The sequence below is a fragment of the Streptomyces sp. NPDC048361 genome, from assembly GCF_040651795.1.
GTDB lineage: Bacteria > Actinomycetota > Actinomycetes > Streptomycetales > Streptomycetaceae > Streptomyces.
The window spans coordinates 57,672-114,646 of the sequence record NZ_JBEZKW010000016.1; the positions used below are offsets into that span (position 1 = coordinate 57,672).

The following is a 56,975-nucleotide window of genomic DNA, read 5'->3' on the forward strand; positions in this document are numbered from 1 at the left end:
CTTCGCGCAGACCGGCCCGTTCCGGCCGCGCAACCTCGTCAACGGCACCGAGAACGTCGTCCTCGCGGGGTGCGGCACCACCCCCGGCGTCGGCGTGCCCACGGTGCTCGTCTCGGGGAAGCTCGCCGCTGCGCGCATCACCGGCGCCGCCGCTCCCCGCCCCCGCCTGCCCCGTCGACCGGACCTGGCCCAGGCCCCGAACTCCGCCAAGGAGCGCCCCTGATGACCGCCCGCGAGCTCAACGCCGCCGGTATCACCGACCCCGGTCTGCGTCACGCGTATCAGCAGTGCCGGACGCTCAACGCGCGCCACGGCAGGACCTATTTCCTGGCCACACGGCTGCTTCCGCTCGAACACCGGGCGGCGGTGCACGCGTTGTACGGATTCGCCCGGTGGGCCGACGACATCGTCGACGTCCTGGACGACACCGCCACGACGGCACAACGCCGGCGCGCGCTCGACGAGTTGGGCCGGGACCTCGACGCCGGGATGCGCCCCGGCACGAGGACCACCGGGCCCGTCATCCAGGCGGTCGCCGACACCGCGGAGCGCTACGCCATCGACCCCCAACTGTTCCGGGATTTCATGGCGTCCATGCGCAGCGACCTGACGGTCACCTCCTACGCCACCTACGCGGACCTGCGCTCCTACATGCACGGCTCGGCGGCGGTCATCGGCCTGCAGATGCTGCCGGTTCTGGGCACGGTGGTGCCGGCCGCCGAGGCCGAACCGCATGCGGCGGCCCTGGGCGTGGCGTTCCAACTCACCAACTTCCTGCGCGACGTCGGCGAAGACCTGGACCGGGGACGGATCTATCTGCCCCTCGATCTCCTCGCCGCGCACGGCGTCGACCGGGACCTCCTGGAGTGGAGCAGACGGACGGGAGAGGGCGATCCCCGCATCACGAGGGCGCTGAAAGCGGCGGAGCACGTCATCCGGCGCACCTACCGGGAGGCCGCGCCGGGCATCGCGATGCTCAGCCCGCGGTCCCGGCCCTGCATCCGTACCGCCTTCGTGCTCTACCGCGGCATCCTGGACGCCATCGCCGCCGACGACTACCAGGTCGTGCACCGCCGTGCCGTGGTCCCGCGCGGCCGGCGCGCCCTGATCGCACTGGACGGACTTGTCAGCCGCGCGCGAGCACGGCACCGGCGGGCACCGGACACCGTCGTGCACACCGGAGCCCCGAACAGCGCCGCGGCCGCCGCAGCCGCCGTCGTGGCGGCCGGAGCGTTCCAAGGCCGGCTGGAACGATAGCGGGCAGGCGAGTCGGCAGGCCGCTGTCGAGAGCGGAGTCGGCATGAGTTACTCACGAAAGCAGAAGCGCATGGTCTCGCGCGATCCGGCACGGCGCCCCCGCCTCCCCCTCGGCCTGCGCAAACGTGCCGTGCCGTGGGAGCACCAGCGCAGCACGTGGCGGGACGCCAACCCCGGCCTCATCGGCGCGGCGCTGAGCCGCGCCCAGGCCAGGCCGTCCGGCAACTGGTACGTGGTGGGGGCCTCGCGTCACCTGAACTCGACCGCCCCGTGGGGACGCACCATCACCGGCCGGGAGATCGTGGTGTGGCGCGATGCCCGGGGAACTCCCGTGGCGGGACCGGGACAGTGTCCGCACCTGGGCGCGCCGCTCAAGGACAGCCCCGTGCGCTGCGGGACCTTGGTCTGTCACTGGCACGGTCTCGCACTGAGCGGAGCGCCGACAGCCGGCTGGGAACCGCTTCCCGTACACGATGACGGAGTGCTGATCTGGGTACGGCTCGACGCGGTCGACGACGCTCAACTACCGTTGGACGCACCGGTGTTGCCGCCCCGGCCTCGACTCGATCGGTCACTTGTCTCGGTGTACACGACGGCGGGCGCCTGCGAGACCGAGGATATCGTCGCCAACCGTCTCGACCCGTGGCACGGCGCCTGGTTCCACCCGTACTCCTTCGTCGACCTGACCGTGGTCAGCGCGCCACAGCGCGACTGCGCGGACGAGGACGACGCGTTCGTCGTCGACGTGTCGTTCAAGGTCGCAGGCCGTGTCGTGGTCCCGGTGCGGGCTACCTTCACCGCTCCCGAGCCGCGCACCGTGGTCATGCACATCACCCACGGGGAGGGCGAGGGCTCGGTCGTCGAGACCCATGCGACGCCGCTGGGCACGGATGCCCAGGGCCGGCCGCGTACCGCGGTGGTCGAAGCGGTCATCGCCACCTCCGACCGTCCTGGCTTCCGAGTGGCCCAGCTGCTCCGGCCACTCGCCGGCCCGCTGATGAACCACACCGCGGGCCGCCTGTGGCGGGACGACATGGCGTACGCGGAACGACGCCGGCTGCTGCGCTCGACGGGACGCTTCCCCGGCTGAACCCCCGGCCCTCGCCGGCCACGCGCCGCCGGACGCATACGACCGACAAGCCACACCGTGGCGGCGCATTCGGAACGCTATGGGGCTGCACATCAAAGCGCGATGGCGGGGGATACGGGCGGTTCGGCCTGATCGCCGCTGCCCCTATCCCCCGCCATCAGGCGAGTTTCGCCACCGGGTGGCTCGCGCCATCGCCGGGCGGGTTTCGCCACCGGAGTGGCTTGCGCCGCCGTCGGGCGGGTTTCGCCACCGGAGTGGCTTGCGCCGCCGTCGGGCGGGTTTCGCCAGCGCTGGGCGGACCTGTCAGAAGCGGCCGCCCGTGGCACGGGTGAAGGGCCCATGTCCACGTCGGACGGTCACCCGGCCGAGGCTGTAGGCGCCCGCGAGCGCCGCCAGTGCGCCGCCTCCCAGAGCGGCCGCGATCTGCTTGCGCTTCTGCACCACCGTCCACGCTGTCGTCGCGGCATGGAGCGACTTGCCGGGCATCGCGGTCAGCATCTCGCCGCCCGCCCTGGCCTTGGAGCGCAGCGCCACCACACCGCGGCCTGCGGTGTCCTTGGCGTCGGACGCCGCCGATTTGGCCTGGCCGGCGGCCGACTTGGCATTCTCGGCGGCCGACTTGGCGCCGCCGCTTGCCGACTTGGCCTGTGTCGTCGCCAATGCAGCCTTGGTCGTAGCAGACCGAGCTCCACTGCTCGCGGAGCGAGTCGTGCTCTTGGCCGCTGTGCTCTTCGCGGCCTCGTTCTTCTTCGCTGTTTCCGACTTCGCTGATTCCGACATGGGATCCGTCTAGCCGCGGTTCCTCAATTGAAACAGCTGACGTACGGATGAATTTCTCTGCGGCATCGGCGATTCAAGATGTTTGATGGCAGGGCGCGTTGGCGGGGCGGTTGGGCAGGATCTGGTCGAGGTAGCCGGGGCCCGACGCCGGATCGACCTCCGGTGCCGTGCGGTAGCGGAGTGTCTCCGTCTGCCAGGCGTGGTAACCGCTCATCCAGGTGTCATCCAGGTGGCCATGATGTCGACGTACGTGTGCACGGCCGCCCCTTCCTCCGGGCCCAGTCCGAGTTGGGCGCACAACACGGTTATCTGTACGGCGAGTTCCTCGAAGTGTCTGACGCGCCGGTCCACGTGTCGGCACGCCTCGTCGACGGCTGTGGCCCGCGTGAGCTGCCGCGTGGATTCGAGGACGAGGACCAGATGGTCCATGTCGCCGCGGGCAAGGTGTCGTGGACGTCCGCCGCGGCCTCTCCGCCGCGCCGCCGTATCTCCTCGACGACCTCGTGCGCGGGCGACGGCGACGCGCCGCGCCCACCCCCCTTCCTACGTCGCTGACCACGCGCGCGCCCCGCGCGAAGAAGATCAGGACGTACTCCCGGCCCAGCCCGCGGCCCCCGCCGTCGCTACCGCCACCCGACTGTCGAAACGGATCTCGTCCACCACGTCCGCTGTCTCCACCCCGCCCGCCCGCCCACTCCGCCCCTTCCGGAAGACGTGTGATGCCCCCGCACGGGGACTGTTGGGGACTGTCAGTCCCAGGGCCCGATCCCCTGACCATGTCAGAGCGGACTCGAACCGCGGAGTCGGCCGGGTGCGCCGGCCATGTCCTACGGACAGGGCCCGCCACCGCTCCGGCCGCGGCGGCTGCACCGTCATCTATGCTTCATGGCGGCCGCGGCACGGTGGCTCGTCGTTGCACGCGGCACCTGGGGCACGGGCCCATGGGGCCGGTTCAGGGCAGCGTCGGGACGGGCGCGTACCGCAGCCCTGGTCCGGACCGGGACCGCGTGACGCCGTTCACGAAGACCTTGGGGAACCGAGAGCCCACCGACAGGTGGCTCGGTGCTGTGGGGTGCCCGGCCCGCCCACGCACAGAGGACCCCCAGGGAGAAGCGAGGTATGCCGGTGATCTGCGTCGGAGGCATGATCGGAATCGGCAAGACGAGCGTGGCCGAACTGCTCGCCAAGGAGCTGGGTGGCGAAGTCTTCTACGAGAGCGTGGACGACAATCCGATTCTGCCGCTCTTCTACACCGCGAGCCCCGAAGAGATCCAGGCCAAGCGTTACCCCTTCCTGCTCCAGCTCTACTTCCTGCAGACCCGATTCGCCTCCATCAAGCAGGCGTACAAGCAGAGCAACAACGTCCTCGACCGGTCCATCTACGAGGACTGGTACTTCGCCAAGGTCAACCACGATCTGGGTCGGATCAGCTCCCTCGAAATGCGGTTGTACGAGGGCCTGCTCGGCGAGATGATGCGCGAGATCGACGAACTCCCCTACCGCAAGGCCCCGGACCTCATGGTCTACCTCACGGCCGACTTCGAGACGGTGCTGCACCGGATCGGGCTGCGGGGCCGCGCCTTCGAGCAGGACGAGGCCCTCGTCGAGTACTACCGCACCCTGTGGTCGGGCTACGACGAATGGGTGCACAAGCACTACTCGGCCAGCGACGTGCTCGTGATCGACATGAACCGTACGGACGTGGTGGGGAACCCGGAGGACGCGGCCCGGGTGGCAGAAGAGGTAAGGGCCGCCTTGGCGGCGAGGGCGCGCCGCACCTGAGCCCGGGGTGGCAGGGGCGCGCCGCGCCTGAGCCCCGGGTGGCAGGGGTGCGTCCCGCCTGAGCCCGGGGTGGCAGGGGCCGCGTCCCGCCTGAGCCCGGTGCGCGCGTCGTGGCGTGGATGGTCAGGGCGGCCGGCGGCATCGGCCGCAACGCACTGCCGCCGGACCGGGCCCGCACATTTCCCTGCCGCTTCCTGCCCGCGGGCTTCAAATCTGGCCGCGATTCCGGTGTAGTGGCTTCTGCCGGTCGACCGCTTGGGCATATGCCGCCGACCAGTGCGCCACGCCATGCACGGATTCAGGACGAGACCACCTGTTCATTCACTGGCAAAGGCAGGAAGGATCGACATGAGCCCCCTGGAACTCCAGATTCGCGAAGCGGGTCCGCTCGACTTGGAGGAGCAGCTCATCGAGTTCGAGGACGACGTGGACCCCGGCCGCCGTATCGAGGCCTGTCTGGCCGACCCGTGGCCCACGGCCACCACCCGGGTCGCCTGCGACTGAGGCCGGCCGCGGCGGCTCCGGCCCGTCCAGCCGGGGCCGCTCCGGGGCCGGCGCCCCGGGTGCGGGGGACGGGGATCGAGGAACGGCCAGGGGAACGAACAGCAGGGACGGGGATCGCATGCGGCCGGCCCGGCACAACGACGTAACCCACGTAACAGGTCCGCGGGACGCCCGCGTACACGATCCTCGGGACAGCGATGTGCGGCACCCGCGGGACGCGGGCGTAGACGTCTCTCGGGGTGGCGACGTGCGGGATCCCCAGGTCACAGGCCCGAGGGATCGCCAGGACCACGACGCTGAGGTGTTGCGCCGCCACCTCGAAGCGCTCCTCGAAGAGCCGTTCGCGGGAGCCCCACGACGGCTCGCCGCGGACGCGTTGTGGCTCTACCTCCTCGACCCGGCGATGCCCCGGTACGAGCACGGCTGGAAGCTCCACGTCTCCACCCGCGCCGACGAACTCACCGAGACGATGGGCCTGGTCGTGCCGGTCCTGCTGCGCCACACCTGCGACGCCAAGTTCGCGGTCAGCCCCTCCGTACTGCGCGACCTCAACGGCGGCGAGCGGGACCCCCGCCTCGTCGGCAAGGCGGTCACCGTCTATCCCGGCGCCCGGGACTTCGTGGCCATCGCCCACGAACTGACCGACGTCCTCGCGGGACGCGGCGGTCCTCGCGTGCTCAGCGACCGCCGCGTGCTGAGCGGTTCGCCGGTGTACTACCGGTACGGGCCCTTCCGAGCCACCGGCGCCGACGCGAGCAGCTTCGTCATGACCGCCCCCGACGGACGCACCTTCAGTGGCCGTGCGGGGGCGCGATACCGTCAACCTCCTTGGGCCGCCGATCCGTTCGGCCGCCCCGCCCCCGCCGAGACACCGGCCGCACCTCTGATCGGGGGCCGCTTCCGGATCACCAAGGGCATCGCACGCTCTCCCCGCGGGGATGTCTTCCGGGCGGTGGACACGGCGACCGGGGGTCGGGTGGTCGTCAAGCAGGCCAGAGCGCACATGGCCGAGGACGCGCAAGGAATCGACGCGCGCGGCCGATTGCGCCATGAGCACCGGGTGCTGGCCGCGCTCGACGGCACCGAGGGTGTACCCCGCCTCATCGAGCACCTGCGGCACGGCGACGACGAGTACCTGGTGATGACCGACTGCGGACCGGCCGATTTGCGCCACGACGTACTGAATCACGGTCCCTACGCGGCGCGCGGCGACGCGGATGTCGTCCAAGTCACGTCCTTGGCGCGGCAGTTACTGCACATCCTGGAAGCGATGCACACCCGCGCGGTGGTGTGCGGCGACCTCAAACCCCACAATGTGGTACTCGGTCCCGACGGCACCGCGCACCTCGTCGACTTCGGCATCAGCGCCCTCCACGGCGAACGCCCTGCCGGCGCGACACGCGGCTACTCACTCCCGGTGTACCGGCCGGACGCCCCACCCGATCCGGCGGACGACCTCTACGCGCTGGGCGCGACCCTGCACTTCGCGCTCACCGGCATGGACCCGGTCGTCGTCGACCCCGACCGCACGATCAACCGTGACCGGACACTGGCATGCCTGGCCGCCGCAGCACCGGGCTCCGCACTGCGGCCGATGCGCCGACTGATCGCCGGTCTGATGAGTTTCGACCGGGCCGAACGGGCCGCCGGAGCAAGGCAGTTCGCGGCGGGGCCGCCCGCGCTGCCCGGGGTGACGAGACCGCCGACTCCACCACGCCTCTCCCCCGCCCTCCTCGAAGAGGTGGTCGCCCACACGGTCGCCACGATGGTGGCCGCCGCACCTGGGCTCTGTGCCGGGCCCGGCCCGCACCACCCCGGCTCGTCGCTCACCCTCTACGCGGGTGCGGCGGGCGTCGGCTTGGAGCTGCTCCACCATCTGGACCGGCCCGGCGTGCCGGAAGCCGTCGCCGACCTGGCCGGTGGTATCGAGTGCCATCCCGAACTGCCGCGCCTCAGCGGGGCGCTGTACGTCGGCCGAACCGGCATCGATCTGTTCCTCGGCGCGGCCGCGTGCTCGGCCGGCCATCCGCCTGACGAAGCGCTCCCCCTTCCTCCCCCGCCCGACGAGAGCGGCGACCAGATCGGTGGAGCGGCGGGTACCGGCACGGGCCATCTGGTCATGGCGGCGCAGGCCGAAGCGGCCGGCCGCACCGCCGACGCCGCACGCCACCTCGCGGCGGCAGCCGCCTGCGCGACCGCGCTACTGGCCGGAGAAGGCGCCGCGCTGCCGGCCCGGGAAGGCACCTCGCTGCCGGCTCGCGAAGGCACCGCGTTGGCGGCCCGAGAAGCCGACGCATCCTGCGCACTTTCACGGCCCGCGTCGTCATCGGACGCGGCGTACGAACTCGGCTTCGCCCACGGCACCGCGGGGGTGGTGCACTTCCTCTACGCCTACCAGCGAGTCACCGCCGACCCGGCCGTACGCGCGGCCGCCTTCACCGGGCTCGATGCCCTCGCAGCCCGGTTCCCGCACCTGTTGGCCGTGGCCGAGCGTCCCGAAGCCAGCCGCCGCTACGGCTCGTGGTGCCGCGGGGTCACGGGCATGGCGTCCCTCCTGATCGAGACAGGCATCGGCGACCAGGATGCGGAACTGCTCGCCCTCGGCCTGCGGGGCGCCCGTACCTGTCACCGGATCGCTCCCCGGATGAGCCTGGTGTCGCAGTGCTGTGGCCTGTCGGGCGTCGGTGACCTGCTGGTCGACGCCGCGCTCGCCACGGGCGACGACGCGTTCTGGTCCGCTGCCGAGGACGTGGCGTCGCTGATTCTGTCGCGCAGCGGCGGCACCGTACGCCGCCCCCTGTTCCCCGACAACACCCTCATCGGCTCCGACGTGGCCTGGGCGACCGGCGGCGCAGGCGTGCTCACGTTCCTGCGAAGGCTGCGCGACCGGGAAGCCGTTCGGCTATGGGCGCCGCCCGGCCCCGTACCGGCGTGATGGTGTCCGCCGGTGCGCGCTGTTGCCCGGTGCGGTGGGCGTGGGCCGGATCAGTGCTGTTGTGAGGGCCTACGGTGTGCGCCAGTATGGCTGCTCATGAGTGAGATCTCCGACCTGGTCGCCCTCCTTGAGCTGGAACCACATCCGGAAGGCGGGTGGTTCCGGGAGACGTGGCGTACCGGGACGAGCGCCGTTCCGGACGGATATCCGGGGCCGCGCCCCTTCGCGACCGGCATCTACTTCCTCCTGCATCCCGGCGAAGTCTCGCGCTGGCATCGGGTGCGGTCGGACGAACTCTGGCTGTGGCACCGGGGCGGCCCCCTGGCACTCCGCCTCGGCGGCACCGCGGCCACCGCCGAGGCGGAGTCCGTCGCTGTCCTGGGCTGCGACATCGCATCCGGGCAGCAACCCCAGCTCCTGGTGCCGGCCGGCGCGTGGCAGTCCGCGGAACCGGTCGGCGACGAGCCCGTCCTGGTCTCGTGCATCGTCGCGCCCGGCTTCGACTTCGAGGACTTCGAAATGCCGTAGGTGCTGTTGGTTCCGTAGGTACTGCTGTAGGTGCCGTCGGCGCTGTAAGCGCCGCTGTGAGAGTGGCGGGCGCGCATGGCCCGCCACTCCCGCGGCACTCCCACCCGGTCACGGTGGATCGCGCCGGCCGGTCCCCGGACCGTACCGACAACCGGTCCCGGCAACCGGTCCCGTCAACCGGTCAGCGGACGTGCACGGTCACCACGTCCGAAGCGTGCAGGCGCACCGGCTTCTGGTCGTGCTTGCTGGTCAAGCCGTACAGCACCGCGCGGAATTGCAGGTTGCCAGGGCGTGCCGACGTGCCCTCAACGGTGACCCGCGCGTCGCCCTTCGCCGGGGTGCTGCACGTCTCCTGGTGCCACCCTTCGCCGAAGCCGTTCTCCTCCACGCACAGCTGGTGCAGCAGGCCGGCGCTGTCGTCGCCGCCGTGCGCCGTGACGGTGATGGTCTTGCCGACCTGGGCCGTGGGCGGGGCGGAGATCTCCACGGCGCCCTTGGCGAACGCCGGTGCTGCGGCCAACGACACCGAGGCCAGCCCCAGCGCACCGAGCACCGCCACCCGGCCGGCGCGCACCTTGATACCGGTCTTCAGCATCCCGGTCTTCAGCATCCCGGACTTCTTCATCCCGGCCTTGTTCATTCCGGGCTTGTTCATTCCGGGCTTCTCCGTCCTGGTCATGGACTTCCCCTTTCACGGATCTCCCGCTCGGCGAGACCCCGTCCCCGTCGCAACGACGCCCAACGCGCCTTGCCGCCCTGCGAGATGGGCCGATCACGCCGTCCGTTGCCGAGCCGCCCGCGCCGTTACAGATTCACGACAAACCCGGCTATGCCACGCCTTCCGGCGGCTCGTGCGGGCCTTCCGGGTCGAGCCGCGGGAGCCAGCGGTCAAGCCAGCCGGGAATCCACCAGTTCGCGCGCCCGAAGAGGTACATGGTTGCCGGGACGAGCAGCAGCCGTACGACCGTCGCGTCGAGGATCACGCTGACGCCGAGCCCGAGGGCCAGCATCTTCACCACGACGTTCGGCGAGAGCATGAACGCCAGGAACACGCTGGTCATGATGAGGGCCGCACAGGTGATGACGCGGGCCGTCGCGGCGAGACCGGAGGCGACGGCCAGGTGGTTGTCGGCGCGGTGCAGCCACGTCTCGCGAATGCGGGCCAGCAGGAAGACCTCGTAGTCCATGGAGAGGCCGAAGATGATGGCGAACATCATCATCGGCACGTACGACTCGATCGGCACCTTCTCCGTCACACCGACCAGGTTTCCGCCCCAGCCCCACTGGAAGACAGCGACCACGACGCCGTACGCGGCGGCGATGGAGAACAGGTTCAGCACGGCGGCCTTCAGAGCGACCAGCAAGCTGCGGAAGACGCAGAGCAGCAGCACGAACGCGGCCGCGACGACCACGCCGATGATGAGGGGGAGCTTGGAGACGAGGGTGTCGGTGAAGGTCTGGCCCGAGACGGTCGGGCCGGTGACGTAGCCGGTCGCGCCGGTGCCGGAGAGCGCGTGCGGGACGGTGTCGTGCTCCAAGGTGTGGATCAGGTCCGTGGTGGCCTGGTCCTGCGGGCCGGTGGCCGGGACAACCGTACTGATGAGGAGGGCGTGGTCGGGGCTCGGCTTCGGGGATGTCACCGACGTGACACCGTGCACGGCAGAAAGGTCCTGCTGCAGGGTGTTGGCCAGGGCCTGGCTCTGCGCCTGGTCGGCGGCCTGCTGACTGTCGAGCTGGGTGACGATGGTGATCGGACCGTTGGCGCCGGGGCCGAAGCCCTCGCTGATCAAGTCGTAGGCGCGTCGGTCGGTGCTGGTGGTGGGCTGTGCGCCGGCATCGATGTGACCGAGGTGCATCCAGCCCACCGGGATGGCGAGGATCCCGAGCAGCGCCAGGCCCGCGATGAGGAAGAGCCACGGCTGACGGCCCACCTTCGCCGCCCAGCGGTGCCAGACGTCGTTGGTGCCGGTGGGCTCGGCGACGGGCGTACGGACGTGGAGGCGGTCGATGCGCCGGCCGAACAGCCCCAGGAGCGCGGGCGTCAGCGTGACGGACGCCGCAGCGGCAACGATCACGGTCAGCCCGGCCGCGGCCCCGAGGGTTCCGATGAAGCTCATGCCGGACACGTACAGGCCGGCGAGTGCCATGGCGACGGTCGCGGCGGCCACCAGGACCGACCGGCCGCTGGTGGCCACGGTACGGCCGACCGCGTCCGCGGGTTCCACGCCCTCTTGGAGGAGCGCCCGGTAGCGGGTGGACAGGAACAGCGCGTAGTCGATGCCCACGCCCAGGCCCATCATCGCGGCCAGGGTCGGGGCGGCCTGCCCGAAGCTGAACTGGGCGGCCAGCAGCCCGAGTCCGCCGAGCCCGACAGCGAGACCCACCACCGCGGTCACCAGCGGCAGTCCGGCCGCGGCGACACTGCCGAAGCCGATGAGCAGCACGAGTACGGCGACGCCGAGGCCGATCGCCTCCGAGGTGAGGTCTGCGGCCTTCGGCGCGGCGAGCTGCCCGAGCGGATCGCCGTAGTCGACGCTCACGTGGTCGGAGCGCAGGGGCTGAACGGCGTCGTCGACCTTGCCGACGTACGAGTGGTCGAACCCGGCCGGGGTGCTGGTGAACGTGACGCTGATCTGGGCGATGGTGCCGTTGGACGAGACGGCGCCGGGCGTCGTGAGCGGGTTGCTCACCGAGACGACGTCCGGCAGGTGCTGCAGGTTCTTCACGGCGGCGTCGACGGAAGCCTGGTGGTCGGCGACCGAACCCTGCTCGGCCTTGATCACGACCGGGGCCGAGGTCCCGGACGTGCCGCCGTGCTTCTTGAGCAGGTCCGCGCCGGTCTGGGTGCTGGTGCCTGGCAGCGAGAAGCTGTCGGCGAAGCTGCCGCCCCACCGTCGGTCGGCCACGCTGCACGCGACGAGCAGGACCAGCCAGATGATGACGATCCGCCAGGCGTGCGTGGCGCACCAGCGTCCCAGCCGGTGCAGCTGTCCGGCGCCGGGTTCGGCGGCCGATGCGTTCTTCATGGTCGTGACCTTGTCTGCCGGGTGTGAGGAGACATGTGGCGCACTGGTCGGAGGAGGTGGGGCGTCGTGCACCGGAGGTGGGGCGTCCCGTGCACCCCGGCTCGGGCCGGCGAGTGGGTCAGCGCCGGGCCGGGCGTCGCCGCCCGGCCCGGCTGGTGCTTGCCGCCGAGCTGCGCCGAGCAGCGTGTTACGCGCGCTCTCGCCGACACCTGCTGGTCTTCCCTGCGTGCGGCGGGCTCAGCCCGAAGGTCATCACTTACCGCGTCCTGGTCCTGATAGTGAGTGTTCGGATGAGGGTGGGTGTCCTGATAGTGAGTGTTCGGATGAGGGTGGGTGTCCTGATGGTGGGTGTCCTGATGGTGGGTGTCCTCAGGTGTGTCCTACGTCTGCACCTACTCTCCGTGCCACCCGCCCCCGACCCTCAGCGTTGCTGGGCCGTACGGGTCACGCCCCGCGAGCGCGCCCCGCCCTTGCCAGACCTGCAAGGACCCTGCTTGCCTGGGGTGCCCTGGGGGACGGGGATCGACCGCTTGTGTACGGAGGCGAGGAACGTGGTGGGCCTGATACTGCTGGGAGTGCTGGTGCTGGTGGTCGCCGGGTGCGTGTGCGTGGTCTGGTCGAGCCGTGGCGGGCCGCGCTGGGTCCGAGCCGTGGCATCCCTGACCCTCGCTGCGGGCGACGTGGTGCGTGGTGCCGATCGGAAACGGAAGCGGCGCCGGAGCCTGAACGGGAATCCCAGCGGCGAGGGCTGACGACCGCGGGCGTCAGCCGCATGGGATACCCGTCGCGTACCAGACCAGTACCGACCCCTGCCGGCTCGCGTGCCCGCCTCGGGCCCGACGAACCACCGGTCCATCAAGCCACTCGCGAGGCATGCGCGGAGCCGGCCGCCCAGGCTGAGCGCCGGCGCGTACCGGCTTGGCTGCGCGTCGGCCTGTAGGGCGAGCTGCGTGCCGGTCTACGGGTTGGTGCCCGGAGCGACGTAGCCGGCGCCGATCCCGTTGTCGGCCTCCGGAACGCAGCTCGGGACCTCGCGTACCACCGACATCTGCAGCGTGCCGATCTGCCCTTGGCTGCCCACGGTCGGCACGAACAGCAGATGGTCACCGGCCGGGACGGCGCTCGGCTTGATCAGCGAGTAGCGGCCATCGAGGCCGCTCCCCCCGGCTTCTCGGGGAAACACCTGCATGGAGTCGACACTGCCGTCGTACTGGACCTTCGTGTGACACGAGGCCGAGAACGTCATCACCGTTGCGGGGATGCCTGCCTTGCGCAGAGCGGCCTGCAGCCCGGGGATGCCCTTGGGGTTCATCACCTTCACGGCGATCGTGCCGTCGGGGACGGATTTCACCGCGTAGTCGGCAGTGACGATGTCGAGGCCGCCCTTGACCTGGAGCGACGGCGCTGCCGACGTACCGGTGGCGGTCTGCCCGTCCTGCGCGCCATGGTGCGTGCCGCCGAGGAGCGGCACGGCGACGGCCACGGCCACCGCGGCCGCGACGGCGCCCAGCGCCAAGGTAAATCGCCCGCGCGGTACGCGAGTTCGGGCACGGAGGCCGCTCTGGGGGACCAGGGCGGTCGCGCGGGCGTTGAGTTCGTCCGCGAGCTGCTGCTTGAAGTGCACGGGTGTGTTCACTGGGTGGCCTCCAGAACGGTTTCGCGGTGGTCGGTACGGGTCTGCTCGGCGGCTTGCAGAGCCTTGCGGGCGCGGTGCAGCCGGACTCGGGCGGCGGTCGAGCTGATGCCCAGCGCTTGCGCGGCCTCTCGGGTGGTCAGTCCATCCAGGGCGACCAGGTCGAGGAGTTCGCGCAGGGGGTCGGGCAGGGCGGCGTGGGCGACTGCCATCCGCCGGACGGAGCGCGCGGCGTCGATGCGCCCCTCGATGGCGCTGATGTCCTGGTCGTCGAGCAGTCTTCGGCCGGTGATCCGCGCAACCGCGCGCTGTTCGCGGGAGCTTCCCCGGAAGTGTGCGGAGATGACATTGCGGGATATGCCGTACAGCCAGGCGACGGGCGCGCCGCGTCGGGCGTCATAGGTGTGCGCGTTCTCCAGCGCGGCCACGAAGATGTCCGCCGTGAGGTCGGCGGCCAGGTGCGGACTGTCGACGCGCCGGGTGACGAAGCCGAGCACGGTGTCGAACTGCTGCTCATAGAACGCGGCGAACCCGGCGGGGTCCCGCGCGGGTGGTGCTGTCGAATGCTCCGCTGGCACGGATGGCTCCTTGGGGCTGAGCGGCGTGTGATGCCTTACACCTCTACTTGGCCGCAGCGCCCCGAAGCGTTACACGCCAGGGAGCCGGCCGCCGCCCACCGGCAACGGGGGGGGCCCGGGGGCCTTCACATCCGCCGGAGCACCGACGGCAAGGCCCCACCTTTGCGGCCGCCACAGGGAAACACGGCCACATATGGGCGAATTGACGGGTTGTCCGACTACCGGATGGCACTGTGATCCACCTGTCGACGACAGGTGTCCGACGCTGCCCTTACCGGTGCGCGGCACACATAGGCAGTAGGGGCCACCCGCACGGTGTGGCCGTCGATGTCCTGAGGAGCACCTTGATGACCGTAACCGAAGTCCCGGCGAAGGCCTTCCCGGAGTGTCAGGCCACCGCACCCTTCTGGCTGCTCCTCGGCGGTGGGCTCGACCAGGACCGGATCACCGCCGAACTCGCAGGCGGGTTCGAGCGTGTTCTGGGCGGCCGCAGTGCGGTGATGCGGACCAGCGACCTGGTGCTGGGCGTCCGCGCCGGGCGCCTCACCCTGCACGACCTGAACGGGACGCCGCTCGCTCCGCCGGAGCTCGCCTATGCGCGCCTGTCCACTCCCAGACTCTCCACGGACCGGGAGATCACCCTGCTGCGGCATCTGGAGGCCATGGGCACGGTGCTGCTCAACCCGATCGATGCCGTGCTCGCGTGTGTGAACAAGTTCTGGCATCTGCAACAACTCGCGGTGGCCGGGCTCCCGGTACCCGACACCCGCACCTACGTCGATGCGTCGATGACCGACGTGCTGCGGGCGGGAGTACCCGAGCCGTGTGTGGTGAAGTCGGTACGGGGCCATCGTGGACGCCGGGTCTTCCTGGCTCGTGACACGGCGATGCTGCACGACATTCAAGGCAGCCTCAACGACGAGGCGCCGTACCTGTTCCAGGAGTACGTGCGGTACTCGCACGGGCGGGACCTGAGGGTGATCGTCGTCGACGGCCGGGCCGTCGCGGCGCAGGTCCGGTTGGCCGCCGACGGTGGGCTCAAATCGAACCTCGCCCTCGGAGGAACCGCGACACCGTGCACCGGCCTGCACCCGGCCGGGGAGGCACTGGCAGTGGCGGCGGCGGAGGTTCTGGGGCTCGGGGTCGCCGGCGTGGACCTGCTCTTCGAACCGGACGGCAGCTTCACGATCTGCGAGGTCAACGCCAACGTCGGGTGGCGTGAACACCTCCACCAGGTCGTGCCCGCCATCGCCGAGGCCTGCGACGCCCGCCTGCGGCGCACACCTGCGCCTTGACGGGTCTATCCGACGCGCGGCGCGCCCGGACGCGAAGACGTGTGGGCGCGAAGACGTGTGGGCGCGAAGACGTGTGGGCGCGAAGGCGCAAAGACATGAAGACGTGAAAAGGCGGCGGCACGGTGTCGACGGACGGCACCGTACGTGCGCCGGTTAATCCAAATCCCAGGAGGATACGGTCGTTCGCCCCAGCACGCCTTCCGACGAAGGCATTACCCGCCCTCAGGACTCGCCCTCGGCGAGTGGTGACGTGAGCCGGCGGATGCTCAGGTCACTGCGGCACCGGGAATTCAGGCTGCTCACACTCGGCCAACTCGGCTCCCACACCGGGACGTGGATACAGAAGGTGGCCCAGTCATGGCTGGTCCTCGATCTGTCCCACGGCGACGGCACGGCCCTCGGCATCATCACGGCGCTTCAGTTCCTGCCGCTGCTGCTTTTCGGTCCCTGGGGCGGAGTCCTCGCGGACCGCTGTTCCCTGCGGAAGATTCTTCTCGTCACACAGTCGGTGTTGTGCCTGGTCTCGCTGGCCCCGGGGGTGCTGGCCCTCACCCATGCGGTGAGTCTGCCGGCCGTCTACGCCCTGGCACTGGCGATGGGCCTGACCTTGGTGGCCGAGAAACCGGCGCTGCAATCCTTCATCGCACAGACCGTCCCCACGGCGGACCTTCCCAACGCAGTGGCGCTGGACACCGCGGTGTTCAACCTCGCCCGGATCGCGGGTCCCGCCCTGACCGGCCCGGTGATCGGCGTCTTCGGTGTCGCCCCGGCGTTCTTCTTCAACTCCTTCTCCTACCTCGTCGTGATCGCCGCGCTCCTGCGCATGCAGCCGAAGCGTCGACGGGGCGACCCCAAGCCCGTCCGGGCGCCGCGAGCCAAGGGCCAGGTAAGGGAATTGTTGCGGTACGTGCGGGCTCGCGCGGATCTCGGCGCCCCGCTCGTCCTGGTCGGCGTGGTCGCGGGATTCGGCATGAACTTCCAGATCACCACGGCCTTGATGGCAAGCGATGTCTTCCACACCTCACCGGCCGCCTTCGGACTGGGCTCCACCGCGTTCGCGGTCGGCGCCGTCGCGGGCTCCGCGGCGGCGGCCCGCAGAGGTTCCTGCGGTCCGGGCTATCTGGTGGGCACGGCGTTCGGATTCGGGGTGCTCGAAGTCGCCACGAGCACCATGCCGAGCCACCCGACCTTCCTGGTCATGCTGGTGCCTACCGGTGCCGTACTGATCCTGTTCATGACCGCCGCGAAATCCGCGCTGCAACTGGGTACGGACGACGCCATGCGCGGCCGGGTCATGAGCCTGTACACGCTCGCCTCCCTCGGCACCACGCCGCTCACCGCCCCACTCATCGGCTGGATCTCCAGCACGGCCCATCCCCGGGCCGGACTCGCGGTCGGTGGCATGGCTTCGGCGCTTGCCGCGACGGGTGTGGGCCTGAGCCGACAACGGTCACAGCACCAGTGGGCCGCTCGGTTCATCCATCCGGCCGGCGGCGTGGCGCGTGCTTTCCACAGGCTGGCGGGACGGTAGAGCCGAGGGGGAGACGGACGACGTCGGCCTGCCGACGACCGCTCACCGTCGGGGTCACGGACGACATCGGCCGGCTGAAGACCGCTCACCGTCCTCGGGGTCGGCGACGCCCAGGAAGTCTCACTGCCGTGAGCGACGCGCGTGCCGGGCCACGGGCTCGCCCGGCACGCGCTACCGACTCAGGAACAGCTGCAGTTACAGCAGTTCGGCGGCGGAGCGCAGCAGAAGGACGCGCTCACCTCCGTCATACCGTGGCCCGCCGTGAGCGACTGGCTGTGCTCGTCCCCGGCCAGCGAGTCCAGGTCGAGGTCCAGCGCGAGGTCGGCGACCGCGGCAGCGAGCGAGGGTGAAGCGTTGCTGTTCTCGTTCATCAAAGCCCTCCTTTCGAACCTAATGGAGCATCAACGGGCTTATGTGGACGTCCAATTGGGACACTAGCGTGACAGATGAGGAACTGGGAAGGGGGTGGACTAGACCATTCGCCTGGGCTAATGTCGGCCGCCCGGAGGCCGCGAGCGCAGCCTCGACCGGCGCGTTCACGCCTGCGAGAGCGCGTTCACCCGCCGGCCATCGCGAGGAGGTGCAGACGAAGCCGAGACTCCTTCCCGACACCCATCTGCTGCCCTCCGAACGGGGCGTGGTGATCAATGGGCCCGGCCGCACAACCGCCCTCGCGGCGCCGGGAATCTATCCCTGGCTGGAGCGGTTGCGTCCCTTCCTCGACGGCCACAACCCCCTGGATCAACTCACCGCCGACCTGCCGGCCCAGGCCGCACACCATGTCCGCGCGCTGGTGCAACTGCTGGCCCGGGAAGGCTTCGTACGGGACGCGTCGGCGGATCTGCCCCACGGACTGAACTCCGCTGTGTGTGAGCACCACACGGCGCTGATCGACTTCATCGCGGCGCGCACGGACTCCCCCGAGGCGCGCTTCGAGCGCTATCGCCATTGCGCAGCGCTGGTGGTGGGTTCCGGACACATGGCGAGCGCGCTGGTCCTCGCCCTGCTCGCCTCGGGTGTGGCACATGTCCGGTTCCGTGTGACGGAACCCGAGGTGAATGCCAGGACCACGACCGACCTGGCACGTCTTGGCACATGTGTCGCGTTGCTCCAGGAGGAGGGTGGCTCCTTCCGCTACGAGCAGCTGAGCAACGACTCGCCCCCACTTCCCCCGGGCGTCGGCGTGGTACTCCACGCGTCGGACGTACCCGATGCCCGGTCGGCACATATGGCCCGCACACTCGCGCTCCGCGCCGGGCTGCTCCACGGCCAAGCTGTCGCCGGGGACGACCACATCGTGATCAGCGCGGTCATCGACTCCGGAGACGCGCAGGACCCCACCGCTTCCGAGGGGCCGCCCCGTGCTGTGCACGATCAGGACACGGTGACCGCCACGGATGCGGAGCCCGCTCAGCGCTCGGCGTCCGCCACGAACGTGGGGGCTCCCGGTGTGCCCGAGCCCAGTCCTTACCTCGGTGGCCCGATCGCGGCCCTCGCCGCCAACCAGCTCTGCATGCACCTGCTGCACCGGGTGGCAGGCCTGGACACCACCGACGACGGTGCACAACCGTCGACCACGGCCGCAGCAGTGGTACTTGACCTGGCCACCGGATGCTTCCTCGGTGCGGAGTCGTCGTGACCGGGGTGGCGGAGAGAGCGACCGGGGTGACCGAGAGGACGACCGGAGCGATCGAGAAGACGGCCGAGGAGACCGAGAGGACGACCGAGGTGACCGAGAGGCCCCCTCGCAGTCCTGCGGTCATCGAGCCGTTTCCCCCGGCGCTCTGGGCCGACGCGGTCTACTCCCGCAAGGCGATTCCGCCCACCCTCGCCGCCGGCCACGCGGCACCAGGACACTCGGACGCGGAACTCGACCCGCTCCCCCCAGGACACCGGCTTCCGCTGGCACCGCCGCCGCTCCACCTGGTCTCCTCCCTCGGCCCCTCACCGGCCGCCCACGCCGGCGCGGCCCGTCTCGGCCACCAGACCGGCCTCGGCGATCCGGCCGTCATCGCCGCGCTGCTGCACTACTCCTACGGCCTGCTCCACCACGACCTCTCCCCGGGCGGCTGGCCGCTGCACCGCGCGGTGGCCTCCGCCCGCTGCCGATACCCCAGCGAACTCACCCTGGCCACCCTTACCACGGCGTTCCGCTTCGATCCGCTGCATCATCAACTCATAGATTTGGACAGGTTGATGACGGATGGTCAGAGCCGCGAGCCAGCAGCGTCCCGGTTCGCCGTGATCAGCAGCCGACTCGCCCGGACGGCACAGCTCTACGGCGACTACGCTCCGCGGCTCTGCGCGCAAGAGGCGGGAATGCTGCTCGGCTCGGTGCACCTGGTCGCCACCGCCCTCGGTCTGCGTACCCGGGCCGGCCAGGACCGGGACACCCTCGACGCCCTCTGCGCCGGCCGGCTGCCCGCGGCCGAGCACCCGATGGGCTATGTGGAGATACTGCCCTGCGCAGACCCTCCGCCAGCTGCCCCACGCCGGCTTCCGTCCGACCTCGCCACGGTGCTGCGTGCCCGCCACTCCGGCGCCGCACTGTTCGACCCCGTACCGGCCCCGGCACCCCGGGCGCTGCTCGCCGATCTCGGCGCGGCCCTGGCGGAGGCACCGTTCCCCGACTTCTCCTGCCACCTCCTGGTGCGGCGGGTCGCCGACTTCGCCCCCGGCCACTACGTCCACAGCGGCGGCCGCCTCTGGCAGGTCCGCGACGGCGACCCGCTCACGCTGCTGGAACAGATCGGTCAGACCGAGGGCCGCGTGTCGGTGAACTTCCGCTCCACCGCCTGCACCGCCTATATCGCCGTACGGCGTGGCACCGCCGTCTCCCGGTACGGCGCGGACGCCTTCCGCAGAGTGCACCTGACCGCTGGGGCGGCGGCACACCTGATCTGTGTGGCGGCAGCACGCCACGGCCTGTCCGCCCGGGTCCACAACGGCTACGACGCCGCCACCGCCGAACGCCTGCTCGGTCTGGCCCCGGACGACGAGACCGTGGTCTTCCAGGTGGCCATCGGCAAGGCCCGGCCAGGAGCCGCCTTCCGCCTGCCGGTGGTGTTCTGATGGGCCGGCCCACCGCGTCCGCGAGCACGACCACCACGAGTCGGTCCGCACCGCCCGGCCCCCGCGTGGGTGTACGCATCGCCGGCCTTCCCACCACCGCACTCGACACCTCCCGCATCCCCCGCAGCACCGAACTCGCCCTGCGTATCGTCTCGTTGGACCAACGGCTGGCCGACGACGCGGATCGAATCGGCGATACGCTGCACACGCTCATCGGCACCGAGCCGGCCCGTCCGCACAAGGCGCGGCTCGTGGGGCTGCGCCGAGCGGTACACCAGGGGGCCCGTATCGACCGGCTGATCGAGGCGGCGGCCCCGCCGCGCGTACTCGGCGCCGCACTCACCGAACGCCTCCACACCCATGCCACTCTGCGCCACACCCGGACCGGCCTCCTCGCCGAACTGGACCGCGTCCTGCCGGCCGAGACCCGCTCAGCGGCCGACGCCCTCGGCGCACTCGTCCAGGACGCCGCTTTCGCGACCGGTCTCGACTACGCCAGCCCTGACCTGTACGAAGACCTGCTGCGGTGGAGCGGGCGCGATCCGGCTCGGCGACGACCGCTGGACGGAGCGGCCGTCCGGTTGGCCAAGTACGCGGGCCGCGCGATGGCCAAGCCGAGCCCGCTGACCACCTTCGCCGCCGTAGGCTTCGCCGACTGGGCACCCACGGTCGCCGGCAGTGCCGGTGCCGCGGGCGTCCTCGGTCCCGTCGGGGATGCCAGTGCCGCCGGTGATCTCGGCGTTCACCTGCAGAGCCATGCCCTCGCCCAGGTGGCCGAGGCGAGTCTGCTGCCGCTGTCCCGGATCGCCGCGGCCCTCGCCCTCGTACCGGAACTGGCCGGCGCCGTCGACCTGCGCGTCAATCCGTCGGCCACACCGACACACTCCCCCGACGGCGGCGACCGGTGGCTGTTCACGGCGCCCGGCCCGTCCGGCGAGGTGCGCGCCCTGCCCGCTACGCCGGCCCTGACCGCGATCCTGGAAGCCGCCCGCGAGGCCGGCAGCCCGCAACGGCTGCGCGCCCTGCTCGGTGCGCCCGGCCCGGACAGCGCCGCTGACGCCGTCATCGCCCGACTCGTCCGGCTCGGCCTCCTGGAGGTCCGCCTCGGCCTGCCCGACCAGGAGCTCGACGCCACCACACTCTGCGAGTGGCTCGGCCGCCACCTTTCCGGGCAGCAGCACGACGCCCGGCTCACCCTCCTGCTGGCCGATCTCCGTTCCGTGCGCGACCGGATCGACACCGCGCGCAATGCCCCGCCCGGCGCCCATCGGCGCATCGCCGACGACCTCCGGCGCCACCTGAGGGATGCCGCGCGACGACTCCAACTACAGCCGCCCAACAGGCCGTTGGAGTCCGGGCCCGTCCACTTCCACCACACGGTAGCCGTCGGCGCGGCCGCCACCCTCGACGCGCCCGCCTGGCAGCCGGCCCTCGCCGACCTCGCTCTCCTACCCGCCCTGCTCGCGCCGTTCGACACCCTCACGCCACCGCGCAAGGCGCTTGTGCAGCACGCCGTGGCCGCGTACGGTCCGGGTTTCGGCCAACCGTTCACCCGCTTCCTTCAGGACTTCGGTGGTTGGTGGGCGACGGCCGAGGCGCACGCTCCCAGCGACCGTGACACAGGGCGGCAGGACGAGCTGCGCCGTCTGATCGCCGGCACTCCCCCGGCATCCGACGGCACCCTTCGGCTCGACCCGCGGGCCGTCCGCGACCTCTGCGGCACATGGCCCGACCCGGCGTTCGCCGGCGACACGCATGCCTGTTACGTCCAGACCCTGCCCGACCCGACCACCGCCAGCGGGCTCGGCCTCGTACTGAATACGGTGACCTGCGGTCATGGGACCGGCCTGACCCGGATCGCCCGCCTGCTCGCCGCACCGGCCGGCGACTCGGCGCCGCACCAAGCCCTCCCGCCGCAGACCGCCGCCCCGGACAGAGCCCTCCCGCCGCAAGCCGGCGCCCCGGACAGAGCTTTCCCGCCACAGGCTGCCGTCCCCGACGGAGCTGTCCCCCCACAGGACACTCCGAACGGCCCCCTTTACGCCGAGTTCGACGCCGTCTTCGGCAGCGCCCTCAACCAGCGTGTCCCCGCGGCCCGTTACGCGCTCGACTTGGAGGGCGCCACCTCGCACCGGCCTCCCGAACAGCTGATCCGTCCCGCCGATCTGGACGTCGTGCACGACCGGCACACACAGCGGCTGCACCTGGTGCACCGCGCCATGGGCCGGGTCGTACGACCGCTCCACTCGGGTCTGCTGGCCACGCCGCTCCTCCCCTTGCAGGCCCGGCTGCTGGTGGAGGCCTTCGGCCAGACCTCGTACGCCTTCTGGTCGGACTGGCCGCAGCTGTGGCACCTCCTTCCGGCCCGGCGGACCAGCGCGCCCCCCGGCGGGCGGGACGCGGACACCAAGGCGGTCCCGGGCTGGACGGCGCTGCCCCGCCTCGCCGTCGGGGCCGTGGTCGTGCGGCGTGCGACGTGGTTCATCGACCCGGGTCAGGCACCCGCCCGGGCCGCCGGCGAGGAGGACGCCGCCCATCTCGTCCGCATCCACGCATGGCGGGTGGCCCTCGGCCTGCCGCAGCGCTGCTTCCTGCGCGTCCTCACTCCGCGCCCCGCCGACGGTTTCAGCGGGCCCGCCCTGCACGACAAGGACCGCAAACCGGTGTACCTCGACTTCGCGCACGCCCATCTCCTGCGCGTCTTCGAGCGGGCCTCGGCCTCGGGCCGCCCGCTCCTGCTCACCGAGGCGCTGCCCGACCTCCACGACGCACCGGCGTACCGCGACGGCCGGCGTCATGTGTCGGAGTTCGTGGTCGAGATGCCCACGGCGCCGCTCCCATCGGTTCACCGGCGGGGGCGAATATGACGACCCGTCCCACCGCAGACGTTCCGGTGCCGGAGATGCCGCACGCATCGGGCGCGGGGGATCGCTGGGTCAGCGCCTGCGTGTTCACCGGGCATCCGCTCGATCTGGTGGTGCGCACGCTGATTCCCGGGGCCGTCGCGGAGCTGCGGCGACAGGGTCTTGCCGACCGGTTCTTCTTCCTCCGTCACTGGCAGGGCGGCCCGCATCTGCGGCTGCGTCCCGCGACGCCGGCCGCCGAACCTGCCGTACGCCTCGTCCTGCGTGACCACGCGGCGGAGCTGTTCCGCCGTATTCCGTCGTCCCGGGAAATGACTGAGCGTCAATATCAGTCTCTTGCAGCCCAGTTGGCCGCCCGTGAGCCGGGGAGCGAGCCGGGCGTCCTCGCCCCCAACGACAGCCTCGCCTTCGACTCATACCGTCCCGAGCACGGCAAGTACGGTCATGGCGTCGCCCTGCGCGCCGCCGAGGAGGCCTTCGCCACCTGCAGCGAGCTGGCCGTCGCCGCCGTACAGGCCGAATGGAGCCAGGCCCGGCGCGCGGCGCACTGTTTCGCCCTGCTGACCGGCGCCCTGGACCAGGAGGCCGGGCCGGGGCGGCCGACACCGGATGTCCTGGCGCAGTACGGCAACAGGCGAGCCGCGCTGCTCTCCGTCGCCCGCGCGGCCCGCGCGACAGCAATCACCGGAACCGCGCCGGCCGGCGTCGACCCGGTGAGCGGATGGCTGGCCGCCTGCCGCACGGCGCAGCGGTACGCCGCCCAGCCTGCCGCCCTCGCGGGCCATCTGACCCACCTGGCCTGCAACCGCCTCGGCATTCAGCTCGGCCAAGAAGCCACTCTGCGCGCCCTGGCCCTGCTGGCAGTGCAGGACGTGACGAGCGAAGACGACCATCCGTGCCGGCGAACCGCCAAGGAGTGACTCCCGTGACAGCCATCCCCCAGACGGAAGCGCCACAATGGCGCGCGGCGCACATCGCGTACTTCGGTGACGACATCGACCAGTTGATCCTGGACGCCGTGCGCCCGGTGATCGAGCGCTGCGCCGGTCACGCCGAATCGGCGTACGTGCTGCGGCACTGGCGCCGTGGTCCCCATCTGCGTCTGGTCGTGCGGGCCACGCCCACCGTCTTCGACGAGCTGGTCGTCCCGGCCGTCTCCGGGCTGATCGGGGGCCATCTCCGGCGGCGGCCGTCCACCGCCGCCCCCCTCGACGAGGCCGCCCTGCTGCCCCTGCACCGGCGCCTCGCCGCGGCCGAACGCGAGCCCGGCCCCTTGACCCCCTTCTACGCCGACAACTCGATCGTCTGGGAAGAGCACGACCGCCGGGTCGACGTGCTGGGCTGCCCGGTCGGCGCCGACGAACTGGCTCTCTTCTACGAGAAGACCAACGGGCTGCTCTTCGAGCACCTGGAGTCCGTCGCCGTGGGAGTGCCGCGCGAGACGCTGGCCCTGCGCCTGATGCTCGCCACCGCGCACACCCTCTGCCGGCACCCCCAGGACCCGTCGATCCGCCGCGGTTTCGTCTCCTTCCGGTCCCACGCCGAGGGCTATCTCAGTACGGTCGGCCCCGACGTGCGGGCCGCCTTCGACCGGCGGTACGCGGCCAACCGCGCCACGCTCACGACCCAGGTGCGCGCCGTGGTCGCCGCCTTCGATTCCACGGCGCCCGCAGCCGCGTCCGGGGCGGACGAGGCAAGGGCGCTGCATCGCTGGGTGGCCACGATCGACCCGCTGGACCGCGCTGTACGAGGCAGGGGAGATTCCCGAGGCGGAGATACCGACCGACGAGGAGAACGGCGTCGGCGGTCTGGTCGCGGCCAGCCCCCTGCACCGGACGATCAGCGGCAGCGCGACGTACAAGCAGATGATGTACCGGGACCCGCGTTTCCTGCGCTACCGCCTGATGCTCAACTACACCTACCTCCATCTCTCCCGCCTCGGGCTGCCCGGCCTGACCCGCTATCTGCTCTGCCACCTCGCGGCCGAAGCGGTGGAGGAGGTCTACGGGGTCAGCGCCCTCGATCTGGTCCTGGCCACCGCCGCGAGCGGCCCGGGCACGCCGGAGCACATCACCCTGTCGGCGCGGACCGGCGGATGAGGACCACCTCGTCGGCTCCGCCGTCCGACGCCTACCCGCCGTCCGCCGAGACCGGAGGGATGTCCGCGCGTCGCTATCACGCGCGCCACGGCAGTGTGCTGCCCGCCATCGACCCCGCTGCGAGCAACACCGCGCCCAAGCACCATCCGGGCGCGCCCGTCCTGACTCTGCCGTTCCCGCCGGCCTTCCCGGCGCCCTCGGACGACCGTGATCCGGCGGCCGCCGGCCCGGAGCGGCTGGGTGCGGTCCTCGCCCTGCTCAACGGCGTCACCCGGATCGAATGGACCGGCGCGGGCGCGCGCACCGGCCGGCCGGTGCCGTCGGGCGGCGGCGCGTATCCGGGTGAGGTGTACGCGGCCACCGGCTGCGGGCTGTTCCACTATCTGCCGTCGGCCCACGCACTCGAACTCCTCTCCAGGGCCGACCTGCGTACCGGCCTGACCGGCGCACTGGACCGGCCGCCGACCGAGCGACCCGAGTGCGTACTGCTGATCACCAGCCGGCTGGACGCGAACCTGGCCCGCTACGGCCCCTTCGGCCACCGTCTGCAGGCCCTCGACACCGGTGTACTGACCGGGCAGGCGCTCACTCTGCTGGAGTCGGCCGGCGCCACACCGATGACGCATGTGCGGTTCGCGGCCGAGGAGGTGGGTCGGCTGCTCGGCCTCAACTCCCGCGTGGAGCACGTCCATTCGGTCATCACGGCCCGGTCGCCGGGTGCCATCGCGCCCGAGCGCGCGCTGCTCCGGCGTCGTACGGCCCGCTCCGGTTTCGAGCCTGCCCCCATCGCGCTGGGCTCTCTGCTCACGGTCCTGGAGGAAGCCGTCCGACCGATCCCCCTCGATCACGCCCCGCCCGCGGGCTGCGACGTCTATGTGGTCGCCCAGCGCGTCACCGGACTCGACGCCGGATGTCACCGGCGCGACCCGCGCACAGGCCGGCTCGTTCCGGTCACCGCCGGCGTCACGCCCCGGGGCCTGTTCCCGCCCGGCGGCCCGGGAGAGGCGGCCGGGTTCGAGGCCGCCTGTGCCGTGCTCGTCACCGGCGACTACGAGGCGGGCTACCCGCTGTACGGCGACCGCTGGTACCGGATGCTGAATCTGCGGGCCGGTGTCATCGGCCAGCGGATCGGCCTGGCCGCGGCGCGCACCGGGCTCGGCGCGGGGCTCCGCTGCGATGTCGACGTCACCGCCGCCGATGCGGTACTGCGCGCGCATCCCCATCGCACCACGTTGCTCGCCGCGCTGCTCGGACCGGAACGCGGCGGCGGCACACCGACGAGTCATCTGTTCGCCCCTCCCGGCCGGATCGGCTCCGTCGACGCGAAAGGAACGTCGTGACCGTGCCGTCCATCCCGACCGCCCTCTCCCCGGGGACCCAGTGATCACCTCCGCGTCCGTTCCGCTCCTGCGCCGCGACGTCTTCCTGACGCCGAGCGGCAGCGGCACCGTCCATGTGCGCTCCAGCCGTGGCACCGACCTGATCGCCGCGCCGGGCATCGCCGGCTGGCTGGACCGGCTCGCGCCGTTCCTGGACGGCACCCGCACGGTGGAGCAGCTCCTCGACGGCCTCGCCGGAGCCCGCCGCGCCACGGTGCTGCGCGTCCTTGAACTCGCCGACGAGCACGGCTTGTTGGAAGACGGTGCACGGCACGAGCCGGATCCGCGCACCGTTCGCCACCCCCACCTCCGCGCCCTGGTCCTCGGCACGACGGCCGCGGTGGACGCCCTGACCGGAGCTCTGCGGCTCACCGGCCTGTCGGACATCACGCCGGTGGCTGACCCCGAGGCCGCCGTGGCGGCGCTGGCGGCCGGTGGTCACGACGCGCTGTTGCTGCTCGCAGAGGCAGACGAAGCCCAGTCCGTCGCCGGGCTCGACGAGGAGTGCCGCACGCGGGGCGTGTGGTTCGCCGCCGCCGTCCGGGACACGGAATCCTGGTGGCTGGGTCCGGCGCTCGCGCCCGGGCCGCGTCGCACCGCCGGCGGCTGGCTCGGCGCCTGGCTGCGTGTGCAGGGGACGCACCCCTCACCTCGCGTCCTTGACGACGCCTGCGCGACGACCGAGTTCGCGGCCACCCTGCTCGCCCACCACTTTCAGCGCGCCGTCCTCAGCGCCTCCACAGCGACGGCGGCCGAGCCGACGCGTCTCATCCGCCTGCACACCTCGACCCTGACCACCACCAGCCACACCTACCGCCCTCACCCGGCCGCGTTCCCGGCCGTGCCCGAGTCCGCGGCCCCGTTCCTCGCCGGGATCGCTACCCTGCGCGCGGGTCCCGCTGTCGCGCCCGAGGACTTCTCCCGGCGCGCCGCCGGGTGCGTCGACGAGCGCGGTGGACTGCTCGCGGAACTGGACGAGGGCGCGCTGCCGCAGTTCCCCCGGCATGCCGCGAGGGCCGTGGTCCGCGACCCGCACACCGGCCGGGCCGAGCATCAAGTCCACGCCACCGGGGCCGACTTCACCGCCGCGCGGCTGCGCACCGCGCGACGTGCCCTGGCCCGCTATGCCCTGCTCGCCCTCGATCCCCGACGATTCGTCCCGGCACTCGCCGGTCCCTCACTGTGGGCCTGGTCCCCCGAGCGGGGCACCGCCCACCTGGTCCCGGCAGCCTCCGTAGGCGCCATGGGACCGCGCCCGCCGCGGGGTCTGGGTGCCGGCGCCACCTTCGACGAGGCGGTGCACGAGGCGCGCCGCGACCTGCGGGGTCCCGCGCACGACACCCTGATCGTGCCGCTCGACCACGATCCGGCCGCCACCGACGTATTGCCCTATCTGCTGAGAGCGGTGCGCTGCGATGACTGATGATCTGCTGTCGGCCGATCTCCCGTCGGCCGCCCTACGGGTGCACCACGACGGCGGCCTGCTCGGGCAAGCCCTCCTCCGCCGGGTGGAGGCCCTGTCCCATCTGCCGAATCTCCTGCCGGAGGTGCTGCTGGTCGCCGCGGACACGCCTGACGCGGGATCAAAGTGCTTGCTGGAAGCGGTAGTTCAGGGCCAGTCGTACCTTCCCGTTCTCGCGGAACTCGATCGTGTGGTGATCGGCCCGCTCGTGCGTCCCGGCATTCCCGGTTGCCACCGTTGCCTCGCGACCCGCCGGGCCGGAGCTCGGGCCGACGCGGCCGAGGAGGCGGCCCTGCTCTCGACGTACGGAAGCCGCCTCACCGGCACGGTCTCTCCGCTGCTCACCCCGATCGCTGCCGACCTCGCGGCGAACCTCGCTCTGCGCCTGCTCACGTCCGCGCCGACGGCCGGGCGGCCCGTAGCAGGGGGTGCCGCCACCGGCCACCACGTCGGGCGGCCCGAACCGGCAGGTGCCGCCACCGGGCATCAAGTCCGGCGACCCGAACCAGCGGGCGGCGCCACCGGCCACCACGTCACCGCGCGGACGGTCCCCGAACAGCTCGTCACGATGCTCCGCCTCGACGGCCTGGAGATCACCCGGCACCACTTCCTGCCCGACCCCCACTGCCCGGACTGCGGCGGTCTGCCCGAGGATTCCGCGGCCGGCGCCGTGATCCCGCGGGTCTCACGGCCCAAGCCGGACCCCGCGGTCCTGCGGATACGGAATCTGCGCGCGGAGCGGGCCGCGCTGGAAGCGCGCTATGCCGACGACGAGACCGGCGTACTCAAGGGTCTCCGGACGCGTGGACTGCACGCCCTGCCGTTCGCCGAGGCCAAGGTCGGCCCGCCCGAGTCGGTCGACGGGGGGTATGGCCGCGCTCTCGACTTCCGCACCGCCAAGGTCACGGCGATCGCCGAGGCTCTGGAGCGTCTCGGCGGAGGTCGGCCGGGCGGGCGTCGCACGGTGGTACACGGCAGTCACCGCGAGCTCGACGCCCGGCACCCCGGCGCCGCCCTCGACCCGGCGGCCACCGGCAGCCACGAACCCCACCGCTATCAGGAACCCGGCTTCCCGTTCCAACCCTTCCATCCCGACCTCGTCATGCCGTGGGTCTGGGGGTACTCCCTCACGCGCGAGCAGCCGGTGCTGGTTCCGGAGAGCCTCGCGTACTACCGGCTCGGGCGGCACCGGACACCGTCCGTCCGGCCGCTCGTCTCCGAGATCTCCAACGGTTGCGCGCTCGGCGGCTGTATTGAGGAGGCGGCTCTGTACGGCCTCCTGGAGCTGGCCGAGCGCGACGCGTTCCTGCTCACCTGGTACGCCCGGCTACCGGCTCCGGCGCTCGATCTGCACACCGCGCGCGACCGGCGGATCGGCCTGCTCGCCGACCGGATCCGGGAGCGTACCGGCTACCGCGTCGAGGTCTTCGACGTGACCGGCAGCGAAGGCATTCCCTGCTTCTGGGCCGCGGCCATCGACGAAGAGCCGCGGCCGGCGCCGGGTACCGAGCCGGCCGCGCCCCGGCCCAGCGTGCTGTGCGCGGGCGGTTCGGGGCTCGATGTCGAGCGGGGCGTCTTCGGCGCACTGCACGAACTGGTCACCGCCATCGAGGCATACGGACTCATCTACCCGCAGCGCGCGCAGGATGCCGCCCGCATGCGCGACGACCCCGAACTGGTCCGCCTGATGGACGACCACGCGCTCCTGTACTGCGACCCGGTCGCCGCCCGCCGTCTGGACTTCCTGCTCGCCCCCGGGGGCCGGCCGCCACGTGAACGCCGGAACTTGAGCGAGCTCGGCGACCGCCGGCCCTGGCCACGCCACCCCGATCTCCGGTCGGATCTCGACGAGTTGGTGGGACGCTTCGCCGCGAGCGGCCTCGAAGCGATCGTCGTCGACCAGACCACGCCGGTCCACGCCGCTTCCGATCTCGCCTGCGTCAAGATGCTCGTGCCCGGCCTGCTCCCCATGACCTTCGGACACCAGCTGCGGCGCATCACCGGCCTCGACCGGGTGCTGACCGTATCCCACCGCCTCGGACACACCTCCCGGCCGCTCCACCCCGACGACGTCAACCCGCATCCGCACCCCTTCCCCTGACCGCCGCGGGCGCGTACGCCAGGACGGCCGAAGGCGGGGGTTCGCCGCCCCTCCCTGGGTGATTCGTCCCGGGATCGTCCACCACGCAGTAACCCTTACGGCCCACCGGTCCCTCAGCTGTAGTGTGATCAGCTCGCGAATTACCTGCGTGGGCGCTTCCGACATGTGCGGCCACAGGTCGCGTGGGGGCAGCCAGGGAGGGTTCGAAGGGTGAACAACAAGGACGCGTTGCGGCAGCTGCTGCAATGGAAGCGCGGGCAGATCGACCCGTCGGAACTCGGCATACCCCGGCGCACAGGACGCGGCCGCCGGTCACCGGGGCTCTCGCAGGCACAGGTCGCCCAGGCACTCTTCGTGACGGAACGCACCTACGGCCACCTGGAGCGGGGCGAAATGGCGGCGCCCAGCCAGGAGTTCCTCGACTCCGTGTCCAAGGTGCTGCGCCTGGAGGAAGGGGAGCGCACCGCCCTCTACATCTACGCACTCGGGTACGAGCCGCCCACTCCCCTGGACCCGGCCTCGGGCATGAGTGTCGCTCCCGCCTGGCAGAAGGCCGTCAACGAGGTGACGGGGCAACCCTGTTACATCAATGACGTGGCGTGGAACCTGCTCGCCTACAACCAGGACTTCGTGTCGATCTTCCCGCAGGTGGAAGGTGAGCCGCCTCGCCTGCCCGAGCAGAACCTGATCCGCTGGATGCTGCTGCGAGAGGACGCGCGCGAACACCATCTGGTCGACTGGGAGCACCAGTGGGCCGGCCCCGTGGCGGCCCAGCTGCGGGCCGCGGTGGCGGCGCACCCCCACAACGAGGACCTGCGGCAACTCCACGAGGAGGTGTCCGAGGACCCCGCGTCCGGGCCGATCTACCGCAGCCACAATGTCGCGTACCGCCATCCCGACGGCCAGACCCGCACCATGCGGCATCCCGGCTATGCAGGCCCGGGCAGTTACGGCTCCACGCGGGACAGGTGCTGCGAGCGCCACGCTCCGTCCCAGCAAGGCCTGGTCACCATGTGTGCCGCCGAGCCGTGTCTGAGCCCGGGCGCCCGGTTCTTCTTCCTGGTCTTTCAGCCCACGCCCGGGTAGCGCACCGAGCACACGTGGGGCCCAGCCGGACACATCCGGCTGGGCCCCAGTGCACTTCTTTACGTCCCGAGCGAGGTCAGTGCTTGAAGACGTCCTTGATCTTTTCCTTGGCCTGGCGCGCGTCGCCCTTGGCCTGCTCGGCACGACCCTCGGCCTCAAGGCGCTCGTTACCGACCGTACGGCCGGCCGTCTCCTTGACCTTGCCCTTGGCCTGCTCGACCTTCGACTGCGTCTTTTCGTCACCCGACACAACAATCACTCCCACACATTCGTTGGCACACCGTGACGTAGATACTCCTGGCCCCATTCGCGAGTTCTAAACCGATGGCCACCGAATCGCACTCGTCGATCCTGGAGACGGCCATGCTCTCGGGTGCTTTCCGCGCACCCCGGCGCACTCTCCGCGTACTCGCCGCGTACTCGCCGCCTGCGCGTCGGGAAATCACGGCTCGTCGTTTCAAGGGTGTGACGGAAGCCTTTCGGGGCACACGGCGGACTGGAGGTTGATAACTATGGTTCCCCTGCTTCTCGTTCTTCTGCTCGCCCTGATCCTGTTCGGCGCCGGTTTCGCGCTCAAGGCCCTGTGGTGGATCGCCATCGTGGTCCTGATCGTCTGGCTGATCGGGTTCGTCGCCCGTCCCAAGGGCGGAAGCGGCCGCTGGTATCGCTGGTAGACACAGACCACGCGGCACGTAGCACGCGTATAGGGGACGGGCACGACTGATGGTCGGGCCCGTCCCCTATTACGTGCGGTTTTCCTGCACGCCGTTGTTTACGTTCGGCCCCACAGTTTCTTTTCAGGGGCTACGAGATTCACTCTTCGCTCACCGGGCTGATCGCGGGGTGGGCTTTTCGCGCTCAGCGTCGGGAGCCGGCCACGGGTGTTTTCAGGCCGACTCGGCGATTGGGTCGTCGAGGGCGCCCAGCATTCCTGTACGGAGCTTGGCGACGGTACGGCTCAGCAGGCGGGACACCTGCATCTGGGAGACGCCCAGCTCTTCGCCGATCTGGCTCTGGGTGAGTTCAGCGCCGAACCGAAGGCGCAGCAACAGGCGTTCGCGGTCGGAGAGTTCGGCCATCAGCGGGGCGAGCGCATGGAAGTCCTCGACGAGTTCCATGGCCGGGTCATCGGCGCCGATGAAGTCGGCCAGGGCTGCCTCGCCGTCCTCGGTGTCGGTGCTGAGCGCGGCGTCCAAGGAGGCGGAGTTGTAGCCATTGGCGGCCAGCTGTGCCTCACGGACCTCGTCCTCGCCGACGCCCATCAGCGCCGCCAGTTCCTTGACCGTGGGCGAGCGGTCCAGGCGCATTTCGAGCTCCTCGCGCGCCCGCGTCAGCTCCCCGCGGCGCTCCTGAAGGCGCCGGGGCACGTGCACGGCCCAGGTGGTGTCGCGGAAGAACCGCTTCATTTCGCCGACGACGTACGGAACGGCGAAGGTCGTGAACTCGGTCTCGCGGGACAGCTCGAACCGGTCGATCGCCTTGATCAGGCCGATCATGCCGACCTGGACGACGTCCTCCATCTCGTCCGCGACGTTACGGAAGCGGCGGGCGGCGAACCGCACCAGCGACATGTTCATCTCGATCAAGGTGTTCCGAGCGTACTGGTACTCCCGCGTACCCTCCTGCAGCACCGCCAGGCGCTCGAAGAACCGTCGCGACAGCTCGCGCGCGTCACCCGGTGCGACCCGTGCGGGCTCCTCGATCACCGGAAGTTCCTGCGCCGCGACCGCGCTCATCCGTTCCGCGGTTCTCGTGCCGGTCGCTACGACAGTCACGGCCACTCCCCTCTCGCTCGTCGGACCGCCGGAGGGCGGACCACTGCCCGTACACCCCTCCAAGCCAGCAGGAAATCTACCACGACCGGGATAGAAATTAGATTGCTGCGGGTGGATTGTTTCTGTCGTCGACGGAAAATCGCGGTGGGGCTGCATGCCCTCCCACCAGCGGCGGGAGCCGTGGGGGGGCGTGGCGCACCTGCATCATGGAACGAAAGGTTCCGGGCGTGTGGCGCGGGGCTCGCCGGGCGGAGGGGCGTTACTTTGCGTTCCATGACGACAGAGACGGAAGACACCGGGGACGAATCGGCCGACGCCCGCGAGGCCCGCCGCGCGATCGAGGAGTACCTGAGCCGCGGGGCTGCCCGTACGGACCAGAGCGAGGGAAGCGCCGGGCGACCGGGACAGGCCGACGACCGAGTCGCGGAGTGTGTCGCACGGGAGGCCTGGGACGCGGTGCAGGACGCCACTCCGGCTCCCCCCGACCCCGAGGCCGGCCCGGCGGAAAAGACCGAGATGTCACCCGAGCGTGCCGAACTCCACCGCCGGGCCGTTGCCGTCGCACGCGGACTGCGGGAACTGGGCTACCACCTCGACGAGACCCTGCTACCCGGCCCGGACATGGCCGCGGGGTGACCAGCCCGGCCACAGTGACAGGGGCCGCCAGGTGACGAGCCCGGCCACGGGCCGGGGACGCGTCAGCTGCTGCCCCAGTCCAGCCGGAGCACGGCCAGGTCGTCCGAGTGGCGTCCCGCGTTGAGCGCGTGGGTCTCCTTGATGAGGCGGTCCACGTGGGCGGCGGGGTCGGCCGGTGGCAGCTGGTCGATCAGGTCCAGGAGTCCCTCCACGCCGAGACGGCCTTCCGCCGGGCCGTTGTGGCCTTCGGTCAGGCCGTCGGTGTACAAGGTCAGCGCTCCGGACTCCGGGAGCGGAATGACCGTCTCCGCCCAGCTGCGCTGCTCCGGCGCGATGCCCAGGGCGATCCCGAGCTCCGCGGCCACTTCCCGGGTGCCCGCAGGGGTGGTGAGCAGGGGCTCGTGATGGCCGGCGAGGTGCAGGCTCGCCGTGCGGGCCTTCTCGTCGAGGGTGAGCAGGGCGCAGGTGGCGAACAGGGTGTGGCTGCCGCGTTCGGCGATCAGGATGCGTTCCATGAGGTGCAGCAGGTCCGGGCCGCGGTGCCCGCCGAGTACCAGGGAGCGCCAGGCGATGCGCAGGCAGACGCCGAGGGCGGCCGCGTCGGGGCCGTGACCGCTGACGTCGCCGACGACGGCGCGCAGCAGCCCGTCGTCGCACTCCACGACGTCCAGGAAGTCGCCGCCGAGCAGGGTCAGCTCGCCGCCGGGCAGATAGCGCGAGGTGACCGTCACGGTGGAGGTGTCGAGGATCGGCTGGGGCAGCAGTCCCCGCTCCAGGCGGGCGTTCTCCTCGGCGCGCAGCCGCGCCGCCTGTGCCTCGGCGCTGGCGCGTTCGGTCCGGCTCCGGTAGACGGCGTACCGCAGGGTGCGGCGCAGCAGGTCCGCTTCGACCTTGCCCTTGACCAGGTAGTCCTGGGCGCCGGCCGCCATCGCCTCGGGGCCCGCCTGCGACTCGGACAGGCCGGTCAGGACGATCACCGCGGCGTGCGGGGCGAGCCTGCGGACGGCGGTGACCGCGTCGGTGCCCGACACGTCCGGCAGGTGCAGGTCGAGCAGGATGCAGTCGATGAGCGGGGTGGCCAGTTCGGCGCGGGCCTCGGCCAGGCTGGTGCACGTGGTGAGCTCGAAGCGCAGCCCGGTGTCGTGGAGGAGCTCCTCGACGAGCAGGGCGTCGCCCTCGTCGTCCTCGATCAGCAGGACGCGGTAGGTCGCCTCCGCCGGTCTGGTGCCGGGGGCTGTCGGCGCTGTGGTCATGGCGTCGGCTCCGCGTGGTCGGGGCCGGCGGCTTCGGAGTTCGCGGCGGGGCCGCTGATCGACGGCGGTGCCTCGGCCAGGGTGAACGTGATGCGTGTGCCGTCCGTGTAATCGGGGTCGACGGCGATGGTACCGCCATGGAATTCGACGATCTTCTTGCACATGGCGAGGCCGATGCCGCTGCCGCTGTAGACGTCCTTGGTGTGCAGCCGCTGGAAGATCACGAAGACCTTCTCGGCGTACTGGGGCGCGATGCCGATGCCGTCGTCGGTCACCGTGAAACGCCACAGCGGGCCCTCCTCGGCGGCCGTCACCCGGATCCGGGGCTGGTGACCGGGGCGGCGGAACTTCACGGCGTTGCCGATCAGGTTCTGCCACAACATGCCCATCTGGGTGGGATCGGCGACCAGGCTGGGCAGTTTGTCGCAGGTGACTTGCGCACCGGTTTCCTCGATGGTCACGCTCATGGCGGAGAGGGTCTCTTCCACGACGGAGCCGAGGTCGACGCTCTGGTGCGCGTGGTGGACGCGGCCCACCCGGGAGAAGTCGAGGAGGTCGTTGATGAGGACCTGCATGCGGTTGGCTCCGTCGACCGCGAAACCGATGTACTGGTCCGCCTTGTCGTCGAGCTGACCGGCGTACCTGCGCTGGAGCAGCTGGGTGAAGCTGGAGACCTTGCGCAGCGGTTCCTGCAGGTCGTGCGAGGCGACGTACGCGAACTGTTCGAGCTCGGAGTTGGAGCGCTGGAGTTCCGCGGTCTGCGTGTCGAGGAGCCGGCGTGACTCCTCGCTGACCTCCAGCTCCTGGACCAGCCGTTGGCGCATGACGTCGATCTCACCGCTCAGGCGGCGCAGGTCCGCCGGGCCGGTCGCGGCGATGGGGCGGGTGAACTCACCCTCCGAGACCGCACGGACGTCGATGCCGAGCTGGCCGAGGGGATCGGTGACGCCGCGGCGCAGCGCCTCGAAGACCAGCCCCGCCAGCGCCAGGATGACCAGGGCGATCGCGGCGAACACCCAGTTCCGCGTACGCATGGTGGAGTCCAGGTCCTCGCGCGCGCGGCTCTGGTCGGCTCGCAGCCGCTCCTGCTGCCCGGTCAGGGCCGTCCGCACCCGGTCGAAGTCGGCCTTGCCCTCCGAGGCGCGCTCGGTGGCCAGCGCCGAGGGCGTGCCGGCCGGTGCCGCGGCGATCGGCCGGGCGATCCTGGCCTGCCACGTCTCCACCGCGTCCTGTACGGCGCGCAGGTCGGCGAGACCGCGGGGGTTGCCGTTGAGCAACCGCGACAGGCTCGCGGTGTCGGCCGTCTGCTCGGCGATTCCCTGCCGATAGGGCGTGAGGAATTCGGGATTTCCGGTGAGCCCGTATCCCCGGACGCCGGTCTCCTGGTTGAGCATCGCCGACTCCAGGCGGAACGAGGTGCCCAGCGCCTGCGACCTGACGTCCACCAGGTCGTCGCTGAGCGACGCGGTCCGCCCGAGGACCCACGCACCGATCAGGCCCAGCGCGGTGAGGAGCGCCAGGGACGCGGCCACTCCCACGCGCAGCCACCGCGAGGTCGTCCACGAGGAAAGCCCCCGCGGACGCGACAGCGTCTCATCGCCGGTCATCTGTGAACCCCTCCGTCCTGTGACACTCGAATCAGCGTCGCGCGCCATACTGTAGAGGCTCATGGACAACGAATGTTGTCGTGGGGTCGGGTCGGGGCCTAGGGTGCCGGGTATGCCTGGCAAGAACTTCGTCCTGCGGAACGCGGCGCAGGAGACGACCGCGGTCACCGATGTGGCCGTCGGCGAGCTTGCGCGGCGCATCACCCAGCAGCTGCTGGACGATCCCGGGTATCCGGACACCGGCGATTCGACTCCCGCGCTGACGCTGCTGCACGTTCTCGTCCAGCTGCAACGATCCGCGGAACGGCTCCAGCGTGCGGCGGCTCGGGATGCCGCGCGTACGGGAGCCGGGTACCCGCAAATCGGCGAAGCAAGCGGCATGACCCGCCAGGGCGCCCGACGGCGTTGGCCGGGACTGTTCCACCACTCCTCTGAAGCACCTACGGAGCAACCGATGAATTCCGTCCCTTCCCACCCCAGCGCCGTGCTGCTCGTCGAGGACGACATCGCCGATGCCATGCTGATCGAGGAAGCCCTCTCCCAGCGCGGGGCGCGCAACCTGGTCCAGGTCACCGACGGGGTCGCCGCTCTGGAACACCTGCGGGCCCCGGACAGCGCGCGCCCGGACCTGATCGTCCTGGACCTCAACATGCCCCGCATGAACGGCCGCGAGTTGCTCCGCGTCCTGAAGTCCGACGAGGACCTCCAGACCATTCCCGTCGTCGTACTGACGACGTCCTCCGCGCCCGATGATGTGAGCGGTGCCTACATCAGCCACGCCAACGCCTATGTGACCAAGCCGGTCAACCTGGAGGAGTTTGAGCGGGCCGTCCAGAGCATCGACGCCTTCTACCTGGAGACCACGACCCGTCCGCCCCGCGACTGACCGGCCCGCCACGGCAGTCGCCGGCACCCGGCCCCGCGGTCATGTGCCGGCCGGCCCCCGACGACACGAGCAGCCCCGGCCCGCCCATGTGAGGGGCTGGGGCTGCTCGTGGGGCCCCGGACCGGCCACGCGTCACGTGTCTCGCGTCACCTCGCTTTTCCGGGCGCCGGTGTGACACTGGCAGAGTGACCGACAGCGGACGGCAGACGGAGCGGCGTCTTGAACGGGTCATACTCGAGCTGCTGGAGTCGCGTGACCCGGACTCCTCCATCTGCCCCTCCGACGCCGCGCGGGCGGTCTACGAAGGGGACGACGACGGCTGGCGCGCGCTGATGGAGCCGGCCCGTCGCGCGGCCCGGAAGCTGGTCGACTCGGGCGAGGTGGAGATCACCCAGTCCGGCCGTCCGATCGACCCGGAGAGCGCTCGCGGCCCGATCCGTATCCGCCGGGTCCGCTGACCCCCACCTCGGTACCAGGCCGGCGCCGTCCGACCCACAACAGCAGGACGGCCGAGGACAGCGCTGCGACCGCGCACCAGGTCGAGATGGACTCCTGCCGCCACAGCGCGAACGACACCGCGGCCCCTGCGCCGACGAGGACACCGAACAGCACCAGCCCCCGGTCGCCGGACATGAGCAGGGAACCGATGGTGGCCAGGAGGTAGCCGAGGACGATCACCTCGGCTCCGGGCAGCCCGAGCGAGTAGCCGACCGTGTGCCCCCGGATCTCGGCCGTCACGGTGCGGGCCGCCAGGGCGTACGCGAGTGCCGCGCTGGTCGCGACGCCCGCCGCCAGCGGAATCACAAGCCGGCGCCGGGCATGCCGCGGCGCGGCGCAGAGCACGGCGACCGGTACCCACAGAGCCAGCAGGGGCAGCGCGATGACCGCCCAGAGAAGCGTGGCGGGCCCGGTGCCGCCCCCGTTGTGCCAGACCGCGGCCTCGACGACCTGGTGGGCCCCCAGGAGCAGGGGCAGCGCGGCCATGGGCAGGTCACCGGGGCGGCGGGCCGCACAGATCACCGTGGCGGCCCCGACAGCCGCGATGCCCACACCCGCAACGAGGTCGGCCGTCGCACTCCAGCACATGACAGGAACGCTACGGTCACTTCGGCCGAGCAGCGCGCCAGGCAGCAGGTGGCAGGTGTGCGTACACCCTCCCGCCCCGCTGCACCGCCGAGAGGCGACTTGGGGCATGACGTACGGCGGCCCCGCACATCCCAGGGGGGAGAGGGATGGCGGGGCACGCAAGCCCGGGTCGAGGAGGGGGGAGCCCCGACCGTGCGGACCGTAAAGTCCTGATGCCCCCTCGCGCCGACCTCATGCATGTGAGCTGCGTAACACGGCGCATGCCCAACGACGCGGCCGTCACTGACCCGTCGTCAGCGCAGCCACTGGTCCTGGTCGGCGGGGCGGTACAGCGTCACCGCCTGGGGAAGCTTGTCGAGCACCAACTGCCGGTAGGTCGCATCGGTCACTTCGCCGTCGTACGCCAAGTGCGGTTCGCCCTCGGTGACTTCGAGCTCCAGACGGCGGACCTGAGCGGTCGTCAGGACCCTGGAGCCGTGCAGGGTGCCGGTCAGGACGGCGAGCAGGAGCCGGGTGCGGGCCAGCGGGGTGCCGGCCTCCACCACACGTACGTCGAGCAGGCCGTCGTCGAGCTGGGTGCGGTATGTGGGCGCGAAGCCCGCCGGGTGGTAGATCCCGTTGCCCGCGAAGAGCAGCCAGATGCGGCGGGCACGGCCGTTGATGACCACCGAGAGCGGGCTGCCGGTGGCGAGGACCCTCGCCAGGCCGACGACCAGCGCGGGCCACTTCCCGATCCGCTTCTCCAGGCGCTCCCTGGCGTGGACGAGCTCCGAATACACGCCGATGCTGAAGGTGTTGAGGAAGAGCTTGTGTGCGTCGTCGCTCGTTGAGGACGCACGGCCCACGTCGGCAGTGACCGCGTCGCCCGCCTGGATCGCGCGGGCGACGTCGTCCATGGTCTGGTTGCCCAGGTCCACGGCGAAGTGGTTGAAGGTGCCGCCGGGGAAGACGGCGAGGGGGACCTGATGGCGGGCGGCGGTCGCGCTGCCCGCGTTGACCGTGCCGTCGCCCCCGCAGACGCCGAGCGCGCCGCCCTCCGCGACGGCGCGTACGGCCGCCTGGTCGAGCAGGGCCAGCAGGTCGTCGCCCGGTTCGAAGAGGGTGATCGCCGCTTCGGGCAGCAGGGCGCGCAGGGTCTCGGTCGTGTCCTTGGACCAGGCGACGCCCGAGGACGGGTTGACGATCAGCTGGAGCCCCTTGCCCTCCTTGAGGGCGGGGGCGGGCTTGCGCGGCGGGGCGGCGGCGGCCGCGGCCTCCGGCTTCACCGGCCACCAGCGGCAGGTGAGCAGCGCGGCCCCCATGCCGACCAGTGCGCCGGCCGCGGCGCGGCGCCGGTGGTCGAGGCCGCCCTGTGCGCGCACGTAGGCCAGGCCCGCGGCGAACGGCAGCGCGGCCACGCCGTAACGGGGCGACTCCAGGACCACTCCGGAGGCGAAGGCCGCGGCCGACGCCATCGTGCTGGAGGGCAGGGACGAGGTGCTGGGCCGGGGGAAGACCCCGGGGAGGGCGTCGAGGAGGGGCCGCGAACTGCGGGCGGCCGGCTTCGCCAGGGCGTGGTTGATCGCGGCGACGATGGCCACCGAGCCGACGCCGCGCAGCGCTGCCCGGCGCGCGCTGCGGCCGCCGGAAGCTCCGAGGATTGCCGCCGCGCCCACCCACACCGCGTCGTGGTCGGCGGCCCTGCGCAGCAGGTGCGCAACGGAGCCTGTCCGTCCGGGAGTTGACAGGGTGAGGGAGGTGGTCAGACGGTTGCCCAGCCCTGGTGTTCCCTGCTGTCCAAGCGCTCTTCGCAGCCGTCCGCGTCGCTTCATGCGCTGGTCACACCTCTACACGTAAGGAACCCGCCGTGTGGTACGGCGGGACGGGTCATGGCACGGTCCCACCCTACCGGGGGGCCGTGATGGCGTTCTGCAGTGCGGCGAGCCCCGTGGCCAGGGCGCTGCGTCCTCGTGCGGCATGGCTTCGATGGCCAGGGTCAGCGTCGCTTCGCGTTCGTTGCGGATCTGTTCCAGGTGGCGCTTGCCGCCCGCGGTCAGCCGCAGGGTCACTTCGCGGCGGCTGTCCGGGGAGGGCAGGCGTTCGAGGAATCCGGCCACTTGCAGCCGGTCGCAGAGCCTGCTGACCGAGGGTGGCGCGGTGTGCAGGAGCTTGCCCAGGGCCCGCATGCGTATGCCGTCGTTGCGCTCCACCAGATACATCAGGCGCAGTTGCGGCGTGGAGAGCGAGGTCGTGGTCACGGTGTCGCGGGCCTGCTGCCACAGGAGGTCGAGGAGTCCGACGACCTCGCTCGCCGCGTGGGCCTGTTCGTGAACGGCCCGCTGGGAGTCGATGTCTCGATGTGGCATGGGCTCCCCCGTCGGCGTACCCGGCCCTGCTCTCCGCGGGCTCGGAGCGGTCGGCTCGGGTCAGGCACTGCTGTCCGGTCCGGTGGGGCGGGCCGGTATGGCATCCTCCGTCTCCGCGCGGGGTTCTCCCGTGCCGGAGGCCTCGCGTGCGGCTCCGTTCGCGCCCCCCGTGAGGTAATCCAGGCTACCTGTGATCGTCAGGAGCCGGTCGAGTGCCGGAGTGCGCTCCTCCAGATGCAGGGCGACGTGGGCCGCGTCGGTGCGGCGGCGGATCATGAGAAGGACCGACAGCCCCGTCGAGTCGACGGAGCCGAGCCCCGCGCAGCCCAGGTGCAGATCGCGCAGGCGGGGATGGTCGGTCAGCTTGCCGGTGACCGCTTCCAGGAGGATGTCGGCGTTGTCGTAGTCGAGGTCGCCGCGCAGCTCTATGCGCACGGTGGTCTCGGTGTCGCTCGCCGTCAGTCTGAGATGGCTCGATGGGTAGGTGGTCACGGGTGGTTCCTGGCGGGGGCAAAGGAAACGGGGCGGGGAGCGGCGATGCGCTCGGCGCCGCACAGCAGGAGACGGGTCGCGCGCGGGAAGTCCTTCAGTTCACCCGCCAGGAGGTCCAGGGCGGGCGGCAGACTGTGCGCGGGTACCCCGCGGGCGGTGAGGATCGAGGCGGTCCACGCGATGAAGTCGGTGAACAGGTCGGCGTCGTCGAGGTAGAGCGCGGTGGCGAGGAAGTCCACGATGTGCGCCAGATCCTCCGCCGTGCGTTCGCGCTGCACGTCGCTGTAGCTCCGTATGGCGGGGAACGCCTCGTCCAGTCCTCGCATCACCGCGCGTACGAGGGCCGGCCTCGTCCGCGTGACCATCGTGTACTCCTGGTCGTCCAGGTGCGGCAGGTCGTCCAGCTGCTGGTGGCCGGGGTGCGGCCGGGCGATGGGCACGTTTTCGATGTGGTCGGCGGCGCGGCGCGCGTCGGCGGCCCAGGCGTCCGCGCCGAGCAGTCGGGCGTAGCGTCCGCCGGGCCCGAAGGCCGCCCCGCCGGCCACGACCGGGACGCCCGCCGCCTGGCAGGCGGTGATCGTGGCGTGCGCGGTGGGCAGCCGGGTCGCGAGGGAACTGGAGAGCGCGACCAGTTCGGGGCCGGTGCGGTGCAGGTGCGCCACGAGGTGGGCGACGGGTACTTGGGCGCCCAGGTAGTCGACGCGCCAGCCCCGCAGCCTCAGCACCTCGGCGAGAAGACGGGCGGGCAGCGCGTGCCACTCCCCGTCCACACAGGCCACGGTGATCCGGCCGCGCTCGGGAGCGGTGCGCGCGGCCGGGTGCATCGAAAGGGCGGCCACGGCACGGTCGTTGATGGCGGTCGCCGCGTGCTCCTGGGCGATGCTCATCCGGTTGGCGGCCCACTCCTCGCCGACCTTGGCCTGCACCGGGGCGATCACGTCGATCAGGACGCTCTCCGGGTCGTGCCCGTCGTCCAGTGCGCGCTGCACGAGGGTGGTCGCCGTGTACTCGTCGCCCGCGAAGACGGCGTCCCACAGCTCTGCTCGCAAGACAGCCGGGTCCAAGGACACCGCGTCCAGGGGCGCCGTGCGGAGTTCTGTACTCATGCGGTGAACCTGCCCCGAGTGTGGCCGTTCACCGCACTCAGGTGGTGGTTGCGGGGCGCGGAGACGACCACGACGGCCATGTCGTCGTGCCGGCCCTTACCGACCCAGTGGGACGCCACCATCTGGACGCGTTCGACGATGCTTTCGGCCGGCATGCCCGCGCACTCGGCCAGGACGCGCCGCAGCCGCTTCTCGCCGAACATGACGTCACCCATGGGCCCGCCACGGGCTTCCGTGAACCCGTCCGTGTACAGGACGCAGGTCTCGCCCGGCGCCAGGGACAGTTCGGCCGTATCGGCGCGTACGTCGGGGATCGCACCGATCAGGGTGCCCCGGGTGTCGGCGTCCTCCACGTCGCCCGTGGCGCGCACCACCATGGGCGGGGGGTGTCCCGCGCTGGTGACACGCATGCGGACCGAGCCGCCCTCCCGTACGGCGGAGGCCAGGACGAGGGTCGCGAAGCGCGTGTGATGGGAGTTGAGGAGCGCCATGTTCAGGAGGCCGAGCATCCGCTGGTGGTCGTCGGCGAGCGGCAGCAGCGCGTGCAGGGTGTTACGGATCTTCCCGGTCAGGACGGCTGCTTCCAGGCCCTTGCCGCAGACGTCACCCAGCACCACGAGCGAGGGCGCGCCCTCGGCGATCGCGGGGTGGACGTCGTAGAAGTCCCCGCCGATCCGCTCGTGGTCCTCCGACGGGCGGTAGCCGCCCGCGAAGTCCACGCCGGACACCTGGTGGAGGGCGGGCGGGAGCAGTTCCCGCATCAGGACGTCGGTGATCGCCGACTGATCGGCGTACAGGCGGGCGGCCGACATGGCCGCGCCGGCCCGGGCCGCGAACAACCGGGCGAAGACCTCTTCTTCCGTGGTGAACGCGTCGGCGCCCGCGCGCCGCAGCAGGATCAGCGCCCCGGCGGGCACGCCATGCCCCGGAAGCGGAGTGACCACTATCGATCCGGCGGGCCCGAACCCCTCGGGCAGCACCCAGTCGGGGACGGTGGAGGGTTCCACCCAGCGCGTGGGCACCGGGGGGAAGCCCTGCAACGCCTCGGCGAGTCCCGGAACGGTCTCCGGGTCGACGCTCGCGGACGACTCGACCGGGGCACCGTCGCGCAGACACGACACGATGGGCAGCCGGCTGCCGCGCATCGGAGCGACGACGAGCACCGCGTCGGCGAGGTGCTCGGCCGCCATCTGCGCGGTGACGTGGGTGCAGCGGTCCAGATTCAGCGAGGACAGCAGCAAGTTGGAGGCCTTGCCGAGGAACGCGGTCCGTGCGCGCTCCCTGCGCAGCGCCTCCTGCGCCAGGCGCTGGTCAGTGGCGTCGACGAGCCACCACAGCACGGTGCCGGCGTCCTCCACCGTGGGGTGGGCCTCGAAGACGCGGCCGTCCACGGTGCCGGAGCGGATGGTGGGGCTCTCACCGTCGTCCTGGCGGGGAACGCGCAGCGCGGCGTGCGCGGACGCCAGCCAGGACGGGACGGCGTCCACCATCCGCACACCGGGCCGCGCCTTGGGCAGGAGCATGCCGGCTGCCTCGTTGACCAGGACGATCGCGCCCTGAAGGTCAGCTATCAGGACGGGGTAGGGGGCTTTGCTCCACAGGGAACCTCCCCTTGCGTCGACGTCGGTTACCGCGTCGGTGGTAGACACCAAATGTCGAGGATCCGCTGTGCGAATCCCTCACCTCACACCCTCATAGGAAACGTTGCCGTTCGGCAACCATCCCCCATTCACCGCCTCATGACAACCGCGCCCCCCGCCGACCGGTACCACCATTTCACCATCAACCGGACATCGCGCCGTGGTTGTCCGCGCCTTCGGGCGGCGCGTTCGCAACGGGGCACAGATGTGCGGAAGATGACGCCATGGCAGGCCCGGCCGGTCCAGCCCGGCGACGACGCTCAGAACCACACCGTGAAGGCGACGGCGACGGAGGCCTTCCTGCCCGCCGCGTCGGTGACCGTCAAGGTCGCGTTGCGTGATCCCCAGGCCGTGGGGGTACCCGAGACGACGCCGGTCGTGGAGCCGATGGTCAGCCCCGCGGGCAGGTTGGCGGCGGTGAAGGTGTACGGGCCGGTCCCGCCCGCCGCGTGCAGCGCGAGGCTGACCGGACGCCCCACGTACACGCTCTGGCTCCCCGGATCGCCGAGGGTCGGCCCACCGGTGCCGGGGGCGGTGATGGTCCAGGTGAAGCCGGCCGAGCCGGACTTGCCCGCATGGTCGGTCGCGGTGACCGTGACGGCGTACGTGCCCGTCTTCGACGGGGTGCCCGAGACTGTTCCCGTGGTCGCCTCGATGCCGAGGCCCGGAGGCAGTCCCGTCGCGCTCCATGTGTACGGTGCCGTGCCGCCCTCGGCGCTGTTGCGCAACTCCACCGCGCTGCCCGTGGGGTTGGACCTGGCGGCGACGGCGCCGACGGTGACCTCGCCCGGCTGGGACGACACGGTGGCGAGCGTCGCGCCGAACGTGGCGAGCGCCTCGTTCACGGGCTGGAAGATGGTGAACTTCTCCCCGCTCCCACTGGAGCAGGTGGCGCTTCCGCCGCCCGAGTGGAGGCCGACCGCCTTGCCGCCGGTCGCGGTCACGTAACTTCCGCCCGAGTCGCCGCCCGCGGAGCAGGCGCTCGTGTAGGAGAGCCCGTTGATGACGACGTTGCCGTAGTCGACGGTCTGGTCGACCTTCGTCACCTCGCCGCACTGGAAGCCGGTGGTCTGGCCGGAATGGCAGACGGCGGTACCGACGAGGGCGTCCTCGGAACCGGTCAGGTTCACATCGCCCTTGCCCCACCCGGACACCTTCGACGACAGGTCCCACCCCGCCTGGTCGACGTCCACGATGCCGAAGTCGCCGTCCGCGGAGTCGACGCTGCCGGTGCCGTTCTTGTTGGACGTACCCATGCGGGTGCCGTCCTTGCCGTACGCCGGCTGGTCGACGTCATTGGTGCAGTGCCCCGCCGTCAGAAACGCCTTCGCGCCGCCCGAGCGGGTGACGGGGAAGCCTATGGAGCACGGGCTCTCCGTGCCCGGCACCCATGACTCCCCGCCCACCACGGACCCACCCTGCTGACGGGGCGTGTCGCGCGACACGGTCACGCTCACCAGATCGCCGAGCGAGGCCAGCCGACTGCGCACGAGTGACGTCGCGGCGCCGGCCCGGTCGGGGTCGAGAACCACGTCGATTCGGTTGGCACGTGGGTCAGGCCCCCAGGACAGCAGGCCCGCCCCGGGGCCGCCCCAGGTGGTGATCAACCGCGTGGTGTCGGCGAGTTGAGCAGCGGAATGCCGCACCACGCGGGGAACGGCTCCCGCGCGTTCCACCGCGGCACCGTCGGCGACGGCGGTGACATCGGCGTGCAGACGGCCGTCCGCGGCGTCGAACCACAGCCCGGCGAGACGGTCGCCGAGGGTCGCACGCAGGGTCGTGGCGGACCGGTCGGCGTCACGCTCGGCGGCTATACGAAGGCGTACGCCCACGGGGGTCAGGCCGAGGTCGCGGGCCATGGCCGCCCGTACGTCCGCCGGAACCGAAGGCTCCGGCGCGAAGGCGGGCAGGGCGCGGACCGGCAGGGCGCGGGCATGGGCGGGCAGGGCTGCCAGGCCCGCGAAGGCGGCCACGGCCGCGGCCGTGGCCGCGGCGCGCCGGTAGGTCGGTGAACGCATGGGGGGACACACTCCTTTGAGGCTGGTGGTGGCCGGAGCTCGCGCGGACAGACCGGGGTTGCGCGGTGGGAGCACGAGCTGCGGCCACTGGGGTGAGCCCAGGCTCGCCGGGTCCGAGGGCACCTGAACATCCGGAAAGTCCCTTGCCGTGTTCCGCCCTGATCGACGGCCACGGACGGGACATCGGACGGCGAACACCGCGCGACAGGACGGAGAACTTCTCGACATAGGCGACAACTCACCGCCTCCACACGGGCAGTTGTGCGCGTCAGGGAACTCCCTTGCATCCGCGGCAACCTCCGCCGCTCTCTTGGCCACGGCCCGCTGGACGCCTACCGTGCGCGATGTGAGCGGTCCGAGTGGAGAAGCGAGTGGCGACACCTGCGGCAGCGGCGGCCCCGGCGGGTGGGACTCCCTCGTCCGCTCGGGCTCCGCGGCACTGAAGCGGCACGGCAGGCTCGCCGTCCACGGGCCCTGGGGTTCGGGCAAGACCACTCTGATCGGCGACCTGGTGGCGCGGACGGACCGGCGGGTACTGCGCGTGCACGCCCGGGAAGCGGACCGGCAGACACCCTGTGCCGGGCTGGCCCAACTCTGGGACGGCGCCCTGCTCGCGAGCGCGCCGCCCGCGGGCGCCCTGCTCGCGAGCGCCCTGCCTGCGGAAGATCCGGCGGCACGGCTCGGGCTGCGCGGCGCGGCGGCGCGAGCGATGGCACATCGGCCCGGAACGCTGCTCGTCGTCGAGGACGTGCAGTGGCTCGACGCGGTGACCGCCGATGTCGTGGAGTACTGCGCACGGACGCTTCCGCTCGATCTGCTCGCGGTCGTGGCGAGCGAACGGTGCGTGGAGCGGCCCGCTCGGGCAGTGGGGCTGCTGGGCGGCCATCCCTTCGTGCTCTCCGTGGAGCCGGCGAGTCTGGACGAGACGGCGTCGCTGCTCGACGGCCTGGGCCTGCCGGCCCGCTGGGCCACCGCCGTCCACCGGTACTGCGGCGGCCACCGCGCTCTGCTGGCCGCGTGCTGCGCCGACCTGAACGACGCCCGTCCGAACCCGGACGCCCCGACCGGCCATCTCGCTTCCCTGTCTCTGCGCCGGACCGACGAACTCGCCGCATCCTGGCTGGACACAGCCCCCGACGAGATCCTCGCCACCCTGCGCACCGTGGCCCTGACCCCCGACGCCGATGCCGACCTGCTGCGACGGGCCGGCTGCCCGGACGCCGAGGACCATGTGACGTACGGGCTGCGCACCGGGCTGCTGATCGCGCGGGAGCCGGCGCCGGCGCATGCATCGGCGGCCGTCCGCATACGGTTCGCGGCGCAGGCGCTGACCCGCGCCGCTCCCTTCACCACCGACGCGCGCGAGCGGCGCCGCGCCCACCGCGCCCTCGCGGGCGCCGTCCGTGATCCGGTCCGAGCGGCCTGGCACCGCGCCCTCGCCCAGGACGGCACCGACGCGGCGACGGCCCGGGACACGGCGGCCGCGGCCGTGTCGGCGCGCGCCGCGGGCGACAGCAGACTCGCCGCCGAACTCCTGCTGGCAGCGGCCCGCCTGACTCCGGTCGACCGGCACGAGATGCGACTGGAGCGGCTGACCGAGGCCGCGCGCAGCGCGGCGGTCGCAGGAGCCCGGGACCTCGCGCGTCGAGCGGCCTACGACATCGTCGAGGACCGGGGTTCACCGTCCCAGCAGGTCAGCGCGCTGCTTGCGGTCATTGACGCATACGGCCAGGATCTGACCGGCGCGGAGCCCGTCTTCACCGCGGCCCGGCGGGCCGCTGGGCCGGACCCGTCCCTGCTGGCAGCCATCGAACTGCGTGCCGCCGTGCAGGCCAACGTCGCGTCGGGCGACTCCGCGCGCGCCCTCCACCACGCGAACACGGCGGCGCTGCTGGCACGCGCCGCCGCCGACGTGGCCTTGGAGTCCGCCGCTCTGACGATGGTGGCCCGCATGGAACGTGTCCTCGGGCGCCTGGGGGCGGCGCCCGTCACCCTGGCGAGGGCGCTCGCGCTCGGCGTTGCGCCGCTGCGCATGGGCATCCGCAACAGCCCCGAGTACCTGGCCGCACGCCATGCCGTGTTCGACGGCCGGCTCCCGCAGGCGCGGGCCGCCCTGATGGATCTGCTGCCGCTCGCCCTGGCCGCGGGATGCGCGGAGGACCTCGCGGAGGTGTGGCGCAGTCTGGCCGAGGTCGACTCGGCGCTCGGCGCGTGTTCCCGCGCCCTGCGATGGGCCGACAGCGCCTTGTCCGTCACGGCGACCGCGGACCTGTCACCGGGGCCTGCCTGGTACACGACCGCGCTGGCCCACAGTCACGGAGGCTCGTTCGGGCAGGCGTTGCAGTACGCGACGTGGGCCCTGCGGGCCTCCCGCGCCGAGCATGACGCGCTGCACACCACCCGCAGCCTGTGGATCATGGGAGCCGTCCATCTGCACAGCGGACACGCCGACCGGGCCGCAGCGGCGCTCGCGGAGGTGGCCGACCTGGAGGAGCAGTCGGGCGCCCATGATCCCGCGGTGCTGCGCTGGCAGGCCGACGCCGTCGAGGCCTTCGCGTCCGCGGGGCGGCTCCCCCGTGCGTACGCCCTGCTCGACCGCATGCAGCACACGGTCACACCGCACGGCGCCCATGCGATGCTGCGGGCCGCGCTGACCCGATCGCGCGCCCTGTGCCTGCACCACGACGGCGACAGCGACGGCGCCGTGGAACTCCTCGACGACACCACGCGCGCTTTCAACGCCTTGGGTACGCCCGTGGAGGAGGGGCGCACCCTGCTCCTCCGCGGCCGTGTCGAACGACGCCGACGCCGCTCCGCCGCCGCCCGTACCGCCTGGGAGCAGGCACACGCCCTCTTCGAGAGCGCGGACGCCCTGCCCTGGGCGGCGCTCGCCGAAGAGCACCTCGTACGCCTTGCGGGACTGCCTTCGGGCTCGGGCGGTGGCGCCGCGCGGCCCGCGCCCGGCATACACCTGACAGCCCATGAACTCCGTCTCGCGGGGCTGATCTGCTCCGGTTGCACCAATCAGGAGGCCGCCCAGCAGATGTTCGTCTCCCGCAAGACGGTGGAGTCGACGCTCAGCCGCATCTACCGCAAGCTCGGCGTCCGCAACCGCACCCAGCTCACCGCCGTCCTGACGCCGTCGGCGGGGATGTGACACGACGCTGCCGCCGTCCTGACGCCGCCGGCCGAGAGGCGACACGACGCTGCCGACGCCGGACGGACCCGGTGCCGGCATGGGCCCGCCGACGCCGGAGAGCCGGACGGCCGGACGTCAGTGCGCCGCGCGCTCGCCCTGGACGTACGGGTCCGTATCGATGTCGTAGGTGCCGGCGTGCAGGGACAGCTGATCCACGATCCGCTCCCACTCGGCCAGTTCGGCGAGACGCCGCCCGCCGTCGGCCTGGTCCTCCTGGCCTTCCGCCTCGTCCTCCGACGGGCTGTCGGGCGCGGCGGCGAGACGCCGGAACGCCTGGGCGGCCTCATGGTGTCCCATCCCCTGGGCCTGGCGGCGCACGGCCTCACGCCCGGCCCGCTCCGCCTCCGTGGGCCCCTCGGCCTCCGGGTCGGGCTCGGGCAGCGGCTGCTCGTACGTCATGTGCCGTCCTGCTTTCTGCTGAATCGCGGGTCCAATTGCTTGCCTCTGGTCAACGCACTGAACCATACGAGGAGTTCCGCGAAGCTCAGTGCACCGGGAAACCGAACGAGTACCCCTGCTGCTTGAGCTTGGGCAGCAGCCTGCGCAGCGCCTGGAGGGTCTGGCTGCGGTCGCCGCCCGCGTCGTGGAAGAGGACCGTCGGCCCGTTGGGCAGCTCGCGCTCGACGGTGGCCACGATGGTGTTCACGCCCGGACGCTCGAAGTCCTTGCTGTCCACGTTCCAGCCCAGCGGACGCATGCCGCGGGAGGCGGCGAGCTGCCGGCTGTAGGGGGTGAAGGCCCCGCCGGGCGCGCGGTAGTACAGGGGCCGGACGCCGCCGGACGCCTTGGTGATCATGCTCTCGGCGTCGAGGATCTGCTGCGACTGGTAGGCCTGGGACGCCTTGTCCATGGCGGTGTTGTGCGAAACGGTGTGGTCGCAAAGACGGTGCCCGGCGGCGACCACCTTCTTCACGAGGTCCGGGTGTGCCTGCGCCTGTGTCCCCACCATGCAGAAGGTCGCCTTGACCCCGAACTCCCGCAGCAAATCCAGGACTTGAGGGGTCCAGGCGGGGTCGGGGCCGTCGTCGATGGTGATGTTGACGCCGCGCGGGCCGGCGTCCGAGGAGTGGGCGATGGTGTCCGCGACCGGCTTGAGGCCGGCTGCCGGGGCGGCCGAGGCGGAGCCCTTGGGCGGCGGGGTGTCCGCGGTGCCGGCCTGCGCGGTCCACACCGAAACGCCCGTGGCGAGCAACGTCACTCCGAGCGCCGCCCCCGTGACCTTGCCGTACCAGCCCCGCCCACCGCCGTGCCGTGCCATGTCCCGCCCCATTCGCGCAGTCCCTCACCGAACCCGGTCGCCGTCCGACCACCCCACAGGACGAGCCAACCGGGCCAAGGGGATGCCTCTGTTACGAAGCGCGGACAAGTTCGTGGGAGCGCACGGACAACCCGGCGTGAACCACGCCCGGAAAAGCACCACTTGACCCGCTTGGATCTGGCACCCCATCACGCTCCCGCCCTGCGGCACCACATCGCCCGCCCGCCCCGCGGCACCACGCCCGCCCCGCGCGCTCTGCGGCACGACACCCGCCGCGAGCGCTCCGCGGAGCCCGCCGTCCGTCCTCGTCGGCGACGAAGACGTCCGACCCTGCCCGCACCCCCGCCGACGCGCGGCCGGACACAAACTCCTGCCGCATCCCTGTGCAACGGACTTACCTCTTGGTAACTTACAGCCCCCGTTACCTCTAGTAACACGTGCGTCGCTCATCCCCCAGGTCCATCCAGCGAGCCGAGGTATTCATGCCCACAACCGCCGTACGCCACTTGGCCACCGCAGCCATCACGGCCCTGACCGTCGCCGCCCTGCCGGTCTCGGCCGCCGCGGCCGCTCCGTCCGCACCCTCCTCCGCCCCCGCGGCCTCCTCCGCCCCGTCCGTGGTGGCGAAGGCCGCCGGGAGCGATCCCTTCTACGCCTACGACGGCAGTGAGCCCCTGTCCTCGTTCGCGCCCGGCACGGTGTTGAAGACGCGGACGCTTCAATACCACGTCCTCGGCATCCCCACGCCGGTCAAGGCCGTTCAGCTGCTGTTCCGCACGACCGACGCCCAGGGCCGTCCCTCCGTAGGCGTGACCTCGGTGGTGCGCAGCCCGGGCGGCGACGGCAGCAAGGCCGTCTCCTACCAGTCGGCGTACGACTCACTGAACCCCGCGGACGGCCCGTCCAGGGCGATCGCCGGCAATGTCAGCCTCGGGGGTGTGCTGCCCAACGCGGAAGCCCTCGTCCTGGTGCCGTTCCTGCTCCAGGGATACGACGTGGTCGTGCCGGACACCGAGGGGCAGAGCGCCGATTTCGCGGCCGGTCCCGAGTACGGCACCACCACGCTCGACTCGATCCGCGCCGTCGGCAGATCCCCCGAGACCGGCATGAACGCCTCCACGCGGTTCGGTCTCATCGGATACTCGGGCGGCGCCATCGCGACCCAGTGGGCGGCCACCCTGGCGCCGAGCTACGCGCCGGACGTCAACCGCAACCTGGTGGGCTTCACCGAGGGCGGGCTCCTCGTCGACCCGGCGCACAACCTCAAGTACGTGGACGGGAGCGCCATCTGGGCCGGCGTCATCCCCATGGCGCTCATCGGCGCCTCGCGCTCGTTCGGCATCGACCTCAAGCCCTACATGAGCAGCTACGGTCTGGAGGTGTACAGCAAGCTGGAGAACGGGTCGATCGTCAACGCGCTCGGCCAGTACCCCGGCCTGACGTGGAAGAAGCTGGCGAAGCCGGAGTACGCCGACCCGAACTCCGTGCCGGAGTTCCTCCAGGCCGTCAACAAGCTGAACCTCGGCTCGGCGGCCACTCCGACCGTCCCCGGGTTCATCGCGCAGGGCAACGGCGGTGTGCTGGAGGGAACCTTCAGCAACCTGCCGGGCATCGGGACCGGCGACGGCGTCATGGTCGCCGGCGACGTACGTACGCTGGCACGCCAGTACTGCGACACCGGCAACAAGGCGATCAAGTACCAGCAGTACGGCGTGCTGAGTCATGTCGGCGCCATCGTGCCCTGGGCCCCCCAGGCGCTGGGCTGGCTCAATGACCGCTTCGCGGGCAAGAGCGCGCCCTCCGACTGCGGGCGCATCCCCGCGGGCAACTCGCTCGCCCCGGAGAAGCCGGCCTCCTGAAGGCTCACGCGTCCCGCTCGCGCCCGGGCCTCGCCCCATGCGCGAGCGGGGCCAGCGCGGCACGGGGTCAGCGCGGACCGGGGCCCGCGCGGACCGGGGTGAGCGCGGACCGGGGTGAGCGCGGACCGGGGCCCGCTCAGAGCGCCTCGGGGAGCCTTACCTCCAGTACGCCGTCCTCGGTCAGCCGGGTCTCGAAGGTGGGCTGGGGTGCCGTGGCCGGCCCTCCTACGTTCTGGCCGTCGGCCAGACGGAAGACACTGCCGTGCCACGGGCACTCGACACACCCATCGGCGATCTTGCCCTGGGACAGCGGGCCGGCCATGTGACTGCACCGGTCGACGAGCACATGAAACGCGCCGTCCGGCTCCTTCACCACGAGCAGGGCGACCTCGCCGAGCATGCGCCGGGCAGCCTCGCCCTCAGTGAACTCCGCGGCGCTGCCCACCGGGTGCCACCCCGGTTCCACCAGGTGGTCGACGGGTTCCGTCTTGTTGGAGCCGACCGCCTGCCGGAAGGCGAGGTGGCCGCCGATCATGCCGCCGACGCTGGCCACGGTCAGCCCGGCGAACCCGAGCAGCCGGCCGAGCACCGGCTTGCCGCGGCCCCGGACGACCCACGAACCTGCGTACAGACCGATGGCCACACCGTTGGACGCCGCGTGCACCACGCCGGTACGCAGCTGTCGCTCGGGCTGCTCGGCCCAGTCCACCCACCCCGCCCAGGCCGCGGGGACGGCCGAGACCACGCCCATGCCCACCAGAAGCCGCGCATGACGCCCGGCCCCGGGCAGCAGGTCGAGTACCGCGGCGGACGTCCACGAGCCGATGGGCACCTGGACCAGCACGGGGTGGAGCGGATGCCCGATCGGGCGGCCCTGGAGAACGGCACGGTACGGCCCCAGAGGCGCCGCCCGTACGGCCTTCTGCAACGGGCCGATGATCCTGTCCAGCTGCTTGAGTTCGCCGAGCGAGTCCAGCGCCTTGAGCAGGGACTGCAACGTGACATCACACCCTTCCCCATGGCCTCGTCCCGGGGAGCCCGCCCCGGCCGGCACCGACTTCGCTGACAGGAATCGCATGGGAACCGGTTAACCCCTGGGGCCCACGACCAAACGGCCAAGCGGCCACTTCTACCCGGACACGAGCCTCGTCGGCGCACCGGCCCCCGCCCGCTGGCGGGTTCGCGGAGGAGCTGGTACAGGGACGCGCGCCGCGGGACAGAAGCGACCGGCGGCCGAACGGCCGGAATTCCCAAATCTTCTCTCAAGTACCAGCACTTCGAAGCAACAAACATTGACGAAACCAAACAGCGGGTCTACGTTCCAACCCTGCCGCACCCTGGCAACTCGCGTGTCACGCCAACCTTTTGAGGCCCCCTCATCCCCTCAGGAGCACCGCATGCGCAGAACGCCTCTCTCGCCCGCCCGGCCGCAGCCGCACGCCCCGGACAACGACCGTCGCGCCCGCGCGTGGCGGGCCGTGCTCTCCGTCCTCGCCGTCCTGTCCGTCGTGCTGGGCACGCTCCTCGCGCTGCCCGCCGCGTCACAGGCCGCGCCTTCCTTACCGTGCGACATCTACGGCAGCGCCGGCACCCCGTGCGTCGCGGCGCACAGCACAACCCGTGCCCTCATCGGCTCCTACAACGGCGCCCTGTACCAGGTGAAGCGGGCCTCCGACGGGGCCGTATCGGACATCGGGCTCCTGTCCCCCGGCGGATACGCCAACGCCGCCGCCCAGGACGCCTTCTGCCGCGCCACCACCTGCTCGATCAGCAAGGTCTACGACCAGACCGCGCGCCACAACGACCTCCTGCCCGGTCCCGCGGGCACCGCGGGCATGGGGGCCGACCGGGGCGCCGACGCCTCCGAGATCGCGGTGACGGCAGGCGGACACAAGGTGTACGGCATCTGGATCTCGCCCGGCGTCGGCTACCGCTCCAGCGGCCAGGCGTCGGGCACCGCCGTCAACGGCCAGGCCGAGGGCGCCTACATGGTCGCCAGCGGCACCCACGTGGGCTCCGCCTGCTGCTTCGACTACGGCAACGCGGAGCGCACCCCCGCCGACACCGGCAACGGCCACATGGACGCCGTGTCCATCGCCACCACCTGCTACTTCGCTCCTTGCACCGGATCGGGGCCCTGGGTGGAGGCCGACCTGGAGAACGGCATGTTCCAGGGGGCCAACGGCTCCAACACCGTCAACCTGGGCAACGGCACCGCGTACGTCACCGCGGTGCTCAAGAACAACGGCCGGACCACGTACGCGCTCAAGGGCGGCAACGCCCAGTCGGGCGCCCTGTCGACCTGGTGGGAGGGCGCGCTGCCCAACCGCGGCGGGTATCAGCCGATGCAGCAGGAAGGCGGCATCATCCTGGGCACCGGCGGTGACAACAGCAACTGGAACCGCGGCACCTTCTTCGAGGGTGTGATGGTCGCCGGCTATCCCACCGGCTCCACGGAGGACGCCGTACAGGCCGACATCACCTCCGTCGGATACACGGGCCAGACCGACGAACCCAACGGCGACCAGCGGAAGTTCACCGGTCCCGGCGGCACCTGCGTGGACGTGGCGGCCGACGACACCGGGACCGCCGGTGCCGCGGTGCAGCTGTGGGCCTGCCAGAAGTACGCCGAGGACCAGCACTGGGCGCACCTCGCCGACGGAACGCTGCGCACCCTGGGGCGCTGCCTGGACATCAACGGCAACGGCACGGCCGGCGGCACCAAGGTCGAGCTGTGGGACTGCAACGGCGTCGGCGGTCAGAACTGGGTGGCCCGCTCGGACGGCTCCTTCTTCAACCCGCAGTCCGGCCGGTGCCTCGACTCCCCGAGCGGCGCGACCGCCAACGGCACCCGGCTCCAGATCTGGGACTGCAACGGCAGCGGGGCCCAGAAGTTCCAGCTCGGCTGAGCCTCCCAACTGGCCTGCACAGGCGGTCGGTTCGGCCGACTGACTACAACGGGCGCGGCTGCGAGGTGAGATCGCAGACCACTCCGAAGTGGTCGGACGGCCACACCGTCCGTCGGCCCGTGCGCACCGGTGTGGTGAACGCCAACTCGGCGCGTTCCGCCCGCAGTCCGTCGGTGAGGACGAAGTCGATGCGCCGCGCGGGTTCGCGGTCTTTGCGGGCGAACCCGTTGGCGGGCGTGAAGGTATGGCCCGGTCCGGCGCCCGCGGACGCCCACGCGTCCGTGAGCCGGCCGGTCAGCCACCGGATCTCCTCGGTGTCCGGAGCCGCGTTGAGGTCGGCCAGGACCACGACGTCCCGCCGCTCGCTTCCCGACGCGAGCTCCGCCAGAGACCGCACCTGCCGCTGCCGGATCTGCGTGTGCTCCCACTCCCAGGTCAGATGGGTGACGAGTACGGTCGTCGAGCCGACCTCCGCGCGCAGCACCGACCGGGGCTCGACGCCGGCCGGGGTGGGCAGCGGGAGCACCTCGTAGCGTGTGACGGGCTCCCGGCTGAGCAGGGCGTTGCCCTGGACGGCACGGTTGCGCCGCGTGGCGGCCGGTGCGTACGTGACGTGGTAGCCCAGGGCGTCGGCGATCTGCTCCGCCTGGCACCGCGACCCTTTGCGCCACACCTCTTGCAGGCCCACGATGTCGGGCGTGAGACGGGCGAGTTCGGCCCGGACAAGCGGCAGGCGGCGCCACCAGACAGAGCCCCGCCCCCAGATGTTGAGCGTGACAGCACGCACCACCGTGTCCATCTCCCCACCATACGCATCGGGAGACCCCGCGTGGAGCCGGCCCGAGGCGGACCCGAGGCGGACCCGAGGCGGACCCGAGGCGGAGGGGAGTGGTCAGTCGAGGAGGAGGGGGTTGGGGAGGCGGGCCGCGGGGTGCATGCGCAGGAGGGTGTGGAGGACTCCGGCGAGGCCGGACATGAGGCTCGGCGAGAACGCCTCGCGGGCCAGGCCGCCGACCGGGCCGCGCTGTTCGAGGCCGGTGAGGATCTCGGCGTCGAGGTCGGCGGGGTCGCCGTACTTCATGGAGGTCAGGAACTCCCAGGAGCCAAGGTCGCCGTGGCACAGGGTGTGGCTCCACCCGAAGCCTTCCGCCGCGCAGGCGTCGGCGGCCCGTCGGGCCATGTCGAGGTGGGCGGGGTCGCCGGTGCGCTGGTGGAGGTCGAGCATGCCGATGCCGATGCCCGCGCTGCCATGGCACCAGCTGGTGAAGAAGTCCTCCTCGGCGCCGATGCGCACATCGAGCCAGTTGCTGTCATCGGGTCGGTAGAGCGACTCCTGGTAGGCGAAGGCCCGCTCGGCGAGACGGCTCCAGTCGTGCCGGTCGGCCGCGGAGCCCGCGTCGGTGAGGGCGAGCCGGCTCAGCGCCCAGCCGATGCCGGTGGCGCCGTGCGCGAAGCCGCCGATGCCCTCCGGGTTGAGGCGGGTCGGCCAACGGGCGCCCGCGGCGTCGGTCACCGCGAGCCCGGCGAGGCGGCGGCCGATGTGGGCGGCGGCGCCGAGCCAGCGGTCCTGCCCGGTGGCGGCGGCCAGGTCGAGCAGGGGCACGATCGCACCGGCCGTCCCGTTGAGGAGGTCCACTTCCGCGTCGTCCTCGACCAGTGGCCCCTCCGTGAGCAGCGCGGCACGCTCGCAGGCCCGCCGCACCAGCCAGTCCTCGCTCAGTACGCGGTGGAGCGCCAGCCATGTCCACACCTGTGAGGCGGCGCCGCTGAAGGCTCCGGCCGACGGTGTGGGTGTCCGGTCCTCCGTGGCCATGAGCACCCGCAGGGCGCCCTCGAACGTCTCGTCCACGCCCGGCACATGGTCCGCGCGCCCGGCCCGTACTTCGCTCGCGTACTCGGCGAGG

Annotated in this window: 49 protein-coding genes (2 of these 49 cut by a window edge); 25 read left to right on the top strand and 24 right to left on the bottom strand. The window is 71.6% G+C overall.

Going from position 1 to position 56,975, the window contains the following annotated elements; genetic code table 11:
* The 3 genes in view from crtI to AB0D31_RS12050 are tightly spaced (at most 43 nt apart) and all read left to right on the top strand, a layout consistent with a single transcriptional unit that may run on beyond the window.
* On the top strand, positions 1 to 223 hold the 3' portion of the coding sequence (gene crtI / locus AB0D31_RS12040; RefSeq protein ID WP_362720575.1) for a phytoene desaturase family protein. 1,331 nt of this gene lie to the left of the window's left edge; only the last 223 of its 1,554 coding nucleotides appear in the window; its start codon lies beyond the left edge, outside the window; the stop codon is at positions 221 to 223.
* Positions 223 to 1,257, top strand: coding sequence for a phytoene/squalene synthase family protein (locus AB0D31_RS12045; RefSeq protein ID WP_362720578.1), 1,035 nt, complete (start codon positions 223 to 225; stop codon positions 1,255 to 1,257). The genes crtI and AB0D31_RS12045 overlap by 1 nt, the downstream gene beginning before the upstream one ends.
* A 43-nt stretch (positions 1,258 to 1,300) precedes the next feature.
* A complete protein-coding gene (locus AB0D31_RS12050) occupies positions 1,301 to 2,347 on the top strand; it encodes a DUF5914 domain-containing protein (protein WP_362720581.1) in 1,047 nt (348 codons plus the stop codon).
* A 303-nt stretch (positions 2,348 to 2,650) separates the two neighbouring features.
* Here the strand turns inward: AB0D31_RS12050 and AB0D31_RS12055 are convergent, their stop codons facing one another.
* From AB0D31_RS12055 to AB0D31_RS12065, 3 genes are all read right to left on the bottom strand, one after another.
* Positions 2,651 to 3,007, bottom strand: a complete 357-nt coding sequence (locus tag AB0D31_RS12055) for a hypothetical protein (RefSeq protein WP_362720584.1) — start codon at positions 3,005 to 3,007, stop codon at positions 2,651 to 2,653.
* A 193-nt stretch (positions 3,008 to 3,200) separates the two neighbouring features.
* Complete coding sequence (locus AB0D31_RS12060) at positions 3,201 to 3,341, bottom strand: hypothetical protein (protein ID WP_362720586.1); 141 nt, start codon at positions 3,339 to 3,341, stop codon at positions 3,201 to 3,203.
* Positions 3,338 to 3,556 (bottom strand): hypothetical protein, encoded by a 219-nt coding sequence (locus AB0D31_RS12065; RefSeq protein WP_362720589.1) that lies wholly within the window; start codon positions 3,554 to 3,556, stop codon positions 3,338 to 3,340. Before AB0D31_RS12065 ends, AB0D31_RS12060 begins: the two co-directional genes overlap by 4 nt.
* Positions 3,557 to 4,246: 690 nt before the next feature.
* On the opposite strand from AB0D31_RS12065, the gene AB0D31_RS12070 reads away from it, so the two are divergent.
* From AB0D31_RS12070 to AB0D31_RS12085, 4 genes are all read left to right on the top strand, one after another.
* Complete coding sequence (locus tag AB0D31_RS12070) at positions 4,247 to 4,909, top strand: deoxynucleoside kinase (protein WP_362720591.1); 663 nt, start codon at positions 4,247 to 4,249, stop codon at positions 4,907 to 4,909.
* 348 nt (positions 4,910 to 5,257) lie between these two features.
* Complete coding sequence (locus tag AB0D31_RS12075) at positions 5,258 to 5,413, top strand: SflA family class IV lanthipeptide (protein ID WP_362720593.1); 156 nt, start codon at positions 5,258 to 5,260, stop codon at positions 5,411 to 5,413.
* 301 nt (positions 5,414 to 5,714) lie between these two features.
* Entirely contained in the window at positions 5,715 to 8,348 is a 2,634-nt protein-coding gene (gene lanL / locus AB0D31_RS12080; protein ID WP_362720596.1) for a class IV lanthionine synthetase LanL, read from the top strand.
* A 96-nt stretch (positions 8,349 to 8,444) separates the two neighbouring features.
* Positions 8,445 to 8,876, top strand: coding sequence for a cupin domain-containing protein (locus AB0D31_RS12085; protein ID WP_362720599.1), 432 nt, complete (start codon positions 8,445 to 8,447; stop codon positions 8,874 to 8,876).
* A 181-nt stretch (positions 8,877 to 9,057) separates the two neighbouring features.
* Here the strand turns inward: AB0D31_RS12085 and AB0D31_RS12090 are convergent, their stop codons facing one another.
* Positions 9,058 to 9,555: a hypothetical protein gene (locus AB0D31_RS12090; protein ID WP_362720602.1), complete on the bottom strand. Its 498-nt coding sequence runs from the start codon at positions 9,553 to 9,555 to the stop codon at positions 9,058 to 9,060.
* A 148-nt stretch (positions 9,556 to 9,703) separates the two neighbouring features.
* Positions 9,704 to 11,902 (bottom strand): MMPL family transporter, encoded by a 2,199-nt coding sequence (locus AB0D31_RS12095; RefSeq protein ID WP_362720604.1) that lies wholly within the window; start codon positions 11,900 to 11,902, stop codon positions 9,704 to 9,706.
* 551 nt (positions 11,903 to 12,453) lie between these two features.
* Here AB0D31_RS12095 and AB0D31_RS12100 point away from each other — a divergent pair.
* Positions 12,454 to 12,654, top strand: coding sequence for a hypothetical protein (locus AB0D31_RS12100; protein WP_362720606.1), 201 nt, complete (start codon positions 12,454 to 12,456; stop codon positions 12,652 to 12,654).
* A gap of 206 nt (positions 12,655 to 12,860) precedes the next feature.
* Here AB0D31_RS12100 and AB0D31_RS12105 read toward each other — a convergent pair whose 3' ends face one another.
* Together AB0D31_RS12105 and AB0D31_RS12110 are read right to left on the bottom strand one after the other, a co-directional pair.
* Positions 12,861 to 13,538: a hypothetical protein gene (locus AB0D31_RS12105; protein ID WP_362720608.1), complete on the bottom strand. Its 678-nt coding sequence runs from the start codon at positions 13,536 to 13,538 to the stop codon at positions 12,861 to 12,863.
* Positions 13,535 to 14,113 (bottom strand): RNA polymerase sigma factor, encoded by a 579-nt coding sequence (locus tag AB0D31_RS12110; protein WP_362720610.1) that lies wholly within the window; start codon positions 14,111 to 14,113, stop codon positions 13,535 to 13,537. Before AB0D31_RS12110 ends, AB0D31_RS12105 begins: the two co-directional genes overlap by 4 nt.
* Before the next feature lie 347 nt (positions 14,114 to 14,460).
* On the opposite strand from AB0D31_RS12110, the gene AB0D31_RS12115 reads away from it, so the two are divergent.
* Both AB0D31_RS12115 and AB0D31_RS12120 read left to right on the top strand, forming a co-directional pair.
* Positions 14,461 to 15,408 carry a RimK family alpha-L-glutamate ligase gene (locus tag AB0D31_RS12115; RefSeq protein ID WP_362720612.1) on the top strand — a complete coding sequence of 316 codons (948 nt, stop codon included), beginning with the start codon at positions 14,461 to 14,463 and terminating at the stop codon, positions 15,406 to 15,408.
* A gap of 262 nt (positions 15,409 to 15,670) precedes the next feature.
* Complete coding sequence (locus AB0D31_RS12120; protein WP_362720615.1) at positions 15,671 to 16,939, top strand: MFS transporter; 1,269 nt, start codon at positions 15,671 to 15,673, stop codon at positions 16,937 to 16,939.
* Between the two features lie 179 nt (positions 16,940 to 17,118).
* Here the strand turns inward: AB0D31_RS12120 and AB0D31_RS12125 are convergent, their stop codons facing one another.
* A complete protein-coding gene (locus tag AB0D31_RS12125) occupies positions 17,119 to 17,310 on the bottom strand; it encodes a thiomuracin/GE37468 family thiazolyl RiPP peptide (protein ID WP_362720618.1) in 192 nt (63 codons plus the stop codon).
* 209 nt (positions 17,311 to 17,519) lie between these two features.
* On the opposite strand from AB0D31_RS12125, the gene AB0D31_RS12130 reads away from it, so the two are divergent.
* From AB0D31_RS12130 to AB0D31_RS12165, 8 genes are all read left to right on the top strand, one after another.
* Positions 17,520 to 18,578 (top strand): hypothetical protein, encoded by a 1,059-nt coding sequence (locus AB0D31_RS12130; protein WP_362720621.1) that lies wholly within the window; start codon positions 17,520 to 17,522, stop codon positions 18,576 to 18,578.
* Positions 18,579 to 18,604: 26 nt separating this feature from the next.
* On the top strand, positions 18,605 to 20,011 hold the full coding sequence (locus tag AB0D31_RS12135) for a nitroreductase family protein (RefSeq protein ID WP_362720624.1): 1,407 nt from the start codon (positions 18,605 to 18,607) through the stop codon (positions 20,009 to 20,011).
* A complete protein-coding gene (locus AB0D31_RS12140) occupies positions 20,011 to 22,878 on the top strand; it encodes a lantibiotic dehydratase (protein ID WP_362720626.1) in 2,868 nt (955 codons plus the stop codon). Before AB0D31_RS12135 ends, AB0D31_RS12140 begins: the two co-directional genes overlap by 1 nt.
* A 35-nt stretch (positions 22,879 to 22,913) precedes the next feature.
* Positions 22,914 to 23,795 carry a lantibiotic dehydratase C-terminal domain-containing protein gene (locus AB0D31_RS12145; protein WP_362720629.1) on the top strand — a complete coding sequence of 294 codons (882 nt, stop codon included), beginning with the start codon at positions 22,914 to 22,916 and terminating at the stop codon, positions 23,793 to 23,795.
* Between the two features lie 5 nt (positions 23,796 to 23,800).
* Positions 23,801 to 26,314 (top strand): lantibiotic dehydratase C-terminal domain-containing protein, encoded by a 2,514-nt coding sequence (locus tag AB0D31_RS12150; protein WP_362720632.1) that lies wholly within the window; start codon positions 23,801 to 23,803, stop codon positions 26,312 to 26,314.
* 40 nt (positions 26,315 to 26,354) lie between these two features.
* Positions 26,355 to 27,776, top strand: coding sequence for a hypothetical protein (locus AB0D31_RS12155; protein WP_362720635.1), 1,422 nt, complete (start codon positions 26,355 to 26,357; stop codon positions 27,774 to 27,776).
* On the top strand, positions 27,769 to 29,916 hold the full coding sequence (locus AB0D31_RS12160) for a TOMM precursor leader peptide-binding protein (RefSeq protein ID WP_362720637.1): 2,148 nt from the start codon (positions 27,769 to 27,771) through the stop codon (positions 29,914 to 29,916). The genes AB0D31_RS12155 and AB0D31_RS12160 overlap by 8 nt, the downstream gene beginning before the upstream one ends.
* 210 nt (positions 29,917 to 30,126) lie before the next feature.
* On the top strand, positions 30,127 to 31,002 hold the full coding sequence (locus tag AB0D31_RS12165) for a helix-turn-helix domain-containing protein (protein ID WP_362720640.1): 876 nt from the start codon (positions 30,127 to 30,129) through the stop codon (positions 31,000 to 31,002).
* 76 nt (positions 31,003 to 31,078) lie between these two features.
* Here the strand turns inward: AB0D31_RS12165 and AB0D31_RS12170 are convergent, their stop codons facing one another.
* Positions 31,079 to 31,252: a CsbD family protein gene (locus tag AB0D31_RS12170; RefSeq protein WP_362720643.1), complete on the bottom strand. Its 174-nt coding sequence runs from the start codon at positions 31,250 to 31,252 to the stop codon at positions 31,079 to 31,081.
* A 262-nt stretch (positions 31,253 to 31,514) separates the two neighbouring features.
* Here AB0D31_RS12170 and AB0D31_RS12175 point away from each other — a divergent pair, with 262 nt between their 5' ends.
* Entirely contained in the window at positions 31,515 to 31,676 is a 162-nt protein-coding gene (locus tag AB0D31_RS12175; protein ID WP_362720646.1) for a hydrophobic protein, read from the top strand.
* A gap of 213 nt (positions 31,677 to 31,889) precedes the next feature.
* Here AB0D31_RS12175 and AB0D31_RS12180 read toward each other — a convergent pair whose 3' ends face one another.
* On the bottom strand, positions 31,890 to 32,738 hold the full coding sequence (locus AB0D31_RS12180; protein ID WP_362720784.1) for a SigB/SigF/SigG family RNA polymerase sigma factor: 849 nt from the start codon (positions 32,736 to 32,738) through the stop codon (positions 31,890 to 31,892).
* A gap of 312 nt (positions 32,739 to 33,050) precedes the next feature.
* Between AB0D31_RS12180 and AB0D31_RS12185 the strand changes: the two genes are divergently transcribed.
* Entirely contained in the window at positions 33,051 to 33,413 is a 363-nt protein-coding gene (locus tag AB0D31_RS12185) for a hypothetical protein (RefSeq protein ID WP_362720649.1), read from the top strand.
* A 62-nt stretch (positions 33,414 to 33,475) separates the two neighbouring features.
* Here the strand turns inward: AB0D31_RS12185 and AB0D31_RS12190 are convergent, their stop codons facing one another.
* Both AB0D31_RS12190 and AB0D31_RS12195 read right to left on the bottom strand, forming a co-directional pair.
* Positions 33,476 to 34,666 (bottom strand): fused response regulator/phosphatase, encoded by a 1,191-nt coding sequence (locus AB0D31_RS12190; RefSeq protein WP_362720652.1) that lies wholly within the window; start codon positions 34,664 to 34,666, stop codon positions 33,476 to 33,478.
* A complete protein-coding gene (locus AB0D31_RS12195) occupies positions 34,663 to 36,273 on the bottom strand; it encodes a CHASE3 domain-containing protein (protein WP_362720654.1) in 1,611 nt (536 codons plus the stop codon). Before AB0D31_RS12195 ends, AB0D31_RS12190 begins: the two co-directional genes overlap by 4 nt.
* A 112-nt stretch (positions 36,274 to 36,385) precedes the next feature.
* Between AB0D31_RS12195 and AB0D31_RS12200 the strand changes: the two genes are divergently transcribed.
* Positions 36,386 to 37,159 carry a response regulator gene (locus tag AB0D31_RS12200; RefSeq protein WP_362720656.1) on the top strand — a complete coding sequence of 258 codons (774 nt, stop codon included), beginning with the start codon at positions 36,386 to 36,388 and terminating at the stop codon, positions 37,157 to 37,159.
* A gap of 185 nt (positions 37,160 to 37,344) precedes the next feature.
* Entirely contained in the window at positions 37,345 to 37,617 is a 273-nt protein-coding gene (locus tag AB0D31_RS12205; protein ID WP_362720659.1) for a DUF3253 domain-containing protein, read from the top strand.
* Here AB0D31_RS12205 and AB0D31_RS12210 read toward each other — a convergent pair.
* The 7 genes from AB0D31_RS12210 to AB0D31_RS12240 form a co-directional block, all read right to left on the bottom strand.
* The gene (locus tag AB0D31_RS12210) at positions 37,547 to 38,245 is read right to left on the bottom strand and encodes a DUF6629 family protein (RefSeq protein WP_362720662.1); all 699 of its coding nucleotides are present in this window, start codon (positions 38,243 to 38,245) and stop codon (positions 37,547 to 37,549) included. The genes AB0D31_RS12205 and AB0D31_RS12210 overlap by 71 nt on opposite strands.
* A gap of 293 nt (positions 38,246 to 38,538) precedes the next feature.
* The gene (locus AB0D31_RS12215; RefSeq protein WP_362720664.1) at positions 38,539 to 40,056 is read right to left on the bottom strand and encodes a diacylglycerol kinase family protein; all 1,518 of its coding nucleotides are present in this window, start codon (positions 40,054 to 40,056) and stop codon (positions 38,539 to 38,541) included.
* A gap of 15 nt (positions 40,057 to 40,071) precedes the next feature.
* Positions 40,072 to 40,590: a MarR family winged helix-turn-helix transcriptional regulator gene (locus AB0D31_RS12220; RefSeq protein WP_362720666.1), complete on the bottom strand. Its 519-nt coding sequence runs from the start codon at positions 40,588 to 40,590 to the stop codon at positions 40,072 to 40,074.
* Between the two features lie 60 nt (positions 40,591 to 40,650).
* Positions 40,651 to 41,082: an STAS domain-containing protein gene (locus tag AB0D31_RS12225; RefSeq protein WP_362720668.1), complete on the bottom strand. Its 432-nt coding sequence runs from the start codon at positions 41,080 to 41,082 to the stop codon at positions 40,651 to 40,653.
* The gene (locus AB0D31_RS12230) at positions 41,079 to 42,188 is read right to left on the bottom strand and encodes a B12-binding domain-containing protein (protein WP_362720671.1); all 1,110 of its coding nucleotides are present in this window, start codon (positions 42,186 to 42,188) and stop codon (positions 41,079 to 41,081) included. Before AB0D31_RS12230 ends, AB0D31_RS12225 begins: the two co-directional genes overlap by 4 nt.
* Positions 42,185 to 43,711: a PP2C family protein-serine/threonine phosphatase gene (locus AB0D31_RS12235; protein ID WP_362720787.1), complete on the bottom strand. Its 1,527-nt coding sequence runs from the start codon at positions 43,709 to 43,711 to the stop codon at positions 42,185 to 42,187. The genes AB0D31_RS12230 and AB0D31_RS12235 overlap by 4 nt, the downstream gene beginning before the upstream one ends.
* A gap of 377 nt (positions 43,712 to 44,088) precedes the next feature.
* Positions 44,089 to 45,846, bottom strand: coding sequence for a putative Ig domain-containing protein (locus tag AB0D31_RS12240; RefSeq protein ID WP_362720674.1), 1,758 nt, complete (start codon positions 45,844 to 45,846; stop codon positions 44,089 to 44,091).
* A gap of 346 nt (positions 45,847 to 46,192) precedes the next feature.
* Between AB0D31_RS12240 and AB0D31_RS12245 the strand changes: the two genes are divergently transcribed.
* Positions 46,193 to 49,003, top strand: coding sequence for a LuxR family transcriptional regulator (locus tag AB0D31_RS12245; RefSeq protein ID WP_362720677.1), 2,811 nt, complete (start codon positions 46,193 to 46,195; stop codon positions 49,001 to 49,003).
* 117 nt (positions 49,004 to 49,120) lie between these two features.
* Here the strand turns inward: AB0D31_RS12245 and AB0D31_RS12250 are convergent, their stop codons facing one another.
* Together AB0D31_RS12250 and AB0D31_RS12255 are read right to left on the bottom strand one after the other, a co-directional pair.
* Entirely contained in the window at positions 49,121 to 49,444 is a 324-nt protein-coding gene (locus AB0D31_RS12250; RefSeq protein WP_362720680.1) for a hypothetical protein, read from the bottom strand.
* A gap of 85 nt (positions 49,445 to 49,529) precedes the next feature.
* A complete protein-coding gene (locus AB0D31_RS12255; protein ID WP_362720683.1) occupies positions 49,530 to 50,303 on the bottom strand; it encodes a polysaccharide deacetylase family protein in 774 nt (257 codons plus the stop codon).
* A 482-nt stretch (positions 50,304 to 50,785) separates the two neighbouring features.
* Here AB0D31_RS12255 and AB0D31_RS12260 point away from each other — a divergent pair, with 482 nt between their 5' ends.
* Positions 50,786 to 52,162 (top strand): lipase family protein, encoded by a 1,377-nt coding sequence (locus AB0D31_RS12260; RefSeq protein WP_362720686.1) that lies wholly within the window; start codon positions 50,786 to 50,788, stop codon positions 52,160 to 52,162.
* A 136-nt stretch (positions 52,163 to 52,298) separates the two neighbouring features.
* Here the strand turns inward: AB0D31_RS12260 and AB0D31_RS12265 are convergent, their stop codons facing one another.
* Positions 52,299 to 53,159 (bottom strand): Rieske 2Fe-2S domain-containing protein, encoded by an 861-nt coding sequence (locus AB0D31_RS12265; RefSeq protein WP_362720689.1) that lies wholly within the window; start codon positions 53,157 to 53,159, stop codon positions 52,299 to 52,301.
* Between the two features lie 400 nt (positions 53,160 to 53,559).
* Here AB0D31_RS12265 and AB0D31_RS12270 point away from each other — a divergent pair, with 400 nt between their 5' ends.
* Entirely contained in the window at positions 53,560 to 55,071 is a 1,512-nt protein-coding gene (locus AB0D31_RS12270; protein WP_362720692.1) for an arabinofuranosidase catalytic domain-containing protein, read from the top strand.
* A gap of 43 nt (positions 55,072 to 55,114) precedes the next feature.
* Here AB0D31_RS12270 and AB0D31_RS12275 read toward each other — a convergent pair whose 3' ends face one another.
* Both AB0D31_RS12275 and AB0D31_RS12280 read right to left on the bottom strand, forming a co-directional pair.
* Complete coding sequence (locus AB0D31_RS12275) at positions 55,115 to 55,870, bottom strand: endonuclease/exonuclease/phosphatase family protein (protein ID WP_362720695.1); 756 nt, start codon at positions 55,868 to 55,870, stop codon at positions 55,115 to 55,117.
* 93 nt (positions 55,871 to 55,963) lie between these two features.
* Positions 55,964 to 56,975 carry the 3' end of a type 2 lanthipeptide synthetase LanM family protein gene (locus AB0D31_RS12280; protein ID WP_362720698.1) on the bottom strand. Its footprint extends 1,817 nt past the window's final position, so 1,012 of the gene's 2,829 nt are visible here — the last part of the coding sequence; its start codon lies off the right edge, out of view; the stop codon is at positions 55,964 to 55,966.

Excerpts from the sequence above, each read along its gene's own strand:
- AB0D31_RS12045 (WP_362720578.1), top strand. The coding sequence starts at position 223 with ATGACCGCCCGCGAGCTCAACGCCGCCGGTATCACCGACCCCGGTCTG.
- AB0D31_RS12050 (WP_362720581.1), top strand. The coding sequence starts at position 1,301 with ATGAGTTACTCACGAAAGCAGAAGCGCATGGTCTCGCGCGATCCGGCA.
- AB0D31_RS12060 (WP_362720586.1), bottom strand. The coding sequence starts at position 3,341 with ATGAGCGGTTACCACGCCTGGCAGACGGAGACACTCCGCTACCGCACG.
- AB0D31_RS12065 (WP_362720589.1), bottom strand. The coding sequence starts at position 3,556 with ATGGACCATCTGGTCCTCGTCCTCGAATCCACGCGGCAGCTCACGCGG.
- AB0D31_RS12070 (WP_362720591.1), top strand. The coding sequence starts at position 4,247 with ATGCCGGTGATCTGCGTCGGAGGCATGATCGGAATCGGCAAGACGAGC.
- AB0D31_RS12075 (WP_362720593.1), top strand. The coding sequence starts at position 5,258 with ATGAGCCCCCTGGAACTCCAGATTCGCGAAGCGGGTCCGCTCGACTTG.
- AB0D31_RS12085 (WP_362720599.1), top strand. The coding sequence starts at position 8,445 with ATGAGTGAGATCTCCGACCTGGTCGCCCTCCTTGAGCTGGAACCACAT.
- AB0D31_RS12090 (WP_362720602.1), bottom strand. The coding sequence starts at position 9,555 with ATGACCAGGACGGAGAAGCCCGGAATGAACAAGCCCGGAATGAACAAG.
- AB0D31_RS12095 (WP_362720604.1), bottom strand. The coding sequence starts at position 11,902 with ATGAAGAACGCATCGGCCGCCGAACCCGGCGCCGGACAGCTGCACCGG.
- AB0D31_RS12115 (WP_362720612.1), top strand. The coding sequence starts at position 14,461 with ATGACCGTAACCGAAGTCCCGGCGAAGGCCTTCCCGGAGTGTCAGGCC.
- AB0D31_RS12120 (WP_362720615.1), top strand. The coding sequence starts at position 15,671 with ATGCTCAGGTCACTGCGGCACCGGGAATTCAGGCTGCTCACACTCGGC.
- AB0D31_RS12125 (WP_362720618.1), bottom strand. The coding sequence starts at position 17,310 with ATGAACGAGAACAGCAACGCTTCACCCTCGCTCGCTGCCGCGGTCGCC.
- AB0D31_RS12140 (WP_362720626.1), top strand. The coding sequence starts at position 20,011 with ATGGGCCGGCCCACCGCGTCCGCGAGCACGACCACCACGAGTCGGTCC.
- AB0D31_RS12145 (WP_362720629.1), top strand. The coding sequence starts at position 22,914 with ATGCCGCACGCATCGGGCGCGGGGGATCGCTGGGTCAGCGCCTGCGTG.
- AB0D31_RS12160 (WP_362720637.1), top strand. The coding sequence starts at position 27,769 with ATGACTGATGATCTGCTGTCGGCCGATCTCCCGTCGGCCGCCCTACGG.
- AB0D31_RS12175 (WP_362720646.1), top strand. The coding sequence starts at position 31,515 with ATGGTTCCCCTGCTTCTCGTTCTTCTGCTCGCCCTGATCCTGTTCGGC.
- AB0D31_RS12180 (WP_362720784.1), bottom strand. The coding sequence starts at position 32,738 with ATGAGCGCGGTCGCGGCGCAGGAACTTCCGGTGATCGAGGAGCCCGCA.
- AB0D31_RS12185 (WP_362720649.1), top strand. The coding sequence starts at position 33,051 with ATGACGACAGAGACGGAAGACACCGGGGACGAATCGGCCGACGCCCGC.
- AB0D31_RS12190 (WP_362720652.1), bottom strand. The coding sequence starts at position 34,666 with ATGACCACAGCGCCGACAGCCCCCGGCACCAGACCGGCGGAGGCGACC.
- AB0D31_RS12195 (WP_362720654.1), bottom strand. The coding sequence starts at position 36,273 with ATGACCGGCGATGAGACGCTGTCGCGTCCGCGGGGGCTTTCCTCGTGG.
- AB0D31_RS12200 (WP_362720656.1), top strand. The coding sequence starts at position 36,386 with ATGCCTGGCAAGAACTTCGTCCTGCGGAACGCGGCGCAGGAGACGACC.
- AB0D31_RS12210 (WP_362720662.1), bottom strand. The coding sequence starts at position 38,245 with ATGTGCTGGAGTGCGACGGCCGACCTCGTTGCGGGTGTGGGCATCGCG.
- AB0D31_RS12215 (WP_362720664.1), bottom strand. The coding sequence starts at position 40,056 with ATGAAGCGACGCGGACGGCTGCGAAGAGCGCTTGGACAGCAGGGAACA.
- AB0D31_RS12220 (WP_362720666.1), bottom strand. The coding sequence starts at position 40,590 with ATGCCACATCGAGACATCGACTCCCAGCGGGCCGTTCACGAACAGGCC.
- AB0D31_RS12230 (WP_362720671.1), bottom strand. The coding sequence starts at position 42,188 with ATGAGTACAGAACTCCGCACGGCGCCCCTGGACGCGGTGTCCTTGGAC.
- AB0D31_RS12235 (WP_362720787.1), bottom strand. The coding sequence starts at position 43,711 with ATGCTCCTGCCCAAGGCGCGGCCCGGTGTGCGGATGGTGGACGCCGTC.
- AB0D31_RS12240 (WP_362720674.1), bottom strand. The coding sequence starts at position 45,846 with ATGCGTTCACCGACCTACCGGCGCGCCGCGGCCACGGCCGCGGCCGTG.
- AB0D31_RS12250 (WP_362720680.1), bottom strand. The coding sequence starts at position 49,444 with ATGACGTACGAGCAGCCGCTGCCCGAGCCCGACCCGGAGGCCGAGGGG.
- AB0D31_RS12255 (WP_362720683.1), bottom strand. The coding sequence starts at position 50,303 with ATGGCACGGCACGGCGGTGGGCGGGGCTGGTACGGCAAGGTCACGGGG.
- AB0D31_RS12260 (WP_362720686.1), top strand. The coding sequence starts at position 50,786 with ATGCCCACAACCGCCGTACGCCACTTGGCCACCGCAGCCATCACGGCC.
- AB0D31_RS12270 (WP_362720692.1), top strand. The coding sequence starts at position 53,560 with ATGCGCAGAACGCCTCTCTCGCCCGCCCGGCCGCAGCCGCACGCCCCG.
- AB0D31_RS12275 (WP_362720695.1), bottom strand. The coding sequence starts at position 55,870 with ATGGACACGGTGGTGCGTGCTGTCACGCTCAACATCTGGGGGCGGGGC.